The organism is Streptomyces sp. NPDC057424, assembly GCF_042803315.1.
In the GTDB taxonomy this organism is placed as follows: domain Bacteria; phylum Actinomycetota; class Actinomycetes; order Streptomycetales; family Streptomycetaceae; genus Streptomyces.
Genome location: NZ_JBHVCP010000043.1, coordinates 1 through 56079, shown reverse-complemented (window position 1 = coordinate 56079; position 56079 = coordinate 1). Strand labels below are relative to the sequence as shown.

General features: G+C 71.5%; 53 protein-coding genes and 2 pseudogenes. 32 read left to right on the top strand and 23 right to left on the bottom strand.

What is annotated here, in order from left to right:
• Positions 1–43 precede the first annotated feature (43 nt).
• From ACFU3E_RS28205 to ACFU3E_RS28175, 7 genes are all read left to right on the top strand, one after another.
• Positions 44–1180 (top strand): carbohydrate kinase family protein, encoded by a 1137-nt coding sequence (locus tag ACFU3E_RS28205; protein WP_384164064.1) that lies wholly within the window; start codon positions 44–46, stop codon positions 1178–1180.
• A gap of 221 nt (positions 1181–1401) precedes the next feature.
• Positions 1402–2469, top strand: coding sequence for a PhoH family protein (locus tag ACFU3E_RS28200; protein WP_384164062.1), 1068 nt, complete (start codon positions 1402–1404; stop codon positions 2467–2469).
• A 14-nt stretch (positions 2470–2483) separates the two neighbouring features.
• Entirely contained in the window at positions 2484–2981 is a 498-nt protein-coding gene (ybeY, locus tag ACFU3E_RS28195) for an rRNA maturation RNase YbeY (RefSeq protein WP_248500566.1), read from the top strand.
• An 8-nt stretch (positions 2982–2989) separates the two neighbouring features.
• Positions 2990–4285, top strand: coding sequence for a hemolysin family protein (locus ACFU3E_RS28190; protein WP_384164057.1), 1296 nt, complete (start codon positions 2990–2992; stop codon positions 4283–4285).
• On the top strand, positions 4282–4641 hold the full coding sequence (locus tag ACFU3E_RS28185; protein WP_384164054.1) for an MmcQ/YjbR family DNA-binding protein: 360 nt from the start codon (positions 4282–4284) through the stop codon (positions 4639–4641). The genes ACFU3E_RS28190 and ACFU3E_RS28185 overlap by 4 nt, the downstream gene beginning before the upstream one ends.
• 20 nt (positions 4642–4661) lie before the next feature.
• Entirely contained in the window at positions 4662–5015 is a 354-nt protein-coding gene (locus ACFU3E_RS28180; protein WP_384164051.1) for a cytidine deaminase, read from the top strand.
• A gap of 279 nt (positions 5016–5294) precedes the next feature.
• Positions 5295–5771, top strand: coding sequence for a hypothetical protein (locus ACFU3E_RS28175; protein ID WP_384164048.1), 477 nt, complete (start codon positions 5295–5297; stop codon positions 5769–5771).
• A gap of 26 nt (positions 5772–5797) precedes the next feature.
• Here ACFU3E_RS28175 and ACFU3E_RS28170 read toward each other — a convergent pair whose 3' ends face one another.
• Complete coding sequence (locus ACFU3E_RS28170; protein WP_384164046.1) at positions 5798–6136, bottom strand: P-II family nitrogen regulator; 339 nt, start codon at positions 6134–6136, stop codon at positions 5798–5800.
• Complete coding sequence (locus tag ACFU3E_RS28165; RefSeq protein ID WP_384164043.1) at positions 6133–7443, bottom strand: ammonium transporter; 1311 nt, start codon at positions 7441–7443, stop codon at positions 6133–6135. The genes ACFU3E_RS28170 and ACFU3E_RS28165 overlap by 4 nt, the downstream gene beginning before the upstream one ends.
• A 160-nt stretch (positions 7444–7603) precedes the next feature.
• Between ACFU3E_RS28165 and era the strand changes: the two genes are divergently transcribed.
• Entirely contained in the window at positions 7604–8566 is a 963-nt protein-coding gene (gene era / locus ACFU3E_RS28160) for a GTPase Era (RefSeq protein WP_384164040.1), read from the top strand.
• A 14-nt stretch (positions 8567–8580) separates the two neighbouring features.
• On the opposite strand, the gene ACFU3E_RS28155 is transcribed toward era, so the two are convergent.
• Positions 8581–9027 (bottom strand): ATP-binding protein, encoded by a 447-nt coding sequence (locus ACFU3E_RS28155; RefSeq protein ID WP_384164037.1) that lies wholly within the window; start codon positions 9025–9027, stop codon positions 8581–8583.
• Between the two features lie 152 nt (positions 9028–9179).
• Here ACFU3E_RS28155 and ACFU3E_RS28150 point away from each other — a divergent pair.
• Positions 9180–9431 (top strand): annotated as a pseudogene (locus tag ACFU3E_RS28150) (SAM-dependent methyltransferase); the annotation flags it as partial.
• On the opposite strand, the gene ACFU3E_RS28145 reads toward ACFU3E_RS28150, so the two are convergent.
• From ACFU3E_RS28145 to ACFU3E_RS28135, 3 genes are read right to left on the bottom strand one after another with little or no spacing between them, the layout of a single operon-like run.
• Complete coding sequence (locus ACFU3E_RS28145; protein WP_384164034.1) at positions 9421–10746, bottom strand: GH1 family beta-glucosidase; 1326 nt, start codon at positions 10744–10746, stop codon at positions 9421–9423. The pseudogene ACFU3E_RS28150 and the gene ACFU3E_RS28145 overlap by 11 nt on opposite strands.
• Positions 10747–10804: 58 nt before the next feature.
• A complete protein-coding gene (locus tag ACFU3E_RS28140; protein WP_384164031.1) occupies positions 10805–11071 on the bottom strand; it encodes a protealysin inhibitor emfourin in 267 nt (88 codons plus the stop codon).
• A 20-nt stretch (positions 11072–11091) separates the two neighbouring features.
• Positions 11092–12153, bottom strand: a complete 1062-nt coding sequence (locus ACFU3E_RS28135) for a M4 family metallopeptidase (RefSeq protein WP_384164028.1) — start codon at positions 12151–12153, stop codon at positions 11092–11094.
• A gap of 321 nt (positions 12154–12474) precedes the next feature.
• Between ACFU3E_RS28135 and leuA the strand changes: the two genes are divergently transcribed.
• The 5 genes from leuA to ACFU3E_RS28110 all read left to right on the top strand — a co-directional run bounded on the left by leuA (position 12475) and on the right by ACFU3E_RS28110 (position 19302).
• Entirely contained in the window at positions 12475–14196 is a 1722-nt protein-coding gene (gene leuA, locus ACFU3E_RS28130; RefSeq protein ID WP_384164025.1) for a 2-isopropylmalate synthase, read from the top strand.
• A 211-nt stretch (positions 14197–14407) separates the two neighbouring features.
• Complete coding sequence (locus ACFU3E_RS28125) at positions 14408–15106, top strand: TerB family tellurite resistance protein (RefSeq protein ID WP_384164022.1); 699 nt, start codon at positions 14408–14410, stop codon at positions 15104–15106.
• Positions 15107–15257: 151 nt separating this feature from the next.
• Positions 15258–17351 (top strand): MMPL family transporter, encoded by a 2094-nt coding sequence (locus tag ACFU3E_RS28120; RefSeq protein ID WP_384164019.1) that lies wholly within the window; start codon positions 15258–15260, stop codon positions 17349–17351.
• 50 nt (positions 17352–17401) lie between these two features.
• Positions 17402–18643, top strand: coding sequence for a sensor histidine kinase (locus tag ACFU3E_RS28115; protein WP_384164016.1), 1242 nt, complete (start codon positions 17402–17404; stop codon positions 18641–18643).
• Positions 18640–19302 carry a response regulator gene (locus ACFU3E_RS28110; RefSeq protein WP_384164013.1) on the top strand — a complete coding sequence of 221 codons (663 nt, stop codon included), beginning with the start codon at positions 18640–18642 and terminating at the stop codon, positions 19300–19302. Before ACFU3E_RS28115 ends, ACFU3E_RS28110 begins: the two co-directional genes overlap by 4 nt.
• 37 nt (positions 19303–19339) lie before the next feature.
• Here the strand turns inward: ACFU3E_RS28110 and ACFU3E_RS28105 are convergent, their stop codons facing one another.
• On the bottom strand, positions 19340–20305 hold the full coding sequence (locus ACFU3E_RS28105) for a dihydrodipicolinate synthase family protein (protein WP_384164010.1): 966 nt from the start codon (positions 20303–20305) through the stop codon (positions 19340–19342).
• Positions 20306–20368: 63 nt separating this feature from the next.
• Here ACFU3E_RS28105 and ACFU3E_RS28100 point away from each other — a divergent pair, with 63 nt between their 5' ends.
• The 3 genes from ACFU3E_RS28100 (at position 20369) to ACFU3E_RS28090 (ending at position 21919) form a co-directional block, all read left to right on the top strand.
• Positions 20369–20635, top strand: a complete 267-nt coding sequence (locus ACFU3E_RS28100; RefSeq protein WP_384164007.1) for a hypothetical protein — start codon at positions 20369–20371, stop codon at positions 20633–20635.
• A gap of 40 nt (positions 20636–20675) precedes the next feature.
• Entirely contained in the window at positions 20676–21113 is a 438-nt protein-coding gene (locus ACFU3E_RS28095; protein WP_384164004.1) for a protein-tyrosine phosphatase family protein, read from the top strand.
• A 368-nt stretch (positions 21114–21481) separates the two neighbouring features.
• Entirely contained in the window at positions 21482–21919 is a 438-nt protein-coding gene (locus ACFU3E_RS28090) for a VOC family protein (RefSeq protein ID WP_384164001.1), read from the top strand.
• 1 nt (position 21920) lies between these two features.
• On the opposite strand, the gene ACFU3E_RS28085 is transcribed toward ACFU3E_RS28090, so the two are convergent.
• The 3 genes from ACFU3E_RS28085 to ACFU3E_RS28075 form a co-directional block, all read right to left on the bottom strand.
• A complete protein-coding gene (locus tag ACFU3E_RS28085; RefSeq protein WP_384163998.1) occupies positions 21921–23396 on the bottom strand; it encodes an alpha/beta hydrolase in 1476 nt (491 codons plus the stop codon).
• 72 nt (positions 23397–23468) lie between these two features.
• Entirely contained in the window at positions 23469–23906 is a 438-nt protein-coding gene (locus tag ACFU3E_RS28080) for a GNAT family N-acetyltransferase (protein WP_384164091.1), read from the bottom strand.
• 174 nt (positions 23907–24080) lie between these two features.
• On the bottom strand, positions 24081–24269 hold the full coding sequence (locus ACFU3E_RS28075) for a hypothetical protein (RefSeq protein WP_384163995.1): 189 nt from the start codon (positions 24267–24269) through the stop codon (positions 24081–24083).
• Positions 24270–24385: 116 nt separating this feature from the next.
• Between ACFU3E_RS28075 and ACFU3E_RS28070 the strand changes: the two genes are divergently transcribed.
• The 4 genes from ACFU3E_RS28070 to ACFU3E_RS28055 are packed head-to-tail and all read left to right on the top strand — an operon-like array spanning position 24386 to position 26471.
• Positions 24386–24592, top strand: coding sequence for a hypothetical protein (locus ACFU3E_RS28070; protein WP_384163992.1), 207 nt, complete (start codon positions 24386–24388; stop codon positions 24590–24592).
• Positions 24589–24804, top strand: coding sequence for a hypothetical protein (locus ACFU3E_RS28065; protein ID WP_384163989.1), 216 nt, complete (start codon positions 24589–24591; stop codon positions 24802–24804). The genes ACFU3E_RS28070 and ACFU3E_RS28065 overlap by 4 nt, the downstream gene beginning before the upstream one ends.
• Positions 24805–24830: 26 nt before the next feature.
• Positions 24831–25577: a DNA repair protein RecO gene (gene recO, locus ACFU3E_RS28060; protein ID WP_384163986.1), complete on the top strand. Its 747-nt coding sequence runs from the start codon at positions 24831–24833 to the stop codon at positions 25575–25577.
• 60 nt (positions 25578–25637) lie between these two features.
• The gene (locus ACFU3E_RS28055) at positions 25638–26471 is read left to right on the top strand and encodes an isoprenyl transferase (protein WP_384163984.1); all 834 of its coding nucleotides are present in this window, start codon (positions 25638–25640) and stop codon (positions 26469–26471) included.
• Positions 26472–26606: 135 nt separating this feature from the next.
• On the opposite strand, the gene ACFU3E_RS28050 is transcribed toward ACFU3E_RS28055, so the two are convergent.
• From ACFU3E_RS28050 to ACFU3E_RS28035, 4 genes are read right to left on the bottom strand one after another with little or no spacing between them, the layout of a single operon-like run.
• Positions 26607–27026, bottom strand: a complete 420-nt coding sequence (locus ACFU3E_RS28050) for a Fur family transcriptional regulator (RefSeq protein ID WP_384163981.1) — start codon at positions 27024–27026, stop codon at positions 26607–26609.
• 58 nt (positions 27027–27084) lie between these two features.
• Positions 27085–27987, bottom strand: coding sequence for a metal ABC transporter permease (locus ACFU3E_RS28045; RefSeq protein ID WP_384163978.1), 903 nt, complete (start codon positions 27985–27987; stop codon positions 27085–27087).
• Entirely contained in the window at positions 27987–28754 is a 768-nt protein-coding gene (locus tag ACFU3E_RS28040) for a metal ABC transporter ATP-binding protein (protein ID WP_384163975.1), read from the bottom strand. Before ACFU3E_RS28040 ends, ACFU3E_RS28045 begins: the two co-directional genes overlap by 1 nt.
• Positions 28755–28774: 20 nt before the next feature.
• Entirely contained in the window at positions 28775–29737 is a 963-nt protein-coding gene (locus ACFU3E_RS28035) for a metal ABC transporter substrate-binding protein (RefSeq protein WP_384163972.1), read from the bottom strand.
• Positions 29738–29919: 182 nt separating this feature from the next.
• Between ACFU3E_RS28035 and ACFU3E_RS28030 the strand changes: the two genes are divergently transcribed.
• Complete coding sequence (locus ACFU3E_RS28030) at positions 29920–31302, top strand: glycine--tRNA ligase (RefSeq protein WP_384163969.1); 1383 nt, start codon at positions 29920–29922, stop codon at positions 31300–31302.
• Between the two features lie 61 nt (positions 31303–31363).
• Here the strand turns inward: ACFU3E_RS28030 and ACFU3E_RS28025 are convergent, their stop codons facing one another.
• On the bottom strand, positions 31364–32467 hold the full coding sequence (locus ACFU3E_RS28025) for an endonuclease/exonuclease/phosphatase family protein (protein ID WP_384163966.1): 1104 nt from the start codon (positions 32465–32467) through the stop codon (positions 31364–31366).
• 212 nt (positions 32468–32679) lie between these two features.
• Between ACFU3E_RS28025 and ACFU3E_RS28020 the strand changes: the two genes are divergently transcribed.
• The 4 genes from ACFU3E_RS28020 (at position 32680) to ACFU3E_RS28005 (ending at position 35746) form a co-directional block, all read left to right on the top strand.
• Complete coding sequence (locus tag ACFU3E_RS28020; protein ID WP_384163963.1) at positions 32680–33297, top strand: LysE family translocator; 618 nt, start codon at positions 32680–32682, stop codon at positions 33295–33297.
• A gap of 79 nt (positions 33298–33376) precedes the next feature.
• Entirely contained in the window at positions 33377–34381 is a 1005-nt protein-coding gene (locus tag ACFU3E_RS28015; protein ID WP_384163960.1) for an aldo/keto reductase, read from the top strand.
• 26 nt (positions 34382–34407) lie between these two features.
• Positions 34408–35004, top strand: coding sequence for a TetR family transcriptional regulator (locus ACFU3E_RS28010; RefSeq protein ID WP_384163957.1), 597 nt, complete (start codon positions 34408–34410; stop codon positions 35002–35004).
• A gap of 175 nt (positions 35005–35179) precedes the next feature.
• Positions 35180–35746 (top strand): DUF4241 domain-containing protein, encoded by a 567-nt coding sequence (locus tag ACFU3E_RS28005; RefSeq protein WP_384163954.1) that lies wholly within the window; start codon positions 35180–35182, stop codon positions 35744–35746.
• Between the two features lie 34 nt (positions 35747–35780).
• Here the strand turns inward: ACFU3E_RS28005 and ACFU3E_RS28000 are convergent, their stop codons facing one another.
• Complete coding sequence (locus tag ACFU3E_RS28000) at positions 35781–36044, bottom strand: hypothetical protein (protein ID WP_384163951.1); 264 nt, start codon at positions 36042–36044, stop codon at positions 35781–35783.
• A 650-nt stretch (positions 36045–36694) separates the two neighbouring features.
• The gene (locus tag ACFU3E_RS27995; RefSeq protein ID WP_384163948.1) at positions 36695–38143 is read right to left on the bottom strand and encodes an MFS transporter; all 1449 of its coding nucleotides are present in this window, start codon (positions 38141–38143) and stop codon (positions 36695–36697) included.
• 78 nt (positions 38144–38221) lie between these two features.
• Here ACFU3E_RS27995 and dusB point away from each other — a divergent pair, with 78 nt between their 5' ends.
• On the top strand, positions 38222–39355 hold the full coding sequence (gene dusB, locus ACFU3E_RS27990) for a tRNA dihydrouridine synthase DusB (RefSeq protein ID WP_384163945.1): 1134 nt from the start codon (positions 38222–38224) through the stop codon (positions 39353–39355).
• Here dusB and ACFU3E_RS27985 read toward each other — a convergent pair whose 3' ends face one another.
• Positions 39356–41185 (bottom strand): sulfatase-like hydrolase/transferase, encoded by a 1830-nt coding sequence (locus ACFU3E_RS27985; RefSeq protein WP_384163942.1) that lies wholly within the window; start codon positions 41183–41185, stop codon positions 39356–39358. It lies immediately after the preceding gene.
• Positions 41186–41413: 228 nt separating this feature from the next.
• Positions 41414–43351, bottom strand: coding sequence for a glycogen debranching N-terminal domain-containing protein (locus tag ACFU3E_RS27980; protein WP_384163939.1), 1938 nt, complete (start codon positions 43349–43351; stop codon positions 41414–41416).
• 167 nt (positions 43352–43518) lie between these two features.
• Here ACFU3E_RS27980 and ACFU3E_RS27975 point away from each other — a divergent pair.
• A pseudogene (locus ACFU3E_RS27975) lies at positions 43519–43587 on the top strand (helix-turn-helix domain-containing protein); the annotation flags it as partial.
• An 8-nt stretch (positions 43588–43595) separates the two neighbouring features.
• On the opposite strand, the gene ACFU3E_RS27970 reads toward ACFU3E_RS27975, so the two are convergent.
• Positions 43596–45071: a hypothetical protein gene (locus tag ACFU3E_RS27970; protein WP_384163936.1), complete on the bottom strand. Its 1476-nt coding sequence runs from the start codon at positions 45069–45071 to the stop codon at positions 43596–43598.
• 121 nt (positions 45072–45192) lie between these two features.
• On the opposite strand from ACFU3E_RS27970, the gene ACFU3E_RS27965 reads away from it, so the two are divergent.
• A complete protein-coding gene (locus ACFU3E_RS27965) occupies positions 45193–46419 on the top strand; it encodes an ROK family protein (RefSeq protein ID WP_384163933.1) in 1227 nt (408 codons plus the stop codon).
• Between the two features lie 406 nt (positions 46420–46825).
• Positions 46826–49573, top strand: coding sequence for a pyruvate, phosphate dikinase (gene ppdK / locus ACFU3E_RS27960; RefSeq protein WP_384163930.1), 2748 nt, complete (start codon positions 46826–46828; stop codon positions 49571–49573).
• A 306-nt stretch (positions 49574–49879) separates the two neighbouring features.
• Here the strand turns inward: ppdK and ACFU3E_RS27955 are convergent, their stop codons facing one another.
• The 3 genes from ACFU3E_RS27955 to ACFU3E_RS27945 all read right to left on the bottom strand — a co-directional run bounded on the left by ACFU3E_RS27955 (position 49880) and on the right by ACFU3E_RS27945 (position 52940).
• Positions 49880–50398 (bottom strand): NUDIX hydrolase, encoded by a 519-nt coding sequence (locus ACFU3E_RS27955; RefSeq protein WP_384163927.1) that lies wholly within the window; start codon positions 50396–50398, stop codon positions 49880–49882.
• A gap of 209 nt (positions 50399–50607) precedes the next feature.
• Complete coding sequence (locus tag ACFU3E_RS27950) at positions 50608–52095, bottom strand: sensor histidine kinase (RefSeq protein ID WP_384163924.1); 1488 nt, start codon at positions 52093–52095, stop codon at positions 50608–50610.
• The gene (locus ACFU3E_RS27945) at positions 52092–52940 is read right to left on the bottom strand and encodes a response regulator transcription factor (protein WP_384163921.1); all 849 of its coding nucleotides are present in this window, start codon (positions 52938–52940) and stop codon (positions 52092–52094) included. The genes ACFU3E_RS27950 and ACFU3E_RS27945 overlap by 4 nt, the downstream gene beginning before the upstream one ends.
• 216 nt (positions 52941–53156) lie before the next feature.
• Between ACFU3E_RS27945 and ACFU3E_RS27940 the strand changes: the two genes are divergently transcribed.
• Together ACFU3E_RS27940 and ACFU3E_RS27935 are read left to right on the top strand one after the other, a co-directional pair.
• The gene (locus tag ACFU3E_RS27940; protein ID WP_384163918.1) at positions 53157–53762 is read left to right on the top strand and encodes a carbonic anhydrase; all 606 of its coding nucleotides are present in this window, start codon (positions 53157–53159) and stop codon (positions 53760–53762) included.
• 584 nt (positions 53763–54346) lie between these two features.
• On the top strand, positions 54347–56026 hold the full coding sequence (locus ACFU3E_RS27935) for a SulP family inorganic anion transporter (RefSeq protein ID WP_384163915.1): 1680 nt from the start codon (positions 54347–54349) through the stop codon (positions 56024–56026).
• Positions 56027–56079 lie beyond the last annotated feature (53 nt).

Genomic DNA, 56079 nt, shown 5'->3' with positions numbered 1-56079 from the left:
TGGTGCAGACTGGCCTGATCCGCACCACGTCAGGGAGCGCATCGTGATCGCGTCCACCGCCCCGGCCGGAAAGGGCCCGGCCGGAAAGGGATCGCACCGCCAGAGTCAGGTCGATCCCCTCGCCCCGCTGCGCACACCGGACGACCCGCCCTGGGACGTCTATCTCACCGGCACCGTCTTCCTGGACATCATCTTCACCGGCCTCGACTCCGCCCCGGTGCGCGGCACGGAGTCCTGGGCGCGCGGGATGGGGTCCAGCCCCGGTGGCGTGGCCAACATGGCGACGGCCCTGGCCCGCCTCGGCCTGCGCACGTCGCTCGCGGCGGCCTTCGGCGACGACCACTACGGCGACTACTGCTGGGACGCCCTGGAACACGGCGAGGGCATCGACCTCTCCCCGTCACGCACGGTGCCCGGCTGGCACTCCCCGGTGACCGTCTCCATGGCCTACGAGGGGGAGCGCACGATGGTCTCGCACGGCCACCAGCCGCCCCCCGAGGAGCCCGCGCCGCAATGCCCTTCCCGCGCGCGGGCCGCCGTCGCCTCCCTCGCGCCCGGCGTGAGCGCGCCCTGGATCGCCCAGGCCGCGAGCAACGGCACCCGGGTCTTCGGCGACGTCGGCTGGGACGACACAGGGGCATGGGACCTGGCGGCGCTGCCCGACCTGCGGCACTGCGAGGCGTTCCTGCCCAACGCGGAGGAGGCGATGCGGTACACGGGCACGGACTGCCCCCGGGCCGCCGCGCACGCCCTGACCGCGTACGTGCCGGTCGCGGTGGTCACCCTCGGCGCCGACGGGGCGTATGCGGTGGACCGTCGCACCGGGGAGACGGCGGAGGTGCCGGCGATCGAGGTCGAGGCGCTCGACCCGACGGGAGCCGGGGACGTGTTCGTCGCCGGGTTCGTGGCCGGGACGCTGGCGGACTGGCCGCTGGCGGACCGGCTGGCCCTCGCCGGGCTGACGGCGGCGCTGTCGGTGCAGGAGTTCGGGGGGTCGTTGTCGGCGCCGGGGTGGTCGGAGATCGCGGCGTGGTGGCGGGAGGTGCAGTCCGTCGAACGGCAGTCGGCGGTGGCGCTGGGGAGGTACGGGTTTCTGGCGGACCTGGTGTCGGAGGAGTTGGTGAGGCCCTGGCCGTTGCGGCGGGCTGTTCCGACGATCGGGTTCCGGCGCTCGGCGTGATCGGGCCGTACCAGGGTGCGCCCGGCCCCCTGGAGTCCGGACCTGTGCCCACCCGCCGCCCGGCACGGTCGGCCAGGAGGGCCCGCTCTCCCCGGATTCCAACCCCGCCCCCCAAAAACCCTACGGCGTTGTCACTCCCCCGTCGTACCCTGGGAATCGCGAGGCCGCCCTCAGCTACGCGGCCGTGAAGAGGAGGAACCGCAGGCCTTCAGCGCCGGCCCATGACTCAGACACCCACAGCTCACACCCCCGCGCAGGAGCAGGCGAGAGCGCAGTTCACCGTCCCCGCCCAGCACCCCATGGTGACCGTGCTGGGGTCCGGCGACTCCCTCCTGCGCGTGATCGAGAAGGCCTTCCCGGCGGCCGACATCCATGTCCGGGGCAACGAGATCAGCGCGATCGGCGACCCGAACGACCTCGCCCTCATTTCGCGCGTGTTCGACGAGATGATGCTGGTGCTCCGCACCGGGCAGCCGATGACGGAGGACGCAGTGGAACGCTCGATCGCCATGCTCAAGGCGAGCGACAACGGCGAGAGCGACGGCCAGGAGACCCCGGCCGAGGTGCTCACGCAGAACATCCTGTCCTCACGTGGCCGCACCATCCGCCCCAAGACGCTCAACCAGAAGCGCTACGTCGACGCGATCGACAAGCACACGATCGTCTTCGGCATCGGCCCCGCGGGCACCGGCAAGACGTACCTGGCGATGGCCAAGGCCGTGCAGGCCCTGCAGTCCAAGCAGGTCAACCGCATCATCCTGACCCGCCCCGCGGTCGAGGCCGGAGAGCGTCTCGGCTTCCTCCCGGGCACGCTCTACGAGAAGATCGACCCGTACCTGCGCCCGCTGTACGACGCGCTGCACGACATGCTCGACCCGGACTCGATCCCGCGGCTGATGGCGGCTGGCACCATCGAGGTCGCACCGCTGGCGTACATGCGGGGCCGTACGCTCAATGACGCCTTCATCATCCTGGACGAGGCCCAGAACACGAGCCCCGAGCAGATGAAGATGTTCCTCACCCGCCTCGGCTTCGAGTCGAAGATCGTGATCACGGGTGACGTGACCCAGGTCGACCTGCCGGACGGGACGAAGAGCGGTCTGCGGCAGATTCAGGACATCCTGGACGGCGTGGAGGACGTCCACTTCTCGCGGCTGTCGTCCCAGGACGTCGTCCGGCACAAGCTGGTGGGCCGTATCGTCGACGCGTACGAGAAGTACGACACCACGCACGGCACCCAGAACGGCGCGCACAAGAGCCGCGGCAAGTCCGGGCACAAGGGGAAGTAGACACACACAGCACCATGTCGATCGACGTCAACAACGAGTCCGGCACCGAGGTCGACGAGCAGGCGATCCTCGACATCGCCCGCTACGCGCTCGCTCGGATGCGCATCCACCCGCTTTCCGAGCTCTCGGTGATCGTCGTGGACGCCGACGCCATGGAGCAGCTCCACATCCAGTGGATGGACCTCCCCGGTCCGACGGATGTCATGTCCTTCCCCATGGACGAGCTGCGCCCGCCGTCCAAGGACGACGACGAGCCGCCGCAGGGGCTGCTCGGCGACATCGTGCTGTGTCCCGAAGTAGCCACCAAGCAGGGGGCCGAGGCCGACACGCAGCACTCCATGGACGAGGAGCTCCAGCTGCTCACCGTCCACGGCGTGCTGCACCTGCTGGGCTACGACCACGAGGAACCGGACGAGAAGGCCGAGATGTTCGGCCTCCAGGCGGCCATCGTGGACGGCTGGCGCTCGGAGCGGGGCCTGACCGGCCCGTCCCCGGCGCCGACGGTCTCGTAGCGCCGCCGATGAGTCCGCAACTCGTCCTGGGCGCCATCGCCCTGGTGGTCGTGGCCTGGCTCGCCGCCTGCGCGGAGGCGGGCCTCGCGCGCGTCTCCAGCTTCCGCGCCGAGGAGGCCGTGCGCTCCGGCCGCCGCGGCAGCGCCAAGCTCTCCCAGGTCGCCGCCGACCCGACCCGCTACCTCAACGTGGCGCTGCTGGTCCGCGTCGCCTGCGAGATGGCCGCCGCCGCGCTGATCACCTACGGCTGCCTGCAGCAGTTCGACGGCACCACCGAGGCCCTCCTGGTCGCCATCGCGGTCATGGTCCTGGTGTCGTACGTCGCCGTCGGCGTCTCCCCGCGCACCATCGGCCGCCAGCACCCGCTGAACACCGCGACGGTGTCGGCGTACATCCTGGTGCCGCTGGCGCGGGTCATGGGCCCGATCCCGTCGCTGCTGATCCTCATCGGCAACGCGCTCACGCCCGGCAAGGGCTTCCGTCGCGGCCCCTTCGCCTCCGAGGCGGAACTGCGCGCCCTGGTCGACCTCGCCGAGAAGGAGTCCCTCATCGAGGACGAGGAGCGCCGCATGGTGCACTCGGTCTTCGAGCTGGGCGACACCCTCGTCCGCGAGGTCATGGTCCCGCGCACGGATCTGGTGGTGATCGAGCGCTTCAAGACCATCCGCCAGGCCCTCACCCTCGCCCTGCGCTCCGGTTTCTCGCGCATTCCCGTGACCGGGGAGAGCGAGGACGACATCGTCGGCATCGTGTATCTGAAGGACCTGGCCCGCAAGACGCACATCAGCCGCGACGCCGAGTCCGAGCAGGTGTCCACGGCCATGCGCCCGGCGTTCTTCGTGCCCGACACCAAGAACGCCGGTGACCTGCTGCGCGAGATGCAGAAGGAGCGCAACCACGTCGCCGTCGTCATCGACGAGTACGGCGGCACGGCCGGCATCGTCACCATCGAGGACATCCTCGAGGAGATCGTCGGCGAGATCACCGACGAGTACGACCGCGAACTGCCGCCGGTCGAGGAGCTCGGCCACGACCGCTTCCGCGTCACGGCCCGCCTCGACATCGGCGACCTGGGCGAGCTGTACGGCCTGGAGGAGTTCGACGACGAGGACGTCGAGACGGTCGGCGGCCTGCTGGCCAAGGCGCTGGGCCGCGTCCCCATCGCGGGTGCCTCGTCCGTCGTGGACCTGCCCGACGGCCGGGAACTGCGCCTGACGGCGGAGGCCGCGGCCGGCCGCCGGAACAAGATCGTGACGGTGCTGGCGGAGCCGGCGGGCCCGCCCGGGGAGGAGAAGCCGGAATGACCCCGCAGGAACTGCGCGCGTTCTGCCTGTCCTTCAACGCGGCGGTGGAGGACTTCCCGTTCAGCCCGGAGATCTCGGTCTTCAAGGTGCGGGGCAAGCTGTTCGCCCTGTCGCACCTGGACGCGCGCCCCCTGAAGGTCAACCTCAAGTGCGACCCGGACGAGGCGGTCCGCCTCCGCGGCGAGCACGAGGACCTCATCGTCCCCGGCTGGCACATGAACAAGCGTCACTGGAACACGGTCACCGTCGACGGCGACCTCCCGGACCAGCTGGTCCGGGAGCTCGTCGAGGACTCGTACGACCTGGTCGTCGCGGGCCTGCCCCGGGCGGACCGCCTCCGCCTCGACCGCCCCTGACGCCTGCGTATGCTCGGATCATGACCGACAGCAGCGCGCTCGACCCCGAGGACCGCAAGATCGTCACCCTGGCCCGTTCCGCGCGGGCCCGCAACGGCGTGCCCGAGGGCGCGGCCGTACGGGACGAGACCGGACGCACCTATGTCGCGGGCACCGTGGCCCTCGACTCCCTGAAGCTCAGTGCCCTGCGGACGGCGGTGGCGATGGCGGTGGCCTCGGGCGCGCGGTCGCTGGAGGCGGCGGCGGTCGTGACCGAGGCGGAGACCGCGTCCGCGGAGGACCGGGCGGCGGTACGGGACCTCGGCGGCGCGCAGACGCCGGTGCTGGTGGCGGGGTTCGACGGGGTCGTTCGGCTGACGGTCCCGGCCGGCTGAGGCCCTGGGGATCTGGCCCCGGGCCCCATCGGTCCGAGCGGCCTCGTCCTCGGGCGCCGGACGGGCTGGTTGTCGCCGGCCGGCCCGCCCCGCGGTCCCGGCTGGCCGAACTTCGCTGTAACCGCCGGTAATTAGGCCAGTTTTCAACCTTGCCGCGCCCTGCCTCACGCGCATCAATGGAACCGTAAGTTCCGACGGACCGTCAGGTTCGGCTCTCGCGCAGCGTGCCCGCACTCACCTGCCGAGCGGTCCCCCCACACGAAAGGGAGCCGGAATCCCATGAGATGCAAGCGAATCGGAGCAGGTGCGGCACTGGCGGCCGGGGCCCTCGCGGTCACCGGGCTCGCCTTCGCCCCCGCGGCCCTTGCCGTCACCCCCCAGGCAGCGACGATCAGCGCGGACTGCGGTGCCTTCGGCAGCGGCGAGGCCACGCTCACGGCCACGCAGGACGGCACCGCCGCCACCCTCACCGTCAAGTCCTCCGCGATCACGGCGCCCATCGCGCTGGGAGAGGACTCGATCTCGTCCACCCTCACCCTGGTGAAGAGCGGCGGCGGCACCGTCGACTTCGCCGGCACGGAGAACCCGGCGATGGCCGCCGGCGCCCCCGTCGAGGTCGGCCCCCTCAGCGGCACCGTGGCCTCCGGCGACAGCCTGGAGGCCTTCGGCGGCTCGCTGAGGATGACCGTCTTCGGCATCACCATCACCTGCACGGCGAGCGGGCCGCAGTCACCGGGCCCGTTCGTGTTCGACTGAGAACGAAGAGCGACGCGGCCCCGGTGTCAGAGCGCGTCGGGGCCGCGCTCGCCCGTCCGCACCCGCACGACCGTGTCGACGGGCACCGCCCACACCTTGCCGTCGCCGATCTTGCCGGTGTGCGCGGCCTTCACGACCGCGTCGATGACGGCGTCGGCGTCCGCGTCCTCGACGACGACCTCGATACGGACCTTGGGCACCAGGTCGACCTGGTACTCGGCGCCGCGGTACACCTCGGTGTGGCCGCGCTGCCGGCCGTAGCCACTGGCCTCGCTGACGGTCAGGCCGTGCACGCCGAGTTCCTGCAGGGCGTTCTTGACCTCGTCGAGGCGGTACGGCTTGACGATCGCGGTGATGAGCTTCATGCCTGGGGGGTGACCTTCTGGGCGGGGGAGACGACGGAGGAGGAGACCGGGGCGCCGTGGCCCAGGACCCCGTGATCGTAGGCCGTCTCGGCGTGCACCGTAAGGTCCAGGCCGGTCTGCTCCTGCTCCTCGCTCGCGCGCAGCCCCATCGTGGCGTCGATCAGCCTGCCGATGCCGTACGTCACGCCGAACGCGTACACCGCCACCACGATGACGGCCACCAGCTGCTTGCCGAGCTGACCGAGGCCGCCGCCGTAGAGGAGGCCCTCGGCGCCGCCCGTCATCGACTCGACGGCGAAGACGCCGATGAGGAGCGTGCCGATGACACCGCCGACCAGGTGGACGCCGACGACGTCCAGGGAGTCGTCGTAGTTCAGCTTGAACTTCCAGCTCACGGCGTACGAGCAGACGGTGCCGGCGGCGAGGCCGATGACCAGCGCGCCGAGCAGGGAGACGGACCCGCAGGACGGGGTGATGGCGACCAGGCCCGCGACCGCGCCGGACGCGGCGCCCAGGGTCGTGGGGTGGCCGTCGCGCTTCTGCTCCACGAAGAGCCAGCCGAGCAGGCCGGTGCAGCCCGCGGCGAGGGTGTTGAGGAACGCGGCGGCCGCGAGACCGTTGGCGCCGAGCGCGGAGCCGGCGTTGAAGCCGAACCAGCCGAACCAGAGCAGACCGGCGCCCAGCATGACCATGGGCAGGTTGTGCGGCCGCATGGCGTCCTTCTTGAAGCCCAGCCGCGGGCCCAGGACCAGGCACAACGCCAGCCCCGACGCACCGGAGACGATCTCCACGGGCAGCCCGCCGGCGAAGTCCAGGGCGCCCAGCCGCTCCAGGATCCAGCCGCCCGGGCCCCACACCCAGTGCGCGACCGGAACGTATACGAGCAGCGCCCACACCGGCACGAAGACCAGCCAGGCCCCGAACTTCGCCCGGTCGGCGACCGCGCCGCTGACCAGCGCGGCCGTGATGATCGCGAAGGTGAGCTGGAAGGTGGCGAACAGAACCGTGGGGACCGTGCCCTGGACGCTGTCCGGGCCGAGGCCGCTCATGCCGACGTGGTCGAGCCCTCCGATGAGTCCCCCCGCCGCGTCCTCTCCGAAGACCAGGGAGTAGCCGGCCACCAGCCACACCACCGTCACCAGGGCGATCGACACGAAGCTCATCATCAGCATGTTGAGCACGCTCTTCGTGCGGACCATGCCGCCGTAGAACAGGGCCAGGCCCGGGGTCATCAGCAGGACGAGGGCGGTGGCGGCGAGCAGCCAGGCGGTGTCACCGGTGTCGGCGGTTGCGGCGGCCAGAGGCACGGTGTCTCCAACGGGTGGGGGCTCCGGGGGCTCGTCAGAGGTTCACCGGCCTGCGTTACCGGTCGCGTACGGGTATGTTTCCGAGACGTTTCGTTGCGTAAGGGTTTCGAGAAGCTCACGAGAGACGTCCGGTGCGGGGCGGCTCCGGGGATCAGGGAGAATGGGCGGCATGAGCGTTCGTACCCAGTCATCCGAAGAGCCGGCCGGAGCTGTCCACAGGGCCGGCTTCGCCTGCTTCGTGGGCCGTCCCAACGCGGGCAAGTCCACCCTCACGAATGCTCTGGTCGGCCAGAAGGTGGCGATCACGGCGAACCAGCCGCAGACGACGCGGCACACCGTTCGGGGCATCGTGCACCGCCCGGACGCCCAGCTGATCCTGGTCGACACCCCTGGGCTGCACAAGCCGCGCACGCTGCTGGGCGAGCGGCTCAACGACATCGTGCGCACGACGTGGGCCGAGGTCGACGTGATCGGCTTCTGCCTGCCGGCGAACGAGAAGCTCGGCCCCGGCGACCGCTTCATCGCGAAGGAACTGGCGTCCATCAAGAAGACGCCGAAGATCGCGATCGTCACGAAGACCGACCTCGTGGACAGCAAGACGCTGGCCGAGCAGCTCATCGCGATCGACCAGCTCGGCAAGGAACTCGGCTTCGAGTGGGCGGAGATCGTCCCGGTGTCGGCGGTCGGTGACCAGCAGGTGGGCCTGCTGGCCGACCTGATCGTCCCCCTGCTGCCCGAGGGCCCGGCGCTCTACCCCGAGGGCGACCTGACCGACGAGCCCGAGCAGGTCATGATCGCGGAGCTGATCCGCGAGGCCGCGCTGGAGGGCGTCCGCGACGAGCTGCCGCACTCCATCGCGGTCGTCGTCGAGGAGATGCTCCCCCGCGAGGACCGCCCCGCCGACAAGCCCCTCCTCGACATCCACGCCTTCGTCTACATCGAGCGCCCCAGCCAGAAGGGCATCATCATCGGCCCCAAGGGCAAGCGCCTGAAGGAGGTCGGCATCAAGTCCCGCAAGCAGATCGAGGCGTTGCTGGGCACTCCGGTCTTCCTGGACCTGCACGTCAAGGTGGCGAAGGACTGGCAGCGGGATCCGCGGCAGTTGCGCAAGCTGGGGTTCTGAGGTCCGTCGCCGCGCTATAACGCCGTCCCGAGGCTCGCCCACACCGCGTTGCCGCCCGTGAGGGCCGAGCGGGTGATGCCCCAGCTGTCGGCTATCTCCCGGACGAGCAGCAGGCCGCGGCCGCCCTCGTCGTCGGGGCCGGGCCGACGCTCGGGGATGCCGCGGCCCGTGAGGTCACCGTCGTGGACCTCCAGCCGGAAGCGCGCGTCCGTCATCAGCTGGACACCGCACAGGATCCGTTCGCTGAGCGTGTGCAGCACGGCGTTGGTCACCAGCTCGGACACGAGCAGCACGGCGTTCGCGCACACCTCTTCGGGCACCTGCCACGAGGCCAGCCGGGTGTGCATGGCATGACGGGCGACTCCGGCACTGGTCCGCTGCGGCGGCAGCTCCATCCAGTCGGTGCGGTCCGGGCGCACCGCGTCCAGGAATCGCGGGGTGGATGTCGTGTGGGGGGACACGGCGATCGCCTTCCGTGGGGGGTGGGCGCAGTCAAGGAAGGGGCGAGCGGGCAAGGGGCCGGGCGGTGGGGGGAGTTGGTGCTTCCGGCACCCTGTTCACACAAGTAACTATGCTCGCAGAGCAGTTCACGCTGCAACCATCTCCCCGATGCGCCCTGGCGCTGAGCCACTGCACGCCCGACTTCGACCCGTCGACGTGGCAGAAGGTCACCGACATCTACTCCTCGGCCGGCACGCCGGTGCGGTTCCGCTCGCAGCAGGAGGTCGCCCGCTTCTTCGACGGCCTGGACCTGCTGGAGCCGGGCGTCACCGTGGGCCACCGCTGGCGGCCCGGCCCCGCCGGGGGTGATGCCCCGACGGATGCCGAGGTCAGCCTGTGGACCGGGGTCGGCATCAAGCCGTAGGCTCCTGCGCCCTCAGCAACTCCCGATACCAGTGGTACGACGCCTTCGGGGTCCGCTCCAGGGTGCCGAAGTCGACGTGGACCAGGCCGAAGCGGCGTGCGTAGCCCTCCGCCCACTCGAAGTTGTCGAGCAGGGACCACACGAAGTAGCCGCGTACGTCGACCCCCGCCTCCACCGCCCGGTGCAGGGCCCGGACATGGCCGTCCAGGTAGGCGATGCGGTCCTGGTCGTCGACGCCCGGGTACGAGCAGCCGTTCTCGGTGATGACGACGGGCGGGAGCCGGTCACCGTAGCGGTCGCGGAAGGCGGTGAGGAGTTCGGTGAGGCCCTCGGGGACGACCGGCCAGCCGAAGTCCGTGACCGGGTGGCCCTCGATCTCCCGGACGGAGAAGGGCAGTTCGGCGGGCATGGTGACGCCGCCGAACTCGATCTCCGCGCCCTGCGGGGCGCCCACCCTGGTGGGTGCGTAGTAGTTGATCCCGTACCAGTCGAGCGGCTCGGCGATCACCTTCAGGTCGGCCTCGACGTCCCCGGGCATCAGCTCGCCGATGCCGTCCGGGTACCGGCCCAGCAGCAGCGGGTCCGCGAACAGGCGGTTCAGCAGCAGGTCGTAGAACTCCGCCGCCTCCACGTCGGCCGCCTCGGTCGACGCCGCCCAGGTCGGGCCGTGCGAGTTGGCGATGCCGATGTCGGCGGCGCCCGAGGCGCGCAGGGCCCGTACGGCCAGGCCGTGGGCCAGCAGTTGGTGGTGGGCGACCGGCAGCGCGTCGAACAGCAGCTTCCCGCCCGGTGCGTGCACGCCCAGGGCGTGGCCCAGCAGGGTGTGCTCGGCGGGCTCGTTCAGGGTGATCCACTTCGTCACGCGGTCGCCGAGGCGGCCTGCGACCAGCGACACGTGCTCGGCGAATCGCTCGGCCGTGTCCCGCTCCAGCCAGTCCAGGTCCGCGGGCAGGTCCCAGTGGAACAGTGTCGGCACCGGGCGGACGCCGGCCGCGCACAGGTCGTCCACCAGCCGGTCGTAGAAGTCCAGGCCCTTTTTCCCGGAGCGCAGCCGCGGCCAGGAGAGCGAGAAGCGGTAGGCGTCCACGCCCAGGCCGGCCAGGAGGGCCACGTCCTCGCGGTGGCGGTGGACGTGGTCGCAGGCCACCGCCGCCGTCGAGCCGTCCTTCACTCGTCCCGGCTCCGCCGTGAAGGCGTCCCACACGGACGGCTCGCGCTCGTCCGCGGCGCCCTCGATCTGGTGCGCCGAGGTGGACACGCCCCAGAGGAAGCCGGCCGGGAAGCGGGGGATCGGATTGCCTGCGTCAGTCGCCATGCGCCGGATCATCCGTACCGGCGGTAATGGAAGTCAACGGCCGGGCGGGAAGGAGCTGTCAGGCCCCTTCCTTCAGCACCCGCGAGATCAGCTTCCGCTGCTCCTCCGTCAGCCGGGGATCCGCGCAGTACACGGTCCTCCCGTCCACCGTGAGCTGGTAGGTGAACCCGTCCGGGACCCCGACCGGCGGTGTGCTCCGGCCGGCGGCCAGGGCCTGCTCGGCCAGGGCGTGCCACTCTGGGGCATCGGGCCGGTCCGAGGTGTCCACCTCGGCATGCCGCTCGATACCCGCGAACCCGCCCGTACGCCGCACCTGAATACGCATGCCACCTGTCTAGTACGGAACTACAGGGTCCGCACCCCGACCTGCTCCCAGGCCTTCGACACGGCGTCCAGCTCCTCCCCGTCGCCGAAGCGCTCCCGGGCGGCCTTCACGGTGAGCGTCGCGAAGTCCACGAACATCGCCTGCTGGCTCAGCTCACCGCCGGTCAGCACGTCGTACCAGACCTGTCCGGCCCGCTCCCAGGCGTGGCCGCCGAGGGCCCTGGCCGCGAGGTAGAAGGCGTGGTTCGGGATGCCCGAGTTGATGTGGACACCGCCGTTGTCGCGGCCGGTGCGGACGAAGTCGTCCATCGTCGCCGGCTGCGGGTCCTTGCCGAGGACGTCGTCGTCGTACGCCGTGCCCGGTTCCTTCATGGAGCGCAGCGCCGTGCCCGTCACCCGTGGGGCGAGCAGGCCCGCGCCGATCAGCCAGTCGGCCTCGGCGGCGGTCTGGCCGAGGGTGTACTGCTTGATCAGGGCGCCGAAGACGTCCGACAGGGACTCGTTGAGCGCGCCGGGCTGGCCGAAGTAGGTGAGGTTGGCCGTGTACTGCGTGACGCCGTGCGCGAGTTCGTGGCCGATGACGTCGATCGGGATGGTGAAGTCGAGGAAGATCTCGCCGTCCCCGTCGCCGAAGACCATCTGCTCGCCGTTCCAGAAGGCGTTGTTGTAGTCGCGGTCGTAGTGCACCGTCGCGTTCAGCGGGAGGCCGTTCCCGTCGATCGAGTCGCGCCGGTAGGCCTGGAGGAACAGCTCGAAGGTGGCGCCGAGACCCGCGTAGGCGCGGTTGACGGTGGCGTCCTTGCCGGGCTTGTCGCCCTCGCCGCGGGCCTTGTGGCCGGGCAGGTCGGTGCCGTGCCGGGCGTCGTGGACGGTGCGCAGCGGCTTGCCGTCGGCGCCCGCCGCGGCGGCGGTCGCGCCGATGACCGTGGTGAGGCGGCGCTGGGTGCGCTCGAAGGCGTCGCGCTGCAGGGTGCGGCGGGCGGGACCGGCGAGCGCCGGGTCCCCGGCCTGGGCGAGCTTGTCGAGGACATGAGGCGGAACGATGGTGCAGAAGACGGGCTCGAAGCCCCCGTGAGTCGTCATGCCCGGCACCTTTGCACTGCGTGACGAAGCTGTCACTAGTAGCCACCATGATTGGTGAAATACGGGGACAAGCGCCCTCACGCTCCGTGGCGAAGTGGTATAGCGCACTTTTTGTCCCGTATGTGCGTCGGGTCCCGCATACTGATACGACCCCACGCGCCGGGAGAGGCTCGGCTAGCATGCTGCGCATCATGCGTTTCGGGCTGCTTCTCCTTAGCTGCCGCGGCGAGGGCCTGTAGTCGAGGCCGACTCCCTCCCCGCGGAGCTTGGTGCTGCGTCGTCGGCCGTCCTTCCGGACACCCTCTGAGGAGCCCCCGCATCATGGCGAACCGCCAGCAGCCCAGTTCCATGCCGATCCACAAGTACGGCCGCTACGAGCAGGTCGACATCCCGGACCGCACCTGGCCACAGAACCGCGTCACCACCGCCCCCCGCTGGCTCTCCACCGACCTGCGTGACGGCAACCAGGCCCTGATCGACCCCATGTCGCCGGCCCGCAAGCGCGCCATGTTCGACCTGCTGGTCACGATGGGCTACAAGGAGATCGAGGTCGGCTTCCCGGCCTCCGGCCAGACCGACTTCGACTTCGTACGCTCCATCATCGAGGAGCCCGGGGCCATCCCCGACGACGTCACCATCTCCGTACTGACCCAGGCCCGCGAGGACCTGATCGAGCGCACGGTGGAGTCCCTGAAGGGCGCCAAGCGCGCCACGGTCCACCTGTACAACGCCACGGCCCCGGTCTTCCGCCGGGTCGTCTTCCGCGGCTCCAAGGACGACATCAAGCAGATCGCCGTCGACGGCACGCGCCTGGTCATGGAGTACGCCGAGAAGCTGCTGGGCCCGGAGACGGAATTCGGCTACCAGTACTCGCCCGAGATCTTCACCGACACCGAGCTGGACTTCGCACTGGAGGTCTGCGAGGCGGTCATGGACGTCTGGCAGCCCGGCCCGGGCCGCGAGATCATCCTGAACCTGCCCGCCACCGTGGAGCGTTCCACGCCCTCCACCCACGCCGACCGCTTCGAGTGGATGGGCCGCAACCTCTCCCGCCGCGAGCACGTCTGCCTGTCGATCCACCCGCACAACGACCGCGGCACCGCCGTCGCCGCCGCCGAGCTGGCCCTGATGGCCGGCGCCGACCGCGTCGAGGGCTGCCTGTTCGGCCAGGGCGAGCGCACCGGCAACGTCGACCTGGTCACCCTGGGCATGAACCTCTTCTCCCAGGGCGTCGACCCGCAGATCGACTTCTCCGACATCGACGAGATCCGTCGCACGTGGGAGTACTGCAACCAGATGGACGTCCACCCGCGCCACCCGTACGTGGGCGACCTGGTCTACACGTCCTTCTCCGGCTCCCACCAGGACGCCATCAAGAAGGGCTTCGACGCGATGGAGGCCGACGCGGCAGCCAAGGGCGTCACCGTCGACGACATCGAGTGGGCCGTCCCCTACCTGCCGATCGACCCCAAGGACGTCGGCCGCTCCTACGAGGCGGTCATCCGGGTCAACTCGCAGTCCGGCAAGGGCGGTATCGCCTACGTCCTGAAGAACGACCACAAGCTGGAACTGCCCCGCCGGATGCAGATCGAGTTCTCGAAGCTGATCCAGGCGAAGACGGACGCCGAGGGCGGCGAGGTCACGCCGAAGGACATCTGGGCGGTCTTCCAGGACGAGTACCTGCCCAACCCCGAGAACCCGTGGGGCCGCATCCAGGTCAAGAACAACCAGTCGACGACCGACACCGACGGCGTGGACACGCTGAAGGTGGAGGCCACCGTCGACGGCCAGGACACCGTCCTGACCGGTTCGGGCAACGGTCCGATCTCGGCCTTCTTCGACGCCCTGCAGTCCGTCGGCATCGACGTACGCCTGCTGGACTACCAGGAGCACACGATGAGCGAGGGAGCCTCCGCGCAGGCCGCCTCCTACATCGAGTGCGCGATCGACGACAAGGTCCTGTGGGGCATCGGAATCGACCCGAACACCACGCGGGCCTCGCTGAAGGCCGTCGTCTCGGCCGTCAACCGCGCGGCTCGCTGACCAGCCGTACGGGTCCGCGGCCACGCGCCGCTCACGGTCGCCACAGGGGCTCCGTCCGCCGATGCCCGGCGGGTGGAGCCCCGTCGCATACCGGCCATTGTCTGTGGAGGTCACGGAAAGGTCTCCTCCGGGGTGCTGACTCCTCGTCTCCGATGTGGCTAACATCACGCAAGCACGGCGACGTTGCCGTGCGGCGTGACGGAGGTGCGACGTGCTGCCAGGACGGGGACGAAACGGCCATGCCGCCAGGCTTTCTCGCGTCCTGGGCACCCGCACCGCGTGGACGGCCGCCGGTGACGGGGAGTTCTTCTGCCCCGGCTGCGGCGGCGACCGCAACTACCAGCGGCTGACCGGGCAGCGCCGCTTCACCCTGCTCGGCCTGCCCGTGCTGCCGCGCGGCGAGACCGGCCCGGTCGTGGAGTGCGCGGCCTGCCGCCGCCACTTCGGCACGGACGTCCTCGACCACCCGACCACCACCCGCTTCTCCGCGATGCTCCGCGACGCCGTGCACACCGTCGCCCTCGCGGTGCTGGCGGCCGGCGGCGCCGGGTCCCGTTCGGCCCTGGAGGCCGCCGTGCTCGCCGTGCGGGCGGCCGGCTTCGACGACTGCACGGAGGAGCAGCTGGCCGCCCTCGTCGAGGCGCTGGAGGCGGACACCGGCCGGATCACCGGCGAACCCTGCGGCGCGGGGCTGGCCATAGAGCTGCACGAGGCCCTGGACCCGCTCGCCCCGCACCTCGCCACCGTCGGCCGCGAATCGATCCTGCTCCAGGGCGCCCGCATAGCCCTCGCGGACGGGCCGTACACCCCGGCCGAGCGGGATGTGCTGGCGACGGTGGGGGCGGCGCTCACGATCTGCTCCGACGACGTGACCCGGCTGCTGGCGGCTGCGGCCCGTACGCCTTCGTAGGGCGCGGCCCCGCATACTCCCCGGGGAGTAACGCGGCAGGCGGGCCGTCCCCCGCAGTAGGCGCCATTTCGGCCTCACGCCCGACGAACCGGCCCCCGCCCGACGGGAGTCTGGAGACCGATCCAGACACCGACCGGAGGGAGCCGGACACATGGGGTCCGTAAGGACACGTACGGGGCGGAAGCGGGCCGTGCCCTGGGTGGTGGCCGGGCTGTGGCTCGCCGCGCTCGTGCTGGTCGGACCGCTCGCGGGCAAGTTCGCCGACGTCCAGCAGAACCGCGCGATCGACTACCTGCCCGACAGCGCCGACTCGACCCAGGTGGCGCGTATCCAGGACCGGCTGCCCGGCGGGGAGTCGACGGACCTGGTGCTCGTGTACCACCGGGACGGCGGGCTGACCGGCGCCGACCGGCGCACCGCCGCCGAGCAGACCGCCGAGGTGAGCGGCGCCTACGACCTGGCGGCGGAGCCGCAGGGCATCCCGTCGAAGGACGGCTCCACCCTGATGTACCCGGTCTCCAGCACCCAGCCGGGCCAGGACGAGAAGGCCCGGGACGCGTTCGTCGACGAGGTGCGGGACATCGCCGAGGGCAGCGGCGGACTGAGCGTCGAGGTCGGCGGGCCGGGCGCGCTGAACACCGACATGAACAAGGTGTTCGGGACGCTCGACGCCACGCTGCTGTTCGCCACGCTCGCCGTCGTCACCGTGCTGCTCATCCTCATCTACCGCAGCCCCTTCCTGTGGCTGGTGCCGCTCGCCGTGGCGGGGGTCGCCGCCACCGTGTCGATGGCCGCCGGGTACGGACTGCACGAACTGTTCGACGTCACCGTCACCGGCCAGAGCGGCGGCGTGATGACCGTGCTGGTCCTCGGTGCCGGCACCGACTACGCGCTGCTCCTCATCTCCCGCTACCGCGAGGAACTGCGGCGTCACGAGCGGCCGTACGACGCCATGAACACCGCGCTGCGCGGCTGCGGGCCGGCGATCCTCGCCTCCTCGGGGACCGTCGCGGCCGGGCTGCTGTGCCTGCTCGCCGCCGACCTCAACAGCAGCCGCGGCATGGGGCCGGTCGGCGTGGTGGGGGTGCTCGCCGCGCTGGTCGCCATGACGACCCTGCTGCCGGCCGTCCTGGTGCTGCTGGGGCGGCGGGTCTTCTGGCCGCTGATCCCCGCGTTCGGGAGTGAGCCGAAGGTCCGTCGGTCGCTGTTCGCCGCGATGGGCACCTCCGCGACGCGGCGGCCCGCCACCGTACTCGCGGGCGGGGCCGTGCTGCTCGGTGCGCTCGCGCTCGGCACGCTGAACCTGCCCGGCAGCATCAAGCAGGAGGACTCCTTCACGGAGCGGCCCGAGTCCATCACGGCGATGCAGACGCTGGCGCGGGAGTATCCCGAGCGGAGCAGCCGGCCCGTGACCGTCATCGCGCCCGAGCGGCGGGCCGAGGCGGTGGCGGAACGGTCCCGTGCGGCCGAGGGGGTCGCCGAGGTGGTACCCGGGCGGAGCGGCGCGGGGTGGACGGAGATCGCCGTCTTCACCACCGCCGCGCCGCAGACCCCGGCCGAGACCCGGACCATCGAGGCGCTGCGGTCCGGGCTCGACCCCGTGGGCGCGTACGTCGGCGGGCCCAGTGCCCAGCAGATCGACCTGGCCGACAGCGAGTCACGGGACCGGAAGGTGATCGTGCCGCTGGTCCTCGGGGCCGTGTTCGTCATCCTGGTCGGGCTGTTGCGCAGCCTCGTCGCGCCGCTGCTGTTGCTCGCGGCGGTGGTGGCGGTCTGGGGCGCCGCTCTCGGGATCGGCGGGCTGGTGTTCGAGCCGGTGTTCGGGTTCGCCGGGAACGATCCGGGGCTCGGGCTGCTGTCCTTCGTGTTCCTGGTCGCCCTCGGGGTGGACTACGGCATCTTCCTGATGCACCGGATGCGCGAGGAGTCCGTGCGCGGGGCCGAGCCGGAGGCGGCGGCGCTCACCGCGTTGCGGACGACCGGTGGGGTCATCGCCTCGGCGGGAGTGGTGCTCGCGGCGACGTTCGCGGTGCTGACCACGCTGCCGATGGTCGGGCTGGTCGAGCTGGGGTTCGTGATCGCGGCAGGGGTGCTGCTGGACACGTTCCTGGTGCGTACGTACCTGGTGACGACGGCGAGTGTGCTCCTCAAACGGCGGATGTGGTGGCCGGGGAGGCTCTCCCGCGCGCCGGAGCGGACGGCCCCGCCGGAGGAGCGCAAGCCCGTCGCCGCGAACGCCCCCTGACCGACCGACGGCGCCCCTCCCCTCCCGGAGGGGCGCCCTCCTGGCCGAGGATGATGCCCGTGCAGGCACCCACCACACCATCAGCGACGTGGTCGCGGCACGCTGAGCGGTACATGGCCGCGATCAACCGTGACCCCTTGACCGCCCCGCACGCCCTCCGCAACGACGCGCTGCTCGCCGTTCTGGCGGCCGCGCTCGCCGTCGCGCTCGCGCTGCTCGTCGACGACGGGCGCAGGCCCGACGCCCTCGGCTGGGTCCTGCTGCTCGTCTCCCACGTGCCGCTGGTGTGGCGCCGCCGCCGTCCGGTGCTCGTCCTGCTCACCGTGGTGGCCTGTGTCTTCCCCTACCACTTCCTCGGCTACGCGCACACCGCGGCCACTCTGGCCGCCTACGTCGCCCTCTACACCGTCGCCGTCACCGGCCGGGCGCTGCGCACCGTCCTGGTCGGTATCGGCGTCATCACCCTGTCGGTGGGTGTGATGCTCACCATCAGCGCCCACGAGGCGCTGGGGCTGCTGAAGGCATCCGGCTGGGTCGTCGCCGTGCTGTTCCTCGGCGTCGACGTGCGCTTCTACCGCCGGTACGTCGCCTCGATCGTGGAACGCGCCGAACGCGCCGAACGCACCCGCGATCAGGAGGCCCGGCGGCGGGTCGCCGAGGAGCGGCTGCGGATCGCCCAGGACCTGCACGACCTGCTCGCCCACAGCATCACCCTCATCGGCGTGCAGACCTCCGTCGCCGCCCATGTGCTGTCCGCCGACCCGGAGCGCCTCGACCGGGAGGCCGTCGCCAAGGCCCTCGACGACATCGCCGAGACCTGCCGCAGCGCCCGCGGTGAACTCCGTACGACCCTGGAGGTGCTGCGCGAGGACGGCCCTCCGGAGGGCCGCGGCCCGCTGCCCGGCCTCGACGGGCTGCCCGACCTGGCGGAGACCGCGCGGCTCGCCGGCGCCCGGGTCGAGCAGACCGTACGGATACGGCAGGCACCGCCCGCCGTCGGCGCCGCCGCCTACCGCATCGTGCAGGAGGCCCTGACGAACGCGGTACGGCACGCGGGGCCCGAACCGGCCGTCCGCGTCGAACTGGACGAGCGGCAGGGCGTCCTGCACCTGGCGGTCCGCGACGACGGCACCGGACCGGCCCCGGGCGGCACCCCGGGATTCGGGCTCGTCGGGATGCGGGAGCGGGCCCGCAGCGTCGGTGGCACACTCGACGCCGGACCGCGTACCGCGGGCGGCTTCGAGGTCACCGCGGTCCTGCCGATGACCACGACGGGGGAGAGGAACGGATGACCATCCGAGTGCTGCTCGCGGACGACCAGACCCTGGTACGGGAGGCGTTCGCGATGCTCGTGGAGTCGGCCCGGGACATGGAGGTCGTCGGCCAGGCCGCCACCGGCCGGCAGGCCGTCGAACTGGCCCGCGGCGCACACGCCGACCTCGTGGTGATGGACATCCGCATGCCCGACCTGGACGGCATCGAGGCGACCCGGCTCATCGCCGCCGACGAGGACCTCGCGGGCGTACGGGTGCTCGTCCTCACCACGTACGACACCGACGAGAACATCGTCGACGCCCTGCGGGCCGGTGCCTCCGGGTTCCTGGTGAAGGACACCAGGCCGGCCGAACTCCTCGACGCCATCCGCACGGTCGCCGCCGGCGAGTCCCTGCTGTCGCCAGGTCCCACGGCGCGGCTGATCGAGCGGTTCCTGCGCAGCCCCCGCGCACCGGAGACCGGCGGGCCCGAGTGCCTGTCCGGCCGGGAGCGGGAGGTGCTCGCGCTGGTCGGGCGCGGCCTCAACAACACCGAGATCGCCGACGCGTTGAGCCTCAGCCCCCTCACCGCCAAGACCCATGTCAGCCGCATCATGGGCAAGCTGGGGGCCCGGGACCGGGCGCAGCTGGTCATCATCGCGTACGAGTCGGGGATGGTGACGCCGGGGAGCGTCTGACGGCGGGACGACCGAGTTCCGCCGGCTCCCTTTCGGCCTAGGGGCCTCCTGATGGATCTCCGCGGCGTCGCTGGAGCAGCCCGGCCGCCGCCAGATACTTCCCGACCTGCTCCACCTCGTCCGGCGACAGCGGGATCTGCGGCTCCGCCGTCGCCGGGCAGTCGATCACGCCGCGCAGGTGCAGCGCGGTCTTGAAGGCGCCGATCGCCGAGGAGTTCGGGCCCATCCTGGCCGGGTCGCCGACCGTCACCATGCCGAACAGCGCGCACAGGCGCTCCTGTTCGGCACGGGCCTCGTCCCGGTCCCCGGCACGGCAGAGACCGTCCAGACGGACGTAGCCGTGCGGGTCGACGTTGCCGAGGCCGGGCACCGTGCCGTCCGCGCCGATCGCGAGGGCCGCGTCGACGATCAGCTCGGAGCCGGTCAGCACGCTGAAGCCGGTGATGCCCGGGTGTTCCCGGGCGCCGGTCACGACCTGGCGGAAGGCGGCGAGGTCGCCGCTGGAGTCCTTGAGCCCGGCCACGACCCCGTCGGCGGCCAGCTCCAGGACCACGTCGGCCGGCAGCTTCGTGTGGACGGCGACGGGAAGGTCGTAGGCGATGACCGGGACCGGGCTCGCGGCGGCGACCGCGCGGTAGTGGCGGGCGATCTCCGCCGGGTGGGTGCGGGCGTAGAACGGGGCGGTGACGACGACCGCGTCCGCGCCCGCCGCCGTCACCGACGCGACATGGTCCAGGACCCGCGGCGTCGTCATGTCGATCGCCCCCGCCAGAACCGGGAGCTGCCCGCCCACATGGCCCGTCACCGACTCGACGACCAGCCTGCGCCGGCGGTCCGTCAGGTACGCGGCCTCAGAGGTCGAGCCGAGCACGAACAGTCCGTGCACCCCGCCGGCCACGAGATGGTCGACGAGCCTGAGCAGCGAGGGGACGTCCACCTCACCGTCCGGTGTCAGGGGCGTGCAGACGGGCGGGATGACACCGGTCAGCGGGGTGAAAGTCATGGAGCCTCCATCGGGTCGCTCTGCCGGACGAGGTCGCGGGTCGATTCGTCCACCTGGAACAGGATGGTGGCAGCGGAAGCGGTGCGCGGCCACCGAGGCGGAACGGACAAGCTGGAGCACGTGGTGACCCGCAGGGAGTCCGCGCCCGGCACGGGCCCCTCCCTCCCCGAACTCGACCGGGACTTCCACGAGGTCCTGTACGCGTTCCTGGGTATCGACCTCGGCACGGCGTTGCGCGCCCGCGACGTGGAGGGGGCGCAACGGGCGATGGCGGTGCACTTCCGGGGGATCGAGGCGCGGGCGGGGCAGGAGCAGCGGGATGCGGGCTGATTCCGCTGCCCGGCGGGCGGACGCGGAGCATGATGAGGGCGTGAGTGAGCTGTGGAAAGAGAGCGACGCCGGCGTCCTGCCACTGCCGTCCGGCCGGCTGGTCCGGGGACGGGGCCTGCGGCACCCCCTGGACCCGGCCGCGCCCCTTCCCTCCTACGGCGTCTACCTCCTCGGCGGGCAGCCGCCCCGGGTCCCCTGGGAGTCGGGCTGGATCCGCTGGCCCGACTTCCGCCTCCCGCCGGACCGGGCGGCCGCCCGCGCGATGCTGGCCGACGTACGGGAACGGGCCGCCGGGGAGCGGGTGGAGATCGCCTGCGGCGGCGGCCGCGGCCGCACGGGCACGGCCCTGGCCTGCCTGGCGGTGCTGGACGGGGTGCCGGCGGAGGAGGCGGTGGCGTACGTCCGGCGGCACTACGACCGGCGGGCGGTGGAGACGCCGTGGCAGCGGCGGTATGTGCGCCGGTTCGGCGAGGGATGAGCCTCTCCTTCGGCTCGGCCCCTCATACCTTGGTCGCGCTGCCGTGGACCGACGGCCGCCGGCGGACTCGGCACCCGCGTCGGCACAGTGGCCGGCATGGAGAAGACCAACGGGAACAAGCGGGCAAAGGGGATGAGCCGGGCGTAGTTCTTGGCCGGGGCGGCGGCGGTGGGGGTCGCCGGAGCGGTGGCACCGGCGGGTGAGGCCCTGGCGACGGGAGCCCGGCACGGCCGGGGGCTGCGCCGGCAGGGCGTTGTCCGCACCGTCGGGGAGGGGGAGACGCCGGGGCGTTCCGCGCGGTGGCCCGCCGGTACGGCCGGCGGGCGCGGTCCGCGTCGCGAGGGGAGCATGGCTGAGGAGGTGTGCGTATGGAATGGACCCTCGAGGTGATCGTCGTACCGGTCACCGACCTGGACCGGGCCAAGGCCTTCTACGAGGACCGGTGCGGATTCCGCGCCGAGATCGACGCGTCGTTCTTCGAGGGCGTCGGCCGCTTCGTCCAGCTCACTCCGCCCGGCTCCCGCTGCTCCATCGTGCTGGAGTCCGGCATGCCGGACTCACCGGGGCAGCCCCGGATGGCCCCCGGTTCGCTCCAGGGCCTCCAGCTCTGTGTCACGGACATCGAGACGGCCAGGGCGGAGCTGGTCGAACGCGGGGTCGAGGTGACGCCGGTCCTGCACGTGGGCGCGTCCGGCTGGGCGGAGGGCCGGGGCGAGGAGAGCTGGAACTCGTTCCTCTTCTTCCAGGACCCCGACGGCAACGGCTGGGCGGTCCAGGAGGCCCCGGCACCCCTCTTCCAGCGCTGACCTAGCCGCAGTAGGTGTCCCGGCCCGGGCGCTCGCCCGTCGCCAGGAAACGGGACACGGTCCGGTCGCCGCAGGCGTTGCCGTTGGCGAGATAGGCGTCATGGCCGGTGGAGTTCACGGTGACCATGACGGCCCGGTCGCCGAGGGCCTGCCGCAGTTTCCGGGCTCCCGCGAGCGGGGTGGCGACATCCCGCTCGTTCTGCACGAGCAGGATGTTGGACGGTCCGCGGCCGGTGACCCGTACGGCCGGCTCCTTCGGCTCGAACGGCCAGGCGGCACACACCATCGGCCCGCGCGGCATGCCCGCGGTCAGCGGGTACGCGGCGCGGCTCCTGTCGACGTCCTTCTGGTACGCCGCCGCCGAGTCGGGCCAGTCGACGTCGTTGCAGATCGTGCCGACACCGACCGCGGCGACGTTCTGCAGGACCGGCTCGGGCGGGGCCTCGGGCGCGGGCGGCACGGTGCCCTTGCGGGCGGCGCGGATGGCCTTGGCCAGGGCCGGGTAGTCGTCGGGGTCGTAGAGGCTGGACAGCATGGTCTGGCGGAGCGCGTTGCCGTCCAGCCGCGGGGGGTTGGCGCCGGGCCAGGGGAGCGGGGCGCGGTCGAGCCGGGCGGCGATCTGCAGGAATCCGGACCGCACCTCGGCGGGCGTACGGGCGACCCGGTACGGATTGCCGGGCCGGGATGCCCACTTGGCGAACTCGGGGAAGTTGTCCTCGACACCGACCTCGAAGGCGGCGAGCCAGTTGCGGGTCACGCGGGTGTGGTCGGGGTCGTTGTTGCTGTCCAGCACGATGCGGTCGGTGCGGTGCGGGAACAGCTGGCTGTAGACGGCGCCGACGTAAGTGCCGTACGAGACGCCCCACGCGGAGATCTTCCGGTCCCCGAGCACGGCCCGGACGCGGTCGAGGTCGCGGGCCTCGTTGGCGGTGCCGAGGTGCCGGATCAGCTCGCCGCCGTTACGGGCGCAGGCCTCGGCGGTGCGCCGCGCGGTGGCCATGCTCTCGCCGACGGTACCGTCCGGGGCCGGCCAGGGCAGGAGCTTGGTCATGCCGAGGTCGGCGGGGTCCAGCTTGCAGTCGACGGCGGTGGAAGGCGCCATCCCGCGCGGTGCGAACCCGACGAGGTCGTAGGCGTCCCGCACCTTCTGCGGCAGCCTCTGCCCCTTGCCGGAGGGGTCGGAGAGACTGTCCCCGCCGGGGCCGCCGGGGATGAGTAACAGAGTGCCACGGCGGGCGGAGGGCTTCTCGCTGGGGATACGGGAGACGGCGATCTGGATCTTCCGGCCGTCGGGGTCGGAGTAGTCCATGGGCACGTCGACGGTGGCGCACTGCTGTCTGGGATCAAGGTCGGGGCCCTGGCACGCGGTCCACTTGAGGGGCTCGGCAGGGGCGGCGGACGCGGTCAGCGGGACGGCGAGTCCGAGCAGGACGGCGGAGGCCGCGACCAGTGAGGTGTTGCGCTTGATCTGCTTCATGGGACGAGCCTGACGTCTCTCCGGCACGCTCCACATCCGGCCAACTGCCGGATTGTTCAGGGGGTTTACCCCCTACGGAATGAAGGCGCCCGGCAGCCGCAGCATGAAGACGTCGACCGGGTCCTGGCTTTCCACCGTGAAGCCGTGGCGTTCGTACAGGCGGCGGGCCGGGCTGCCCTGGAGGACGTTCAGACGTACGAGTTCGCCGTCGGCGTCGGTTCGGGCCAAGAGGGTGCGGAGCACCGCCGAACCCAGGCCTCGGCCCTGGACGTCCGGACTGAGGTAGAAGTGCTCCAGCCAGTGGCCGTCCTCGGACGGGCGCAGTGCGACGCCGCCCGCGAACGTGCCGTCGGTCTCGATGATCGACGTGTGCTGCGGGGCGAAGGCGTCTCGCAGGCGCTGCCTGACCCGGTACTCGTCGTAGCGGCCCAGCCGTTCCAGGTCCGGGCGCATCACCACGGCCCGTACCTCCGCGAGCGGCTCGACGTCTGCCGGCTCGGCCGGGCGCATCGCCCATCGCACATCCACGGCCGGATTGTCTCAGCGGCCGCTCTGACGTAGGAACTCCCCCCCCGGGCAGCGGCCCCGACCAGGACTACAGGGCTGTCGGCCAGCTTGCTGTTCCGCCATGACGGCCGGTCCGCCGACCGCGGCCTGCGCGAACAATCCGCATACCGCTTATCGTCAATCAGCTTCCTGCACAACCGCTCGAAATACCGTCGGTTTGCAGCACCCCGTCGATGCGATGGGCGACATCCAGCTGTGGCTGCGAATGTCCTGTTCGAACTGGCCGATGTATCCGCCGGAGACAAAAGCCCGCGACCCCAGCTTCACCTGTGTGAGCGCCGCCGCCTGCCGAGAACCGTTGGCCATTGCCGAACCCCTTTGTGCTGCCCCGCAGTTGTAGGGCACAGAGCCCTCCCGAGTGTAGTCGCGGAGCGTCACCTCGAAGACGCGAAGAGTGAAACCGCAAAAGGAGGGGGAACACGGTGGAGGCACGACACTCGGCGCTCTGCGCCGAAGAAGCGGAGGACGCGGTGAAGGAATTGCGGGCAGAACTCGCCAAGGCAGGAATTGCTTTGCCGTCACCGGGCCTTGACCCGGTGAGTCTTGCGCGGGAAGCACCCTGTCCGCTCGTGGAGTTGGGCCGGTGTTCCGTTCGGACCGCCCGGCGGCTCGCGGCGGTGCCGCGATGAAGCCCCCGGTCGGCGCGTATGTCGTGGACACTCGAAGCGGACGCATCGGCATCGTCATGGGGCATGAGGGGCCCTACGTGCAGTTGCGGCCGTACGGGGGCGGGAAGGAATGGGACGTCGACCCCGGAGCCGTCCGGAACGCCACCCCGGCCGAGCGGCTGCACGCGGCGACCACGTACGCCAACGCACGCAGCAGGGGTGAGGTCCCTTGACGTGACGACCCTGCGAGAATGGCGTCATGAGCCTGTTCCGCGACGACGGCATCGTGCTGCGCACCCAGAAGCTGGGTGAGGCGGACCGGATCATCACGCTGCTCACGCGCGGTCACGGACGGGTACGCGCGGTAGCTCGGGGCGTGCGCCGGACGAAGTCGAAGTTCGGTGCGCGTCTCGAGCCGTTCTCCCATGTCGACGTGCAGTTCTTCGCGAAGGGGAGCGAGCTGATCGGGCGGGGGCTGCCGCTGTGCACCCAGAGCGAGACCATCGCGCCCTACGGCGGCGGGATCGTCAGCGACTACTCCCGGTACACGGCCGGAACCGTCATGCTGGAGACCGCCGAGCGGTTCACCGACCATGAGGGGGAGCCGGCCGTGCAGCAGTACCTGCTGCTGGTCGGTGGGCTGCGGACCCTCGCCCGGGGGGAGCACGCGCCGCATCTCGTGCTCGACGCGTTCCTGCTCCGCTCCCTCGCCGTCAACGGGTACGCCCCGAGCTTCACCGACTGCGCGAAGTGCGGGATGCCCGGCCCCAACCGGTTCTTCTCGGTCGCGTCGGGCGGATCCGTCTGCGTGGACTGCCGCGTGCCCGGCAGCGTCGTACCCTCGCCCCAGGCACTGGAACTCCTCGGCGCCCTGCTTACGGGAGACTGGGAGACCGCGGACGCGTGCGAGGCGCGCTACGTCCGGGAGGGCAGCGGGCTGGTGTCCGCGTATCTGCACTGGCACATGGAGCGCGGACTGCGCTCCCTGCGCTACGTCGAGAAGTAGCGCGAGCAGCGGAAAACGCAGCAGCACAGAAGCAAGCGAGCACGAGGAGACGAGAAACACATGGCCGTACGCGGGATCCTGGGGCGCCAGCGCCGGGAGTACAGGACGCCGGAGCCGCACCCGTCCGGCGCGCGGCCCCCGAAGATCCCCGGGGAGTTCGTACCGCAGCATGTGGCGATCGTCATGGACGGCAACGGCCGCTGGGCCAAGGACCGGGGACTGCCCCGCACCGAAGGGCACAAGGTCGGCGCCGAGCGCGTGCTGGACGTGCTCCAGGGCGCCATCGAGATGGGCGTGGGCGCCATCTCCCTGTACGCCTTCTCCACCGAGAACTGGAAGCGCTCGCCGGACGAGGTGCGCTTCCTGATGAACTTCAACCGGGACTTCATCCGCAAGACCCGCGACCAGCTCGACGAGCTGGGCATCCGGGTGCGCTGGGTGGGCCGTATGCCCAAGCTGTGGCGCTCGGTCGCCAAGGAACTCCAGGTCGCCCAGGAGCAGACCAAGGGTAACGACAAGCTCACGCTGTACTTCTGCATGAACTACGGCGGGCGGGCCGAGATCGCGGACGCGGCGCAGGCGCTGGCCGAGGACGTGAAGAGCGGCAAACTCGACCCGTCCAAGGTCAGCGAGAAGACCTTCGCGAAGTACTTGTACTACCCGGACATGCCCGACGTGGACCTGTTCCTGCGCCCCAGCGGCGAGCAGCGCACCTCCAACTACCTGCTCTGGCAGAGCGCCTACGCCGAGATGGTCTTCCAGGACGTGCTGTGGCCGGACTTCGACCGGCGTGACCTGTGGCGGGCCTGCCTGGAGTACGCCTCGCGGGACCGGCGCTTCGGCGGGGCCGTCCCGAACGAGGAGCTGCTGGCCATGGAGGGCGAGCAGTCGTAGGACGCCAGGGCCCGGCACCCCTTCCGGTGGCAGCCGGGCCCCATGTCCCTCAGGGCCGCGGGGAACTGCGCGAGCAACCCCCACGCACCCGCCGCCGGCAACGAAACCCCCACCCCCGGGGTGCGGAACACCGGCTCAGCCGCCGGCGGCCTTCGCACAGTCCGCACACGTGCCGAAGATCTCCACCGTGTGGGCCACGTTCACATAGCCGTGCTCGGCGGCGATGGACTCGGCCCACTTCTCCACGGCCGGGCCCTCCACCTCGACGGCCTTGCCGCAGCCGCGGCACACCAGGTGGTGGTGATGGTCGTCGGTGGAGCAGCGGCGGTAGACGGACTCGCCCTCGGCGGTGCGCAGGACGTCGACCTCGCCGGCGTCGGCGAGGGACTGCAGGGTGCGGTAGACCGTGGTGAGCCCGACCGAGTCGCCCTTGTGCTTGAGCATGTCGTGCAGTTCCTGCGCGCTGCGGAACTCGTCGACCTCCTGCAGGGCCGCCGCCACAGCGGCCCGCTGCTTGGTGGAGCGGCCCTTAACGGACGGTCCAGCGGTCGTCACCGTTGCCTCCTCACGTCTGCCTTGCCCGGGCCATTGTGCCAGCCCGGGGTGGGGGCGGTCAGACGCCGACTCCGTCGGCCGCAGCCCGGCTGCCCGGGATGGCGCACTCGGCGGGGTCGGCTGTCGGGTCCGCACCCGCCGACGCGCGGGCGCGGCGGCGGGCCAGCGGGGCCGCGAGCGCCGTCAGCAGGACGAACGCGCCGATGGTCAGCAGCACGATCGTCGCGCCGGGCGGCACGTCCTGGTAGTACGAGGTGACGGTGCCGCCGATCGTCACGCTCACGCCGATGGCCACGGCGATGGCGAACGTGGCGGCGAAGCTGCGGCCGATCTGCTGGGCGGCCGCGACGGGCACCACCATCAGCGCGCTGACCAGCAGCAACCCGACCACGCGCATCGCCACGGTCACCGTGACGGCCGCGGTGATCGCCGTCAGCAGGTTCAGGACGCGCACCGGCAGGCCCGTCACCCGGGCGAATTCCTCGTCCTGGCTGACCGCGAACAGTTGCCGTCGCAGGCCGAGGGTGACCAGGACGACGAAGGCGGCCAGGACGCAGATCGCCGTGACGTCCGCATCGGAGACCGTCGACAGGGAGCCGAAGAGGTACGACGTCAGGTTGGCGTTGGAGCCCGTCGGCGCGAGGTTGATGAACATCACACCGCCGGCCATGCCGCCGTAGAACAGCATGGCGAGGGCGATGTCGCCGCGGGTCTTGCCGTACCAGCGGATCAGTTCCATGAGGACCGCGCCGAGGACGGAGACCAGGGTCGCCATCCACACCGGGGACCAGGTCAGCAGGAAGCCGAGGCCGACGCCGGTCATCGCCACGTGGCCGATGCCGTCGCCCATCAGGGCCTGACGGCGCTGGACCAGGTAGATCCCCACCGCGGGGGCCGTGATGCCGACCAGGACGGCGGCGAGCAGGGCCCGCTGCATGAAGGCGTAGTCGAGGAGGTCCATCAGCTCAGCAGTCCCGTGCGGATCGGTTCGGCGCCCGCGGGTGCGTGCGGGTGTACGTGGTCGTGGCCGGGGAGGGCGTGCTGTCCGACGGCCTTCGGGGGCGGGCCGTCGTGGACGACGCAGCCGTCACGCAGGACGACCGCCCGGTCGATGAGGGGCTCCAGAGGGCCCAGTTCGTGCAGCACGAGCAGCACGGTCGTGCCCTGGGAGACCTGTTCCCTGAGCGTGTGCGCGAGGACCTCCTGGCTGGCCAGGTCGACGCCGGCCATCGGCTCGTCCATGATCAGCAGCTCGGGTTCGGAGGCGAGCGCGCGGGCGATCAGCACACGCTGGTGCTGGCCGCCGGAGAGGGCGTCGACCGAGTCCTTGGCCCGGTCGGCCATGCCGACGAGGTCCAGGGCGCGCCGTACGGCCTCGCGGTCGGCCTTGCGCAGGACGCCGAAGCGGGCCCGGGACAGGCGGCCGGAGGAGACCACCTCGGTCACCGTGGCGGGCACGCCGCCGGCGGCCGTGGTGCGCTGCGGGACGTAGCCCACGCGGTGCCAGTCACGGAACCGCCTGCGGTCCGTGCCGAACAGCTCGATCTCGCCGGCGCCGGTCTGCACCTGGCCGATGATGCTGCGCACGGCCGTGGACTTGCCGGAGCCGTTCGCGCCGAGCAGCGCGACGACCTCGCCGGGGTGAACCGTGAGGTCGATGCCGCGCAGGACGGGGCGCGAGCCCAGGTCCGCGCGGACACCGCGCAGGGATACGACGGGCTCGGTCATGCCGTCCTCCGATGGGTCGGTCACTTGGCTCCCAGGGCCGACTGCAGGGCCTTGAGGTTGGCTTCCATCACCTGGAAGTAGTCGTCGCCGCGGGACTTGTCGGTGATGCCCTCGAGCGGGTCGAGGACGTCCGTCTTCAGATTCGCGTCACGGGCCAGGGTCTTCGCGGTCTTGTCGGAGACCAGTGTCTCGTAGAAGACGGTGGTGACGCCGTCGGCCTTGGCCTCCTGCTGGAGCTCGCGGACCCGGGCGCCGCTGGGCTCGCTCTCGGGGTTCATACCGGAGATGGCCTCCTGGGTGAGGCCGTAACGCTCGGCGAGGTAGCCGAAGGCGGCGTGGTTGGTGAAGAAGACCTTGGTCTTGGTGTTCTTCAGGCCGTTCTCGAAGTCGCCGTCCAGGCTCCTCAGCTTCGTGACCAGAGCCTCGGTGTTCTTCCTGTAGTCGGCCGCGTGGTCCGGGTCGGCCTTCTCGAAGGTCTTGCCGACGCCCTGGGCGATCTCGGCGTACTTCACCGGGTCGAGCCAGACGTGCGGGTCGCGGCCGTGCTCCTCCTCCTCGGAGTGGCCTTCCTCGGAGTGGTCTTCCTCGCCCTCGTGGGCGTGGCCGCCGGTGCCGTGGTCCTCGAGGTGGGTCAGGGTGGCCGCGTCGATCTTCGTCTCGATGCCGGTCTGGGCGACGGCCTCGTCGACGGCGGGCTGGAGGCCCTTGAGGTAGAGCGCCGCGTCGGCCTCCTCCAGCTGCGCACGCTGCTTGGTGCTGATCTCCAGGTCGTGCGGCTCCTGGCCGGGCTGGGTCAGGCTGGTGACGTTCGCGTGGTCGCCGCCGATCTGCTCGGCGAGGAACGCCATCGGGTAGAACGACGCGACGACGTCGAACTTGTCCGTGTTGCCCGAGGCCGCGCTGTCGCTGGAGCAGGCGGTCAGGGCGCCGAGGCCGAGAGCGGAGGCCAGGGCGGCGGGTATGAGGCGTCGTCGTACGTTCATGACAGTCATTTTCATCAAATATGGAAACCGTTGTCAACAAACGGTCCGAGCTGCGGACGGCAGAGGTCTGGCGGCCGCCCAGGGGGGAGCGATTTGATTGAGGGGGCGCCCCCGCCGGTAACCTGAAGCATTCGCTGGAAGCAACTCGCTTCGTCGCCCGTCGTCGTAATGAAGAGAGCACCGTGGCCGCCGACAAGATCGACACCATCGTCAGCCTGAGCAAGCGCCGTGGCTTCGTATTCCCCTGTAGTGAGATCTACGGCGGTCAGCGCGCCGCCTGGGACTACGGCCCCCTGGGTGTCGAGCTCAAGGAGAACCTCAAGCGCCAGTGGTGGCGCTACATGGTCACGTCGCGCGAGGACGTGGTGGGTATCGACTCGTCCGTGATCCTGGCCCCCGAGGTCTGGGTCGCCTCCGGCCATGTCGCCACCTTCACGGACCCGCTGACCGAGTGCACCTCCTGCCACAAGCGGTTCCGCGCGGACCACCTGGAGGAGGCCTACGAGGAGAAGAAGGGCCGCGCCCCGGAGAACGGGCTCGCGGACCTCAACTGCCCCAACTGCGGCAACAAGGGCCAGTTCACCGAGCCCAAGCAGTTCTCCGGCCTGCTGTCCACCCACCTCGGCCCGACGCAGGACTCCGGCTCCGTCGCCTACCTGCGCCCCGAGACCGCGCAGGGCATCTTCACCAACTTCTCCCAGGTGCAGACCACCTCGCGCCGCAAGCCGCCGTTCGGCATCGCCCAGATGGGCAAGTCCTTCCGCAACGAGATCACGCCCGGCAACTTCATCTTCCGGACCCGCGAGTTCGAGCAGATGGAGATGGAGTTCTTCGTCAAGCCGGGCGAGGACGAGAAGTGGCAGGAGTACTGGATGGAGCAGCGCTGGAGCTGGTACACCGGTCTCGGCCTGCGCGAGGAGAACATGCGGTGGTACGAGCACCCGAAGGAGAAGCTCTCCCACTACTCCAAGCGCACCGCCGACATCGAGTACCGCTTCCAGTTCGGCGGCAGTGAGTGGGGCGAGCTGGAAGGTGTGGCCAACCGCACCGACTACGACCTCGGCGCCCACTCCAAGGCCTCCGGCCAGGACCTCACCTACTTCGACCAGGAGGCCGGCGAGCGCTGGACGCCGTACGTCATCGAGCCCGCGGCCGGTGTCGGCCGCGCGATGCTGGCGTTCCTCCTGGACGCCTACGTCGAGGACGAGGCCCCCAACGCCAAGGGCAAGATGGAGAAGCGCACCGTGCTGCGCCTCGACCAGCGCCTCGCCCCGGTGAAGGTCGCGGTGCTGCCGCTGTCCCGCAACCCGGAGCTGTCCCCGAAGGCCAAGGGCCTCGCCCAGGCGCTCCGCCAGAACTGGAACATCGAGTTCGACGACGCCGGCGCCATCGGCCGCCGCTACCGCCGTCAGGACGAGATCGGCACGCCGTTCTGCGTGACCGTCGACTTCGACACGCTCGAGGACAACGCGGTCACCGTCCGCGAGCGCGACACGATGAAGCAGGAGCGCGTCTCCCTCGACCAGATCGAGGGCTACCTGGCGGCCCGTCTGATCGGCTGCTGATCGCCTTTCGCCGCGCCACGGTGCCGGGTTCCTCCTCGGAGGGGCCCGGCACCGCCGTTCTTCACAGGTCCAGGTCGGCGTAGACGGCCGCGTGGTCCGAGGCGCGGTTCCACTTCGAGGTGACGGTGTCGAAGGACTTGACGGTCGACGGCGCCCAGACACCGCGCCGTTCGACCTCCACGTGCTGCACCTGCTCCCACAGCGGCGGCGGCAGCATCACGTAGTCCAGCTTCTGACCCTCGGAGTTGCCCGTGCCGTGGGTGCCCGGGGCGCCCCGGTAGGACGGGTGGCTCATCACGTCCCGCAGGCCCGTGCCCAGCAGGGCGCGGATCGCCTCACTGGACGGCTCGTCGTTGAGGTCGCCGGCGACCACGACGTACGGGGAACGCTCCAGGGCGGCCTGGTAGATCGACGCCACCCGCCGGGCCTGGGCGACACGCAGCTCCGGGTCGTCGCCGCTCTGGCTCTTGAGGTGGTTGCCCAGCAGCCACAGCGGCGTGCCGCCGATCTGGATCTCGTACTCGGGGCAGTCCCGGCTGAAGAGGTACGCGCCCGGGCGGTCGGGGTCCGGGTCGAACACGTGGGACCGCATGGACGTGACCGGGTGGCGGCTGAGGATCCCCACGTCGATGCCGCGCGGGTCGTTGCCGTCGATCACCATGTCGTACGGGTACGGCGTCTTCTTCAGGCCGGCGCCCAGCACCTGCTCGTTGAAGCGGCGCAGGGTCGTGCGGTCCTCCACCTCCACCGTGAGCAGGATGTCGGCGTCGATCTCGGCGATCACCCGGCCGGTGTTGTGCACGGCCTCCCAGCCGAGGTCGTCACGGACCAGCTCCACCCAGCCCGTCCACCCCGAGCGGCCCTTGGCCACGATCTCGAAGGTGACGTGCTCGCCGCTGCCCTTCGTCCTGAACAGCGTGCCCTGGCCGCGCGTCTCGTTGACGAAGAACGGCCTGTCCTTGCGCGAGTCGTGCACCCGGTGCTTCTTGAGGAGTTCGGCGACCCGGGTCTTGAGGGCGTCGTCGTAGGTCTTCTCCTCCAGAAGGGAGACCAGCTCGGTGTAGTCGTCGAGGATCTCGCGGCGCTGCTTGTCGCCCGGGAGGCGGAAGACCTTGGGGCGGCGGAAGAGGTTCTCCGTGTTGAAGGTGGCGATACGGATCGTCATGGCGCGCTCCCTCGGGCGGCGCAGGAGTTCCGCGCGACCGTCGGGCAGGCGCCGCCGGGGAGACCGCTCGCCGGCCCTTCCATTGTCGGAGCGGGAGTGAAGGGTGTCGAACGGTGGGGCCCTTGTGGTCTCCGGGGTGCGGGGGATTGGTCCTGTAGCGCCGGGGGCGATTGGTCCTGTTACCAGGGCGGGGACGGCGACAGGGTGACGGCATGAGCATCGCGTTCCTGCTGACCACCCTCGTCGTCGTCGCCACGCCGGGCACCGGCGTCGTCTACACCCTGGCCGCCGCGCTCTCCCGGGGGCGCCGCGCGAGTGTCGTCGCGGCCGTCGGCTGCACGCTCGGGATCGTGCCGCATCTGCTGGCCACGGTCACCGGCGTCGCCGCGCTGCTGCACGCGACCGCGACCGCGTTCCAGGTGCTGAAGTACGCGGGCGTCGCCTACCTGCTGTACATGGCGTGGGCGACGGTGCGGGACGAGGAGGCGCTCGTGGTGGAGGAGCGGGGAGCGGCCCCGGAGGTTTCGGCGCGGCGGGTGATCGTGCGCGGGGTGCTGATCAACATCCTCAACCCGAAGCTGACGATTTTCTTCTTCGCGTTCCTGCCGCAGTTCGTGAGCCCCGGGGAGCCGCACGCGGTGGTGCGGCTGGCGGGACTCGGCGGGGTCTTCATGCTGGCGACCTTCGTGGTCTTCGCCGCGTACGGGGTGCTGGCCGCGTCGGTGCGCCGGCATGTCGTGGGCCGGCCGCGGGTGACGGCCTGGCTGCGGCGGGGCTTCGCGGGGTCGTTCGTGGCGCTGGGGGCGAAGCTGGCGTTCACGGCGCGGTAGCCGCGGATCGGGAAAGGGGCTGACAAGTATCAACTGACGGATATTGAAATCTGTCATCCGTCATGACATGGTGGAGGGCATGACGATGCGCACCCGCCCCCTCGGAACCACCGGCCCCCAGGTCTCCGCCCTCGGTCTCGGCTGCATGGGTATGTCCGCGCTGTACGGCGAGGCGGACCGGGCCGAATCCCTCGCGACCCTCCACGCGGCGCTCGAAGCGGGCGTCACCCTGCTCGACACCGGCGACTTCTACGGCATGGGTCACAACGAGATGCTGATCGGCGAGGCCCTGCGCGCCGCTCCCGCCGCCCGGCGCGAACAGGCCCTGGTCAGCGTGAAGTTCGGCGCCCTGCGCGGCCCGGACGGCAGCTGGCTGGGCTACGACGGCCGGCCCGCCGCCGTGAAGAACTTCGCCGCCCACTCCCTCCAGCGCCTCGGCGTCGACCACATCGACGTCTACCGCATCGCCCGCCTCGACCCGGACGTGCCCATCGAGGAGACGGTCGGCGCGATAGCGGAACTCGTCGAGAAGGGCTACGTACGGCACATCGGCCTCAGCGAGGTCGGCGCCCGGACGATCCGCCGGGCGGCGGCCACGGCACCCATATCCGACCTCCAGATCGAGTACTCCCTCATCTCCCGCGGCATCGAGGACGAGATCCTGCCCACCACCCGCGAGCTGGGCATCGGCATCACGGCGTACGGGGTGCTCTCCCGGGGCCTGATCTCCGGCCACTTCACCGCGGACCGGCAGCTCGGCGCGGGCGACTTCCGGGTGATGTCGCCGCGCTTCCAGGGCGACAACCTCCGGCACAACCTGAACCTCGTCGAGGCGCTGCGGAAGATCGCCGAGCAGAAGGGTGTCAGCGTCGCGCAGATCGCCATCGCCTGGGTGCTCTCCCGCGGCGAGGACATCGTGCCCTTGATCGGCGCCCGCCGCCGCGACCGGCTCACGGAGGCGCTGGGCGCGCTGGACGTGACGCTGGAGCCGGCCGACCTGGCCGCGATCGAGGAGGCCGTACCGGCCGGTGCCGCCGCCGGCGACCGCTACCCGGCGGCCCAGATGGCGCACCTCGAGAGCTGAACCGGCCTTTGGGTACGGTCAGGGGCATGGCACCGACCAGCGAGACTCTGACAGCCGAGCGCATCCTCGAGGCCACCGAGGAGGTGCTGCGCCGCCACGGCCCGGCCAAGGCCACCGTGGTGGACGTGGCGCGTGCGCTCGGCGTCAGCCACGGCAGCGTCTACCGCCACTTCCGGACGAAGGCGGCGCTGCGCGAGGCGGTCACCAAGCGCTGGCTGGACCGCACGTCCCGGCAGCTGTCCGGGATCGTAACCGCGGACGACCGCGTCCCGGAGGCCCGGCTGCGGGACTGGCTCGCCGCGCTGTTCGCCGCGAAGCGCCGCAAGGCGGGCGATGACCCGGAGCTGTTCGCCACCTACATGGTCCTCACCGACGAGAACGGCACAGCGGTCGGCGAGCACATCACCGACCTGGAGACCCAGCTGACCCGCATCATCCAGGCCGGCGTCGAGACCGGCGACTTCGCCGCCACGGACCCGGAGGCATCGGCCCGCGCGGTCTTCCAGGCCACAGGCCGCTTCCACGATCCCTGTTACGCCAGGGAGTGGGAAGAGCCGGGGGCCGAGGGGGACTTCACGGCGGTCGTCGACCTGCTGGTGCAGGGGCTGCGGCGGGCGTCCTAGGGTGCGACGGATGCGCAGATGCATCACGTCGGCCCTGGTCTAGAGTGCGGTCACCGCCACCTACCTGGACGACTTCATGCCTCTCACTCCCTCGGACTTCACTGCCCTGTTTGCCGATCAGTACCGCTGCAACCTCCTGGGGGGCCGACCGGCCACCGTCTCCTTGAGTCGGTCCGTGGACCTGGCACTGCCCACGGGGCAGGTCGTCGTCTGTGACCCCTTCACGGGCCTCGGTCCGTTCGCGCCCCGTCCCTTCACCACCGCAGTCCATCCGGGCAGGTATCCGGTTACTGTGGCGGTGGCGTCTTTCGACAACGGCGGCGAGCCGACTCGAGTGGCGGCTGCCGCCCGGCTGTCCGTCACGGATGCCCCCGTAGCCGGATGGGAACTCGCACTCGTCGATGACCAGGATGTCGCGGACCTCGGTGAGCGCGAACTCTTCGGCTACGAGACGGACCACGGGGACGTGTGTTTCGTGGATGCCTCTGCTGTCTCCGCACTTGCTGATCACGAAGACTGGCTCATCGAGGCGCTGGCCGCCTATGCGGCGGCGGATTTCCGTCTGCCTCCCGTGAGGGCGGTCGGATCGGCCGGAGAGGAGATCGCGGCGTTCACCACGGGCCGTGGCTACGGCTTCTACCCGACGTGGGTCGGCCGTACCGAAAGCGGTGACGTAGCCTCCTTCGTCACCGACTTCCTCGTGCTTGAGGAGCCCAGCACCACCAGCGGTGGGCCATCATGACCCCCCGCGTCAACAACGCTCGTGATCAATACACCTAGGGCGCGCACCCCGTGGTGCCCCGGGGCGTCAGGGGTCCGGGCCGCCCGGTCCCTTTGGCCGCCGTCGGATCCACGGTGGCCTGGTGGGCCTCCGCCAGGTGTTCCTCCGCCTTCAGCCAGGGCAGGAACTGGGCGCTTCTGCGCCAGCCGCAGGTGTCGCATCGGATCGTGCGCTGCACGCCCGTCCGGTGCACCCGCACCACGTGCTCCCGGCCGTGCTGGTCCCACCGGCTTACCTTGCTCGTGTCCATCTGCGTCATGGCGCCTCCCGCGTCGAGAAATCCGGCGTTCCGGTCTGCTCGCAGCAAGGAGTGTTGCAGCAAGACCAACATCAACAGGGTTTCCCCGGAAGCGAGTTATCAGGCCGTGAAACACCTCTGCCGACGGCGCGGGGCGGCCGGAGGCTCAACAGGCCGGTCGGTACGAGGCCGCCGAGCTGCACCGGCAGGGTCGTGACCAGGGCGTCCCCATGCCCACCCCGGGGCCCGGGGACAGGCACCCTGTGCCCAGGGTCGCCACATCGAGGGGCAGCGCCGACCGCTGGGTGGTGATCATCAGCCGGTGCCGGCACGGGTACCGGCACCGGCACGGGCGGGCGGCACTTCGGAGCGGACCACCCGGTGACTGACGGGGAGTTGCAGCACCTGCCCCGAACCGCGACCGTCGAGCCCGGGAGCACTTCGACGAAGCCGACGTGCGGCCAGAACCGCCAGGCCGGAAAGCGCCGTCGGAGCCAGACTCACCCCCTGGAGGACGGCGTCGGCCGTCACCACGCGGGTGCCGTACCGGGCGGCTGGGCGCGGGCCCAGCAGCGAGAGCAACCGTTCCCGGGCCCGAGCCGGGCGAGCAGGTCGTCGACGGTGGTCTGCGTCAGCTCCATGGCGGACAGTGAAGCGCACGGCACCGGCAATCAACGGTCCGCTGCCACCGCCACATCCCGCACCTCTGCCGACTCCAGCCTCTCCGCGACCCGCTCGGCAGTCCCGCGAGCCCACCGCCCGCTCGTCACCGCCCCCAGCGCCAGCACCGCGAACCCGCACACGGTGAGGATCCACCACCCGGGCCGCGCCGCGGACACGAACATCTCCCGGTACGAGGACGAGCCGACACCCGACGCGAGCACCGCCCCCACCACGGCCACCCCGAGCGTCTGCCCGAGTTGCCGGCTCGTGGAGGCGACCGCCGCCGCCACGCCCGCCTGGGCGCGCGGCATGCCGGACACGGCCGTGTTGGTGATGGGCGCGTTGACGAATCCGAAGCCGATGCCGAACAGGACGTAGCCCGCGAAGAGCGTGACGTTCGAGGTCTCGGCCTCGAACGCGGCGAAGAGGGTGCCGCTCGCCGTCATCGCGAAGCCCGCGACGAGCAGGGGCAGGCGCGGGCCGTGCGAGCCCACCAGCCGGCCCGCCAGGGGCGCGCACAGGAACGTCGGGACCGCCATCGGCAGCATCCACAGGCCCGCCTCCAGGGCGGTCAGTCCGCGTACGTTCTGCAGGTACAGCGTCGACAGGAACAGGAAGCCGCCGAGCGCCGCGAACGCGCTGATCGCGATGACCGTCGCCCCGCTGAACGGCGCCGAGCGGAAGAAGCGCAGGTCGATGAGTGGTTCCTTGCGGCGCGGCTCGTAGGCGAGCAGTCCCGCCAGGGCGGCGAGGGCGACGACGGCCGACGGCGCTGTGGAACGCAACGGGGTGCTCGGTGCCTCGATGATCGCGTACGTGAGCGAGCCGAACAGCGCGATCACCAGCACCTGCCCGACGGGGTCGGGGCGGCGAGCCCGAGGTGCGCGGGACTCGGGCACGAAGCGCAGGGTGAGCAGGAGGGCCGCCAGGCCCACCGGCAGGTTGATCCAGAAGATGGAGCGCCAGCCGACGGAGTCGACCAGCAGGCCGCCGACGAGAGGGCCGGCGGCCATCGATATGCCGACGACCGCACCCCAGGCGCCGATCGCCCGGGCCCGCTCGCGCGGGTCCGTGAAGGTGTTGGTGATGATCGACATGGCGACCGGGTTCAGCATGGAGCCGCCCACCGCCTGCACCATCCGGAACGCGACCAGCGCTTCGAGGTTCGGCGCCAGGGAGCACAGCACCGAGCCGAGGGTGAAGACGACCAGCCCCGCCATGAAGACCCGCTTGCGGCCGATCCGGTCGGCCGTGGAGCCCGCGAGCATCAGCAGCGAGGCCAGGACCAGTGTGTACGCGTCGATCGTCCACTGCAGGCCCGACGTACTGGCGTGCAGGTCCCGCTGCATGGACGGCAGGGCCACGTTCAGGACCGTGTTGTCGAGGCTCACGATCAGCAGGCTCATGCAGCAGATCGCGAGCACCAGCATGCGGCGGCGGGGACTGGGCTCGGGCATGGGCGTCATCGTACGCCGATTTCGATAGTGTGGCTAACTAATGAATTTTGCCATCTCATTGCACGGCACAATGGAGGAATGTCCACGCCCCTCCAGATCGGCCCGCACACCGTCCAGCCGCCCGTCGTCCTGGCCCCCATGGCCGGGATCACCAACGCGCCCTTCCGCACCCTGTGCAGGGAGTTCAGCGGCGGCAAGGGCCTGTTCGTCAGCGAGATGATCACCACGAGGGCGCTGGTCGAGCGCAACGAGAAGACCATGCAGCTCATCCACTTCGACGCGAGTGAGCGCCCCCGCTCCATCCAGCTGTACGGCGTGGACCCCGCGACCGTAGGCAAGGCCGTCCGCATGATCGCGGAGGAGGACCTCGCCGACCACATCGACCTGAACTTCGGCTGCCCGGTGCCGAAGGTCACCCGCAAGGGCGGCGGCTCCGCGCTGCCGTACAAGCGGCACCTGCTGCGGGCCATCCTGCGCGAGGCCGTCAGCGGAGCCGGCGAGCTGCCCGTGACGATGAAGATGCGCAAGGGCATCGACGACGACCACATCACCCACCTCGACGCCGGCCGGATCGCCGTCGAGGAGGGCGTCACCGCCATCGCCCTGCACGGCCGCACCGCCGCCCAGCACTACGGCGGCACCGCGGACTGGGAGGCCATCGCCCGGCTGAAGGAGCACGTGCCGGAGATCCCGGTGCTCGGCAACGGCGACATCTGGTCGGCCGAGGACGCCCTGCGGATGGTCCGCGAGACCGGCTGCGACGGAGTGGTCGTGGGCCGCGGCTGCCTCGGGCGGCCGTGGCTGTTCGCCGACCTGGTCGCCGCCTTCGAGGGCCGCACGCGGGACATCGCCCGCCCCGCCCTGCGCGAGGTCGCCGACGTCATGGTCCGGCACGCCACCCTGCTCGGCGAGTGGATCGGGGACGAGGCGCGCGGGGTCATCGACTTCCGCAAGCACGTCGCCTGGTACCTGAAGGGCTTCGCGGTCGGCTCCGAGATGCGCAAGCGCCTCGCGATCACCTCGTCGCTCCAGGAGCTGCGGTCAGGCCTGGACGAGCTCGACCTCGACCAGCCCTGGCCCGCCGGCGCCGACGGCCCCCGGGGCCGTACGTCCGGCAACAACCGGGTGGTGCTGCCGGACGGCTGGCTGAAGGACCCCTACGACTGCGCCGGGGTCGGCGAGGACGCCGAGCTCGACACCTCCGGCGGCTGATCAGCCCGTGGAGGGGTGCGGGGTGGAGCCGTACGCCTTCAGGAAGCGGTCGCGGAAGGAGTCCATCTTCCACACGGGCGCGTCGCGGTCCGGCTTGAGGCCCTGGGTCCAGTTCCAGTCGGCGACCTTGTCCAGGATCTTCGGGTCCTTCGCGACGATCGACACCGGCACGTCCCGGGAGGCACGGTTCCCGCTGACCCGGGCGATGGGCTGGTGGTCGCCGAGGAAGACCAGGACGGTGTCGTCGGTGCCGTAGCGCTCAAGCCACTGGGTGAGGCTGGTGACCGAGTACTGGATGGACTTGCCGTACTCCTCGCGGGACTTGGTGGTGTCCGTGATGACGTCCGACGCCTTGTTGCCGGCCTTCTGGATGGCGTCGAAGACCGAGCCGTCGCCGAGTTCGTCCCAGCCGACCATCTTCGGGAGGGGAGCCCAGGGCTGGTGGCTGGAGGTCAGGATGACGAACGACATCAGCGGCTTGTCCCGCTTCCTTCCGTGCACCTGCCGCTGGAACGCCTCCAGCGCGTACTGGTCGGGCATGGTGGACCAGCTGAACTTCGGCCCCTGGTAGCCCAGGTCGAAGGCGTCGTAGAGCGTGTCGAGGCCGTACCACTTCTCCTCCGGCCAGCCCTTCTGCACGCCCGGCATGACACCGACCGTGTCCCAGGCGCCGGTCTTCTGGAAGGCCTTGGTGAGGGTGAGGTGGTCGCCTGCGCTGACCGTGCGGTAGCGGCGCTGGTTGTCGATCCACAGGCCGGACATGGTCGTGGAGTGGCCGAGCCAGCTGCTGCCGCCGTACGTCGCCGACGTCAGCCAGCCGCTGCGGGCGTGGAAGCCGGCCTTCGCCAGGGCCTCGGTACCGGTGTCGAGGGTCCGGCCGACGCCGGGTGCCATGATCGGGTCCTCGACGGCGCTGCGGCCGTAGCTCTCGATGAACGTGAAGATCACGTCCTTGCCGCGCAGGTCCGGCAGCAGTTCGCCGGGCGGGGTGTTGCCGAAGGTGTCGGCCTTCGACTGCTTCACGAAGGCCGCCTCGTCCCGCAGCGATTCCACCGTCCGCTGCGTGTGCACCCGGAGGGCCCCGGCTCCGCGCTCGGAGGCGATCGGGCCGCCGAACAGCGTCAGGCCCAGCGCGGAGCAGGTGACCCAGACGGTGCCGGCGATCAGGACGCCCTTGGTCGCCCGCACCCGGTGGCGGGCCAGCACATGCGCGAGCCGGATCGTCGCCGCGACCATGACGGCCGCCACGAGCAGCACGAGCAGCACCGCGCCGACGGCGGCGGCGGTCGCGACGCCCCCGCCGAGCGTGTCCTCGACGTACGCCTGGGCGTCGGGCAGCAGGTCCCAGTCGAGCGCGGCGTTGAAGCCCCGGCCCAGGTACTCGTTGAACCCCATGTCGAGGAGGTTCACCGTGGTCAGGGCGGTCAGGCCGAGCCCGTACAGCACCGCCGCCACCAGCCGGGGCCGACGCGGCAGTGCCAGCACGACGACGGCCCCGATGACCGCCTCGGCCGGGATCCTGGCGAAGCCGGCCGCTGTCAGGGCCGGGAGGGTGTTGGGGAGGAGCAGGGCGCCGAGGACCAGGGCGGCGGCGAGGGCGGTCGTGGCCAGGTGGAGGGTGCGGGCGGCCCGGGGGTGGCGGGTGCGCCAGGTGCGCAGGAGGGTGAGGCGGTGCCCCAGGGCGGCTCGTGAGGTGGCCGGGGTTGGAGTGTCCGCCGCTGTCGCCTCTCCCTCGCCCTCCTCCCTCTCCCCGACCTCTGTCCCGGCCTCGGCCTCGGGTACGCCGTCGCCCGGCTGTGGCGACGCGCTGAAGCGTGTGAAGACAGGCACCCGGAGGTCCTTCCCGTTCGAAGCCCGGTGAGGTGGCGGACCCGCGTGGGGGTGCGGGTCCGCCACCGTTCCGTACGGGACGTCCCTCAGGTGCGTTCAGCCCGCCGGGCCGGCGCTCGGCAAACACCCGGCAAACGCTGGGGCCCGTCGCTCGGGTCAGGTCGCAGACGAGATGCCGCCGCTTCCCTGCGGCCTGACCCGGACGACAGGCCCTGGGCCAACCGGCCCTCAGACCACGCCGACCGCTGTGAGCAGAGCCAACGGGGCGGACGCGGAACGGGATTCACGCACGCACGCGTGCGGGTACGGCACCGGCTCCGGGTGGGTGTCGCGGCCGTAGCCCGCGAGGACCTCCGGGAGCCGGTGGCCGGTCGCGCCCGCCGCGTCGACCAGGCCGTGGGCGACCGCGCGGGCCTCGTCGTGCAGCCCGTAGCGGGCCAGGCCCAGTGCGATCAGTGCGTTGTCGTGCGGCCAGACCGAGCCGCGGTGGTAGGAGAGCGGGTGGTACGCCGGCTGCCCGGCGGCCAGGGTGCGGACGCCCCAGCCGGAGAAGAAGTCAGGTTCGAGGAGCCGCCGGCCGACGAGTTCGCCGTACTCCTTGTCCAGCAGCCCCGACCACAGCAGGTGCCCGGCGTCGGAGGCCAGCGCGTCGACCTGCTCGCCCCGGCCGTCGAGAGCGAGCGCCGGGAAGGAGTGCTCCGGCATCCAGAAGTCCCGCTGGAAACGGTCCCGCAGGTCACCGGCCGCCTGTTCCAGCAGGTGCGCGTACGTGGTGTCCTGCCACACCGTGCGGGCGAGGCCCGCCGTGCGGCGCAGGGCGTCGTAGGCGTAGCCCTGGGCGCCCGCGGCCGTGACGGGACCGTGGGGGCGGGTGCCTTCGGCGGAGCAGATGGCGCCGGGGGAGTCCTTCCAGTTCTGGTTGGCGAGGCCGCCCTGGTCGGCGCGGTAGACGAGGTAGCCGCGCGAGGTGAGGCCGCCGTGGTCGAGCATCCAGGTGATGGCGGCCCGGGCGTGCGGTTCGAGGCGGCGGGCCAGTCCGGTGTCGCCGGTGTGCTCGGTGTACGCGCCGAGCAGGACGAGGAACAGCGGGGTGGCGTCGACCGAGCCGTAGTAGCGGCCGTAGGGGACCTGGCCGAAGTGAGCCAGTTCGCCGTGCCGCACCTCGTGCACGATCTTGCCGGGCTGGGCGATCTCGTCGGCGCGGGTCCCGGTGGCCTGGGTCGCGGCGAGCGCGGGCAGGGTGGCGGCGGCCAGCCGCGGCCGGTAGGGCAGGGCGAACAGCGAGGTCAGCAGGGCGTCGCGGCCCAGAAGCGTCAGGAACCAGGGGGCGCCGGCGGCCGGGACGCGCAGCTCCTCGCCGTCCGGGCCGGTCGCCGGGACCTGGAGGGCGGCGAGGTCGGTGAGCCCCCGGGTGCAGGCCGCGGCCAGCTCGGGCCAGCCGGCCGGGAAGGCCACGCCCTGGACGAACTCGCCTTTGCGGGCGCGCAGTTGTTCCTGTGCGGCGGTGGGGGAGCGGGGCACGCGCAGGGCGCGCCGGTCGCCGTGCGGGCGGGCCATGACCCGCAGGGTCAGCTCGGTGGTGCCGTGCGGTTCGAGGTCCAGGGTCCAGGCCAGGCGGCGGGCGCCGGTGCCGGTCTCCTCCACTGCGTCCGGCCGGGGGTCGGCCGTCACGGTCGTGACGGAACGCCATTCGCCGCGCCGGTAGCTGAACTCCACGCCGTGGCTCAGCACATGACGGGAGCGGACGGCGCCGGCCTTGGTGTAGGTGCGGTGGTCGGAGCGCAGCTCGAACTGGTCGGTGAAGTCGGCGTCGGCGGTGACCGCGAGGTGGACCGTCGTCGGCACCGGGCGGTTGCTGGTGACGCGCAGCGTCTCCACGAACGAGGAGTCTCCGACGGCCTGTTCGCGGAAGAGCGTGTACGCGGGCGGTTCGTCGCGGCCGCCGCGCGGCACGAGCACACAGCGCGCGGTGTCCCCGTCGGCCACCGGTGTCAGCGTGTCGGGCACCGCTCCGTCGACGGTGAGCTGCCACCGGCTCAGATGCCGGGCGTCCCGTACGAACATGCCGTCCGGGGCGCTGCCGCCCCGGTAGCCGCTGATGTCGCCTCGGTCGCCGACGGCGGCGAACGTCCGTCCGTGCACGAGCAGATGATGCCGGTCCGTCATCGGCTCTCTCCTTCGTGGATACCCCGGCCTTCAGGCCGGGGAGGAAACGAAGCTCCTGCGGAGCAGGGCAGGGGAAGCCGGTTCGCCACCAGGACGGACCGGCATGTACCGTCCACCGGTCGATGCCCTTCGCTCACACGGGAGCTGATGGAATGTGAGGCAAGGCTCGGCAGGTCAAGCGGGCTTTCAAGTACCGCTTTCACCCCACGGACGAACAGGCAGTTGAGCTGTCGCGTGGAGGAAGTCAACCTCGCTCCCCTCCCTTGAGCGTGATCGCGTCCATGACGCCGTTCCTGTCGCCTGCGGGCCTGTCGTGCAGCAGGTCGAGCGTGAGCGCGGCGGTCCAGCCGAAGCCGGTGACGCCGCAGGCCTGTGCCGTGTACGGGTCGACGTACTCCGCGAAGCCTGAGGCGCCGGCGGTGTGCAGCATGCCCTTGCGCAGGGCGTCGGCCCGGCCGCGCTCGCCGTGCAGCCGCAGCCCGCGCTCCAGCAGCCAGTTGGTGTTGAACCAGGCCGGGCCGCGCCAGTAGCGGTGCGGGTCGAAGGCCTCGCCGAGCAGGTCGTAGCTCGGGACCAGGCGGGTCGTGCCGCCGAGGCCGAAGTGCGGGCCGCACATCGTGCGGACCAAGGTGGCCGCGAGGTCGGAAGGCAGGGCCGGCAGCAGCAGGGGGACGAGGCCGGAGACACCGCGCTCGGGGATCAGCTCCCCGGCGCGCACGTCCCGGCACAGGAACATCCCCGCCGCCGGGGCCCACAGCCGCTCCACCAGGGCCGCCGTCAGGCGCTCGGCGCGGACCAGCGGTGCGGAGCCGGCCGCGCCCAGCTCGTGGGCGATTCGGGCCAGGGCGTACTCGGAGGCGACGAGCAGGGCGTTGAACGCCGGGTCCTCCACGGCGAATCCGCCCGCCCCTGTCCCGCCGCCACTCTCGACCGTGGCCCTGGGGGCCGTCCCTTCGTCGGAGCTGTCGGCGTATCCGCGGTCCCGGTAGTCGGCCGCCAGCCGCACGTACCGGCCGTAGTCCAGGTCCGTCGGCCGGTCCTCGGGGGCGCCGTGGTCGAGGTCGGCGCGGCGGAAGGAGCGTGCCGGGGCCGGGGTGACCCGGGACAACGGGCGGTCCCAGCAGGGGCTGTTGTCCATACCCTGTTCCCAGGGGTGCACGACGGACACCAGTCCGCCCCCGCCGAGGTCGCGGCGGTGCAGGAGGTAGCCGTGCCAGGCGGCCAGCCGGGGGTACGCCCGGGCGAGGAAGCCGCGCGCCCTGGACAGACCCGGGTCGGCGAGATGCACCAGCCACGCGGCCAGCGCGTGGACCGGTGGCTGCACGATCCCGGAGGTCTGTACGGTGCGCGGGGCGCCCGCGGCGCGCCCCGCGGTCGAGGAGCGCCAGAAGTCGGGGCTCGGGAAGTACGCGTCGAGCGGGACGGAGGGGTTGAAGACGATGTGCGGGATCCGCCCGTCCGCCCACTGGGCGGCCAGCAGCGTCTCCAGTTCCGTCTGGGCCCGTAACGGCGACACGTGCCTCAGGCCGATCGCGATGAACGCCGAGTCCCACGACCACTGGTGCGGATACAGACCGCGCGAGGGCACGGTGGACGTGCCCGTCCAGCCGGCCTCCAGCACGGCGGCTGCCCTGACGTGCAGGGGTGGCGCGGCACTGGACGGATCGTATGCAACGGTTCGTCCCGTGGGACGAAGGGGGCGTTGTGCGGTGCGGTCCACTCGGGGCTCTCCGAAAAGACGTCCGGTCGGCCGGTTCGGCCGCGGCTACCGTGGGGTTACGTCTATTTAACACGCAAAACCCACTATGTAAGGCAAGGTTGGGAAACACAAGGGGGTGTGCATGACCGGACAGCCCGGGAGAACCGGACGAGGCACGGGCCAGGCGAGCGCCGGCGATCTGCTCGAACTGGTGCGCAGCCGCCGCGCCGTGACCCGGGGCGCGCTGCAGCAGGTGACCGGACTGTCCCGGGCGACCGTCGGGCAGCGGCTGGACCGGCTCTTCCGCGCGGGCTGGCTGCGCGAGGGCGCCGGAGGGCCGGTGGACTCCCCGCTGGGCGGGCGGCCCTCCATCACCCTGGAGTTCGACGACGAGCACGCGGTGGTCCTGGCCGCCGACCTCGACACCCGGCACGCGCGGGCGGCCGTGCTGTCGCTGAGCGGCGAGATCCTCGCCGAGCACTCCGGCATCCTCGTCGTCGAGGACGGACCGGATGCCGTGCTCGGCGAACTCGGCCGCTGGTTCGCCGAGTTGCTGGAGAAGGCCGGGCCCGGGGCCGAGGCGGTCTGCGGGGTCGGACTCGCGGTGCCCGGCCCGGTCGACACCGAGACCGGCCGCGTCGTCCAGCCGCCGATCATGCCCGGCTGGGACGGCTTCGACATAAGGGGCCGGCTGGCCCGGGCGCTCAGCGAGCACGCGGGTGCCGCCGGGGTGCCCGTGCTGGTGGACAACGACGCCAACCTCATGGCCTACGGCGAACAGCGCACCGGCTACCCCGGCTGCTCCGCCTTCGTGCTGGTCAAGGTCTCCACCGGCATCGGCGCCGGGGTCGTGGTGGACGGCTCGGTGTTCCGGGGCGTCGACGGCGGCGCCGGCGACATCGGGCACATCCGCGTGCCCGAGGGCGCCGGGGCGCTGTGCCGGTGCGGTGCGTACGGCTGTCTGGCCGCCGTCGCGAGCGGTGGCGCTGTGGCGCGGCGGCTGGCGGAGACCGGCGTGCCGGCGGCCTCCGGCTCGGACGTCCGGGATCTGCTGGCGTCCGGGCACCCCGAGGCGGTCGGACTCGCCCGGGAGGCGGGGCGCCGGGTCGGGGACGTCCTCGCGACCGTCGTGACCCTGCTCAACCCCGGCGTGCTGATGATCGCCGGGGATCTGGCCGGAACTCCCTTCCTGACGGGCGTGCGCGAACTGCTGTACCAGCGGGCGCTGCCCCGCTCCACCGCCCACCTGGAGGTGGTGACCGCACGGCTGGGTGAGCGGGCCGCGCTGGTGGGAGCCGGTGCGATGGTCGTGGAGCACCTCTACGCGCCCGAGCGGGTCGAGGAGCGGCTGCGCGCGCTCGGGGTGTGACGGCCGGGTTTCGGTCCTGGGACGCGTCCGCATGGTGAAATCCCGGCGGCTGTGGCAGCGTGATTCTCGCCACCCCTGATAAGGGTTGCGCTCAGATGAGCGGATCGTGAGCGACTGCACTTCTCCAAAGGGTGGCACTGAGTGCCACCCTTTGATCGTTCATCGAGCGAAATCAAATGTGCGGAAACCCCGCTCACATGAGCGCTCGGAGAGGCTTGAGAGGGTTCTTGCGTTCAAGAAGTGAAAACATGTGCCCGTGATCGCTTGCCGAGCCTTGACTTTCGATCCGCTGGCGGACGAGTGGTTACAGGCGTATGACGCGCGAGTAGACGTACCCAGAAGCCTTTGATCTGGGTATGTTCCTCGCCGTCAGGGCAGCCACCGCGTCCTCGAGGAGTCGAGACCCGTGTCGGAAAACAAAGATCTCCCGGTAGCCGAGTCGGCCGCGAGCGTTGAGGGCGTGAAGTTCGTCTACGACTTCACCGAGGGCAACAAGGACCTCAAGGACCTCCTCGGCGGCAAGGGCGCGAACCTCGCCGAGATGACGAACCTCGGCCTTCCGGTGCCGCCCGGCTTCACGATCACCACCGAGGCCTGCAAGACCTACCTGGACAGCGGCGAGGAGCCGGCGGCACTGCGTGACGAGGTGAGTGCGCACCTCGACGCGCTGGAGGCCCGCATGGGCAAGAAGCTCGGCCAGGCCGACGACCCGCTGCTGGTGTCGGTGCGCTCGGGCGCCAAGTTCTCCATGCCCGGCATGATGGACACCGTCCTCAACATCGGCCTCTCCGACAAGTCGGTGCAGGGCCTGGCCAAGCAGGCCGGCGACGACCGGTTCGCGTGGGACTCCTACCGCCGCCTCATCCAGATGTTCGGCAAGACCGTCCTGGGCGTCGACGGCGAGTTGTTCGAGGACGCGCTGGAGGCGGCCAAGGCGGCCAAGAAGGTCACGGTCGACACCGAGCTGGAGGCCGCCGACCTCAAGAAGCTCGTCACCAAGTTCAAGAAGATCGTCAAGACCGAGGCCGGCCGGGACTTCCCGCAGGACCCGCGCGAGCAGATGGACCTCGCCATCCACGCCGTCTTCGACTCCTGGAACACCGACCGGGCCAAGCTCTACCGCCGTCAGGAGCGCATCCCGCACGACCTGGGCACGGCCGTCAACGTCTGCTCCATGGTCTTCGGCAACCTCGGCCCCGACTCCGGTACCGGCGTCGCCTTCACCCGCGACCCCGCCAGCGGCCACCAGGGCGTCTACGGCGACTACCTGCAGAACGCGCAGGGCGAGGACGTCGTCGCGGGCATCCGCAACACCGTGCCGCTCGCCGAGCTGGAGCAGATCGACAAGAAGTCGTACGACCAGCTCATGCAGATCATGGAGACCCTGGAGAACCACTACAGGGATCTCTGCGACATCGAGTTCACCATCGAGCGCGGTGTGCTGTGGATGCTCCAGACCCGCGTCGGCAAGCGCACCGCGGGCGCGGCCTTCCGCATCGCCACCCAGCTCGTGGACCAGGGCCTGATCGACGAGGCCGAGGCCCTCACCCGCGTCAACGGCGCCCAGCTCGCCCAGCTGATGTTCCCGCGCTTCGACGAGGACTCGAAGGTCGAGACGGTCGGCCGGGGCATCGCGGCCTCCCCGGGCGCGGCCGTCGGCAAGGCTGTCTTCGACTCCTACACCGCCGTCAAGTGGTCGCGTTCGGGCGAGAAGGTCATCCTCATCCGCCGCGAGACCAACCCCGACGACCTGGACGGCATGATCGCCGCCGAGGGCATCCTCACCTCGCGCGGCGGCAAGACCTCCCACGCGGCCGTGGTCGCGCGCGGCATGGGCAAGACCTGTGTCTGCGGCGCCGAGGAGCTCGAGGTCGACACCAAGCGCCGCCGGATGACCGTCCCGGGCGGGCACGTCGTCGAGGAGGGCGACGTCGTCTCCATCGACGGCTCCTCCGGCAAGGTCTACCTAGGTGAGGTACCGGTCGTGCCCTCCCCGGTCGTAGAGTACTTCGAGGGCCGCATGCACCCCGGCGCCGACGACGCCGACGAGCTCGTCGAGGCCGTCCACCGGATGATGGCCTTCGCCGACCGCAAGCGCCGCCTGCGGGTGCGGGCCAACGCCGACAACGCCGAGGACGCGCTGCGCGCCCGCCGCTTCGGCGCCCAGGGCATCGGCCTGTGCCGCACCGAGCACATGTTCCTCGGAGACCGGCGCGAGCTGGTGGAGCGGCTGATCCTGGCCGACACGGACACCGAGCGCGAGGAGTCCCTCAAGCAGCTGCTTCCGCTCCAGAAGCAGGACTTCGTCCAGCTCTTCGAGTCGATGGACGGCCTCCCGGTCACCGTCCGCCTGCTGGACCCGCCGCTGCACGAGTTCCTCCCGGACATCACCGAGCTGTCCGTCCGCGTGGCCCTCGCCGAGTCCCGCCAGGAGCCGCACGAGAACGAACTGCGCCTCCTCCAGGCCGTGCACCGGCTGCACGAGCAGAACCCGATGCTGGGCCTGCGTGGGGTGCGCCTCGGCCTGGTCATCCCCGGCCTGTTCACCATGCAGGTCCGGGCGATCGCCGAGGCCGCGGCCGAGCGCAAGGCCGCCAAGGGCGACCCGCGTGCCGAGATCATGATCCCGCTCGTCGGCACGGTCCAGGAGCTGGAGATCGTGCGCGAGGAGGCCGACCAGGTCATCGCGGAGGTCGAGGCGGCGTCGGGCGCGCAGCTGAAGCTGTCCATCGGCACGATGATCGAGCTGCCGCGGGCCGCGCTCACCGCCGGTCAGATCGCCGAGGCCGCGCAGTTCTTCTCCTTCGGCACGAACGACCTGACCCAGACGGTGTGGGGCTTCTCCCGGGACGACGTGGAGGCGAGCTTCTTCACGGCGTACCTGGAGAAGGGCATCTTCGGGGTCTCCCCGTTCGAGACGATCGACAAGGACGGCGTCGGTTCCCTCGTGAAGCTGGCCGCCAAGGCCGGCCGCGAGACCCGGCCGGACCTCAAGCTCGGCGTCTGCGGCGAGCACGGCGGCGACCCGGAGTCGGTCCACTTCTTCCACGAGGTCGGACTCGACTACGTCTCCTGCTCCCCGTTCCGCATCCCGGTGGCCCGCCTGGAAGCGGGCCGGGCGGCGGTCCAGTCCCAGGGCAGCGACCACCGCTAGCCCGGGCCACGGAACCCGGAGCCGCCGACGGTCCCCGACCCTCACCGATCGCGGCGGCTCCGGAGCTCGGAAGAGGAGCGGGGGCGGCACCTTTGTGCGGAGGTGCCGCCCCCGCTCTTCCGGCGTGCCGCGGGCGCGTGGCGCGGTACACGGGCGCCTGACGGACCTTCACGGGCGCACGAGCGTCGGCCTACCCGTTCGGGTCGAGGAGGGCCGGGCCCGCTGCGGCAGGGCCGATGTGCGCGGAAGCACGTATGCGGACCGGGGTGCGGGAGGTGGACCTGCTGTCCGCGGCCCGAGGCGCGGTCACAGGGGCCTTCCCTCGCGCAGGCACACGACGGTGCCGGTGAGGGCGGCGGTGTGCAGGGCCGTGAGGGTGGGCAACCGGGTCGTCAGCGCGGTGGATCCGAGCTCCTCCAGGGCGAACAGACCGTCGTCGTCGTGCTCCGCGCTGCGCCGCACGGACAGGGCGGCCGGGAGCCGGCCGCCGTAGTAGTAGAAGTCGATCACCGGGCCCGTGTCCTTCACGTCGGCCCGGTGGTCGTACCCGATGAGCCGGGGCGGGCCGTCGAGCACGATGCCGGTCTCCTCGGACACCTCCCGGCACGCGGCACCGACGGGGTCCTCGCCGTGGTCGAGCATCCCGCCCGGCAGCCCCCAGAGCCCCGCACCGGGCTGGCCCCCGGCGTAGCGCAGCAGCAGGATCCGGTCCTCGGCGTCGAGCAGCAGGACGCAGGACGCGACGATGGTCTGCGGCAACGTCCTGACCCACTCGGCCCGAGGCAGCACGAGCGGTACGTCGGTGGCGGGCACGGTCGTGTCCAAGGTGATGTCCCTTCCGTCGGCGGAACAGCCCGGAACGAGCTGCCCCACCGGAGGAACGGCCGGACCCGCCGATGGTCACCGGCGGGTCCGGGTCGCGTGGAGTCGCACCGGGCGGTCAGGCCCGCAACGGACCCCGCAGTGCGCCGCCGGTGTCCTACGCCGGTCAGCGCCGGCCCTGCGGGCGGACGACGCGGCGTCGCGGACACCCGCTACGCCGGCAGCGCCGGTGCCTCCCGTCTGGGCCTTCTCGGGCGGTCGCCGCCCGGGCCGGAGCCACCCTCGCCCGGCGGCAGCGCGGACGGCAGCCGGATCACCACGTCCAGGCCGCCCGTCGCCGCCGCGTGCAGGGCCGCCTCGCCGCCGCTGGCATGGGCGAGGCGCTGCACCAGGGCGAGACCGAGTCCCGTACCGCCCTTGGGGGCGCCCGGGGCGCGCCAGAAGCGGTCGAAGGCGCGGGCCCGCTGCTCCTCCGTCATGCCCGGGCCCTCGTCGGTGACGTGCAGGTCGACCCGGCGTGGCCGGCTGTCGCGCAACGCCCGCCGGGCCGGAACGTGCAGCCGCAGCTCGATCGTGACGGTGCTGCCCGCCGGGGACGCCCGCAGGGCGTTGGACAGCAGGTTGTCCATGATCTGCTCGACGGCCCCCGGCACCGCGAGCACCGGGCCCACGCTCCCCGCGAAGAGCACGAGGAAGACGTCCTCCCGGGCGAACAGGGGCTGCCAGGTCCGGTGCCGCTCCGCACAGACCGCGCCCAGGTCGACGGGGGCGGGGATGGCCGCGTGCTCCTCCAGCCGGGCCATGGCCAGCAGGTGCTCGACCATCCGGGCCAGCCGGTCCGTCTCCGTGACGGCCGCGGTGAGGCTGCCCCGGGCCCGGGCGGCGATGTCGGGCTCCAGGTTCTCCAGGCGCAGCCGCAGCGCCGCCAGTGGTGTCTTGAGCTGGTGCGAGGCCTCGCCCGCGAACGCCCGCTGGGACGCCAGCAGATGGGCGAGCCGGGCGGCGGTGTGGTTGAACGCGGCGGCCAGACTGCGTACTTCCGGCGGGCCCTTCGTGATCGTCACCGGCGCGAACCGGCCGCCGTCGGCCAAGTCGTGTGTGGCCTGCTCCAGTTCACGGATGGGACGGCCCGCCCAGCGGGCGAAGGCGAAACCGACCACGGCGACCGCCGTCAGCACGGCCAGTCCGCCCAGCGCCAGCAGCAGCCACACGTGGTGGACCCGCTCGTGCACCGTCCGGGTCGGCACCGTCAGCCACACCGCACCCGTCGGCCGCGCCTCCTGGCCGACCGGCGCGGCCACCGACAGGTACTCGACCCCGCCGATCGTGGAGGTCCGGACGTCCACCGTCGATGTGCCCCGCAGCGCGGCCGCGATGCCCGGCCGGGCGGCCAGGCCGCCGGACACCTCGGCATCCACCGGGTGCGAGGTGGCGAGCGGCGCGCCCGAGGCGCCGACGATCACCACTCTCCCGCCGATGCGCCGCGCACAGTGGGCCACCCGCGCGGGCAGGTCCTGCTCGGCCCGCCCCGCCGCGAGGGACAGCGCGGCGTACGCGGAGACCGACTCGGCCTCGTCCTTCGCCGCGTTGACGACCCGCTCCCGCTCACCGCGCGAGTACACGAAGCCCAGCGGTACCTCCAGGCAGAGCAGTACCAGCGCCGCGAGGCTGAGGTAGCTGAGCAGCAGCCGACGGGTCACGGAGAGGACACCTGCGCGGTCGGCCCCGGGTGCACCGCCAGCCGGAAACCGACGCCCCGCAGCGTCCTGATCCACGCCGGGTGCCCCAGCTTGCGGCGCAGCGCGGCCACATGGACGTCCAGGGTCTTGGTCGGGCCGTCGTAGTGCGGGTCCCAGACGCGGTCGAGGATCTGCTGCCGCGAGTAGACCGCGCCCGGGTCCTCGCTGAGCAGCGCCAGCAGGTCGAACTCCTTGGGCGTGAGCAGGACGGGGGCGTCGCCGACCCAGACCTGGCGGGTACGGCGGTCCACGACGAGCGGGCCCGGGTCGTGCGGAGGGTCGGGGGCGGAGTCGTAGGAGGTGGCCGCGGGGGGTTCGTAGGAGAGGGCCGGGGCCGGTTCCCGGGCGGGGGCCGCAGCCGGTTCGCAGGCGGGGGCCGCAGCCGGTTCGTACGGCGGCGGCTCCGGGCTGCTGCGGGCGCCCGGGGTCTCGGGAAAGGCCTGGTGGGTGCGTTGGGTGCGGCGGGTCACCGCGCGGACCCGGGCGACCAGTTCCCGCACGCTGAAAGGTTTCGCCAGATAGTCGTCGGCGCCCAGCTCCAGACCCAGCACGCGGTCGGCCTCCTCGCCGCGCGCACTGAGGATGACGATGGGCACGTCCGAGACCTGCCGGATTCCGCGGCAGACGTCGATGCCGTCCATGTCCGGCAGCCCCAGGTCGAGCAGGACGACATCGTTGTACGGGCCTCTCAGGCCGTCCGTCCCGGTGGCGACGTGGTCGACCGTCAGCCCGAAGTGGCCGAGCCCTTCGGTGAGCGGCTCGGCGATCGTCTCGTCGTCTTCGATGAGCAGCACTCGTAGGCCCATACGTCCTGTCTCTCCGTGAAGCCGGCATGAATCCGGGCAGTGTGAATTCGCATTCCCTGCCACGGAGTTCACACGCTACAAGAAGACGCTGCATCTGGGAATCAGTCAAAGAATGTGCAATTGCTGTCCGGGCTCTGGGGTTTGCTTAACCTTCCTCTGTAGGTAGGCGGTCTACGGTGGAGTGAACAGGAGGAACTCCCAGCTCAGGAGAGTGCGTTGAAGGCTTTACTGGACCGAGCCCGTACGTTCAGGACGCGCGTCGATTTCGACAGCGGCGAATACCGGAAACTGGCTGAAGGGCAATACCCGGAGGCGCTGTTCATTACCTGCTCGGACTCGCGGGTCATACCCACGATGATCACGGGCGCGCGGCCCGGAGAGATATTCGAGCTGCGGAACGCGGGCAATATCGTGCCGCCCTACGGACGGCCCGGGGCCTGTGGCGAGGCGGCCACCATCGAGTACGCACTGGAGGTGCTCGGGGTTCAGGACATCGTGGTGTGCGGTCACTCACACTGCGGTGCGATGGGTGCGCTGAAGTCCGGTGACGACCTGTCGGCACTGCCCGGCGTGGACGCCTGGCTCCGCATCGCCCGCCCGGAGCTGACCTCCGTCCTGCAGACCGCGCCGGACGACCCGTCCCTGCCGGAGGTGTCCCAGGGCAATGTCGTCAACCAGCTGGCCGCGCTGCGGAGTTATCCCGTCGTGCGGCAACGCCTCGACTCGGGTCGGCTCCGGCTGCACGGCTGGTACTACGAGGTCGACACCGGCTTCGTGTACGAACTCGGCGACGACGGCGACTTCCGGGTGCACGTCGCGTGAGCGGGGCGCATGCGCGGGGGAGGACGCGGGGCGGCCCGGCGGGCGGGCGGCCGGGCGGAGCGGCGCGGGGCACGGGCGCCCGGCGGTCGGCCCGCTCGGCGGGGGGCGCGGCGGACAGGGGGGCGGCTGCCGACTCCGCGGGAGGCGGGGCGGACTGGGGGACGGCCGATGCCGCGTGGAGCGGTGCGGACGGGGGGCCGGCAGGGCCCGCGGACGGGGCCGCGGGCTGGGAGTGGGCCGAACCGGTGGGGGACACGGGGGACACGGGGGGCTGGCGGGATGGAGATCCGGCGGGTGGCGGTGCGAGGGGCGGGCCGTGGCCGGGAGAGGGCGCGGCGTGGCCGGCCGGTGCTGCGAGAGACGCGGGAGCCTGGGCGGCGGGTGATGGGTCGCGGGGTGTGCCGGGTGATCCCGGGGGAGGCGCGGCCGGTGGGTCGGGTGACCGGGGGACCGGTGGGCCGGCAGGAGACCTGCCGGGGGATTCCGGTGGCCGGTCGTGGGGCCGTTCAGGGGGGCGTGCGGCCCCCGGACCAGGAGGGGGCCCTGCGGCCGGCGCCGCCCTGGGCGGGCTGATCCGCGGAGCGATGACCAGGGCCAAGGGCGTCGGCGGCACGGGGGGCGCCAAGGGGGACCTCGCCACCGACGTCACCGCCTCCCTCGTCGTCTTCCTCGTCGCCCTGCCGCTGTGCATCGGTGTCGCCGTCGCCTCCGGCGTTCCCGCCGAACTCGGGATCATCTCCGGGGTGATCGGCGGTCTGGTCGTGGGCGCGGTCCGGGGCAGCACGCTCCAGGTCAGCGGTCCGGCCGCCGGGCTCGCCGCGCTGGTGGCGGAGACCGTCGCCGAGGTCGGCGTGGCCATGCTGGGCGTGATCGTGCTGTTCGCCGGCATCCTCCAGATCATCCTGGGACTCGTACGGCTCGGCCGGATGTTCCAGGCCATCTCGGTCGCCGTCGTCCAGGGCATGCTCGCCGGCATCGGCGTGCCGCTGATGTTCAGTCAGGCCTACCCGATGGCCGACGCCAAGGCCCCCGGCACCGCGCTCGAGAACATGGCCGGGATCCCCGGTCTGCTGGCCGGCGTCCTGACCGACCCGCAGGCGATGATCGCCACCCTGCTCGGCGCCGTCACGATCGTTCTCAGCTTCGTCTGGAGGAAGGTGCCCGGGCCGGCCGGGAAGATCCCCGCCGCCCTGGTCGCCGTGGGCATCGGCATGGTCGTCGCCGCGCTTCCCGGTGTGAACGTGAAGACGCTCCAGGTCGGCGATCTGCTCGACTCCGTGCAGGTGCCGGGCGCGGAGCAGTTCGCCGGACTCGCCGACGGGACGATCATCACCGCCATCCTGACCTTCACGGTCATCGCGTCCGCGGAGAGCCTGTTCACGGCCGCCGCCGTGGACCGTATGCACAGCGGCCCGCGCACCCGCTACAACACCGAGTTGATCGCCCAGGGCGCGGGCAACACCGTCGCGGGCATCCTCGGCGCGCTCCCCATCACCGCGGTCGTGGCACGTAGTTCCGCCAACGTCCAGGCCGGGGCCAAGACCCGGCTCTCCCGCACTCTGCACGGCCTGTGGCTGCTGCTGTTCGCGCTGCTGCTGCCGCAGGTCCTCGCTCTGATCCCGATCTCCGTGCTGGCCGGCGTTCTGGTGCACAGCGGCTGGAAGCTGTTCGGACCCGCCGAGTTCCCCACGATGTGGCGGCAGGACAGGGGCGAGTTCGCGGTGATGACGCTGACCATGCTGGTCATCGTGGCGACCGCGCTGCTGGAGGGCGTGCTGTTCGGCCTCGCCGCGGGGATCGTGCTGGCCGCGCTGCGCATGTCGCAGACCGTGATCCGCCAGCACGTCGAGCAGGACACGGCCAAGGTCGTCATGGCGGGCAACGCCACGTTTCTGCGGCTGCCGAAGGTGATCGACGCGCTGGAGGCGGCCGCCGCGTCCGGGAAGCCGAGGATCCATCTCGACCTGACCGGCGTGGCCCACCTGGACCACGCCTGCCGCAACCAGGTCGAGGAGTTCACCGCCCAGCAGCGGGGACTGGGGCTGCGGGTGGAACTGCGGATGCCCGGGGAGGCGAAGCCGGCCGGATCCGCCACGCCCGCCTCCGAGACCCAGGCGACGACGCCCCTGCCCAGGCGCCCGGTCACCACCACCCCGCGGGAGGCCGCGGAACCCCCGCCCTGGCCCACCGCGGACGCCGAGTGGTTCTACCTCGACACGCGGCCCGTCCCGGAGGAGCACTCGCGTTCACCCCTCGTGGGCTGACCCGCGGCCCCGGAACATGCCGCGGTGGCGTGCACGCCCGAGCAGGCGTGCAC

Excerpts from the sequence above, each read along its gene's own strand:
- ACFU3E_RS28200 (WP_384164062.1), top strand. The coding sequence starts at position 1,402 with ATGACTCAGACACCCACAGCTCACACCCCCGCGCAGGAGCAGGCGAGA.
- ybeY (WP_248500566.1), top strand. The coding sequence starts at position 2,484 with ATGTCGATCGACGTCAACAACGAGTCCGGCACCGAGGTCGACGAGCAG.
- ACFU3E_RS28190 (WP_384164057.1), top strand. The coding sequence starts at position 2,990 with ATGAGTCCGCAACTCGTCCTGGGCGCCATCGCCCTGGTGGTCGTGGCC.
- ACFU3E_RS28185 (WP_384164054.1), top strand. The coding sequence starts at position 4,282 with ATGACCCCGCAGGAACTGCGCGCGTTCTGCCTGTCCTTCAACGCGGCG.
- ACFU3E_RS28180 (WP_384164051.1), top strand. The coding sequence starts at position 4,662 with ATGACCGACAGCAGCGCGCTCGACCCCGAGGACCGCAAGATCGTCACC.
- ACFU3E_RS28175 (WP_384164048.1), top strand. The coding sequence starts at position 5,295 with ATGAGATGCAAGCGAATCGGAGCAGGTGCGGCACTGGCGGCCGGGGCC.
- ACFU3E_RS28170 (WP_384164046.1), bottom strand. The coding sequence starts at position 6,136 with ATGAAGCTCATCACCGCGATCGTCAAGCCGTACCGCCTCGACGAGGTC.
- era (WP_384164040.1), top strand. The coding sequence starts at position 7,604 with ATGGGCGGCATGAGCGTTCGTACCCAGTCATCCGAAGAGCCGGCCGGA.
- ACFU3E_RS28145 (WP_384164034.1), bottom strand. The coding sequence starts at position 10,746 with ATGGCGACTGACGCAGGCAATCCGATCCCCCGCTTCCCGGCCGGCTTC.
- ACFU3E_RS28140 (WP_384164031.1), bottom strand. The coding sequence starts at position 11,071 with ATGCGTATTCAGGTGCGGCGTACGGGCGGGTTCGCGGGTATCGAGCGG.
- ACFU3E_RS28135 (WP_384164028.1), bottom strand. The coding sequence starts at position 12,153 with ATGACGACTCACGGGGGCTTCGAGCCCGTCTTCTGCACCATCGTTCCG.
- leuA (WP_384164025.1), top strand. The coding sequence starts at position 12,475 with ATGGCGAACCGCCAGCAGCCCAGTTCCATGCCGATCCACAAGTACGGC.
- ACFU3E_RS28120 (WP_384164019.1), top strand. The coding sequence starts at position 15,258 with ATGGGGTCCGTAAGGACACGTACGGGGCGGAAGCGGGCCGTGCCCTGG.
- ACFU3E_RS28115 (WP_384164016.1), top strand. The coding sequence starts at position 17,402 with ATGATGCCCGTGCAGGCACCCACCACACCATCAGCGACGTGGTCGCGG.
- ACFU3E_RS28110 (WP_384164013.1), top strand. The coding sequence starts at position 18,640 with ATGACCATCCGAGTGCTGCTCGCGGACGACCAGACCCTGGTACGGGAG.
- ACFU3E_RS28105 (WP_384164010.1), bottom strand. The coding sequence starts at position 20,305 with ATGACTTTCACCCCGCTGACCGGTGTCATCCCGCCCGTCTGCACGCCC.
- ACFU3E_RS28100 (WP_384164007.1), top strand. The coding sequence starts at position 20,369 with ATGGTGGCAGCGGAAGCGGTGCGCGGCCACCGAGGCGGAACGGACAAG.
- ACFU3E_RS28090 (WP_384164001.1), top strand. The coding sequence starts at position 21,482 with ATGGAATGGACCCTCGAGGTGATCGTCGTACCGGTCACCGACCTGGAC.
- ACFU3E_RS28085 (WP_384163998.1), bottom strand. The coding sequence starts at position 23,396 with ATGAAGCAGATCAAGCGCAACACCTCACTGGTCGCGGCCTCCGCCGTC.
- ACFU3E_RS28080 (WP_384164091.1), bottom strand. The coding sequence starts at position 23,906 with ATGCGCCCGGCCGAGCCGGCAGACGTCGAGCCGCTCGCGGAGGTACGG.
- ACFU3E_RS28075 (WP_384163995.1), bottom strand. The coding sequence starts at position 24,269 with ATGGCCAACGGTTCTCGGCAGGCGGCGGCGCTCACACAGGTGAAGCTG.
- ACFU3E_RS28065 (WP_384163989.1), top strand. The coding sequence starts at position 24,589 with ATGAAGCCCCCGGTCGGCGCGTATGTCGTGGACACTCGAAGCGGACGC.
- recO (WP_384163986.1), top strand. The coding sequence starts at position 24,831 with ATGAGCCTGTTCCGCGACGACGGCATCGTGCTGCGCACCCAGAAGCTG.
- ACFU3E_RS28055 (WP_384163984.1), top strand. The coding sequence starts at position 25,638 with ATGGCCGTACGCGGGATCCTGGGGCGCCAGCGCCGGGAGTACAGGACG.
- ACFU3E_RS28045 (WP_384163978.1), bottom strand. The coding sequence starts at position 27,987 with ATGGACCTCCTCGACTACGCCTTCATGCAGCGGGCCCTGCTCGCCGCC.
- ACFU3E_RS28040 (WP_384163975.1), bottom strand. The coding sequence starts at position 28,754 with ATGACCGAGCCCGTCGTATCCCTGCGCGGTGTCCGCGCGGACCTGGGC.
- ACFU3E_RS28035 (WP_384163972.1), bottom strand. The coding sequence starts at position 29,737 with ATGAACGTACGACGACGCCTCATACCCGCCGCCCTGGCCTCCGCTCTC.
- ACFU3E_RS28025 (WP_384163966.1), bottom strand. The coding sequence starts at position 32,467 with ATGACGATCCGTATCGCCACCTTCAACACGGAGAACCTCTTCCGCCGC.
- ACFU3E_RS28020 (WP_384163963.1), top strand. The coding sequence starts at position 32,680 with ATGAGCATCGCGTTCCTGCTGACCACCCTCGTCGTCGTCGCCACGCCG.
- ACFU3E_RS28015 (WP_384163960.1), top strand. The coding sequence starts at position 33,377 with ATGACGATGCGCACCCGCCCCCTCGGAACCACCGGCCCCCAGGTCTCC.
- ACFU3E_RS28010 (WP_384163957.1), top strand. The coding sequence starts at position 34,408 with ATGGCACCGACCAGCGAGACTCTGACAGCCGAGCGCATCCTCGAGGCC.
- ACFU3E_RS28000 (WP_384163951.1), bottom strand. The coding sequence starts at position 36,044 with ATGACGCAGATGGACACGAGCAAGGTAAGCCGGTGGGACCAGCACGGC.
- ACFU3E_RS27995 (WP_384163948.1), bottom strand. The coding sequence starts at position 38,143 with ATGCCCGAGCCCAGTCCCCGCCGCCGCATGCTGGTGCTCGCGATCTGC.
- dusB (WP_384163945.1), top strand. The coding sequence starts at position 38,222 with ATGTCCACGCCCCTCCAGATCGGCCCGCACACCGTCCAGCCGCCCGTC.
- ACFU3E_RS27980 (WP_384163939.1), bottom strand. The coding sequence starts at position 43,351 with ATGACGGACCGGCATCATCTGCTCGTGCACGGACGGACGTTCGCCGCC.
- ACFU3E_RS27965 (WP_384163933.1), top strand. The coding sequence starts at position 45,193 with ATGACCGGACAGCCCGGGAGAACCGGACGAGGCACGGGCCAGGCGAGC.
- ACFU3E_RS27945 (WP_384163921.1), bottom strand. The coding sequence starts at position 52,940 with ATGGGCCTACGAGTGCTGCTCATCGAAGACGACGAGACGATCGCCGAG.
- ACFU3E_RS27935 (WP_384163915.1), top strand. The coding sequence starts at position 54,347 with ATGACCAGGGCCAAGGGCGTCGGCGGCACGGGGGGCGCCAAGGGGGAC.